We start from the raw sequence: 57,671 nt of genomic DNA, 5'->3' as shown, positions 1-57,671 counted from the left end.
GATTCTCGACATCAACGCCGACCACGTGGATTTCGTGCGACGCTACGGCAACAAGGTCTACTTTGGCGACGCCACCCGTCTCGACCTGCTGGAGGCCGCAGGGGCTCGCCAGGCCCAGGTACTGGTAGTGGCGGTGGGTGATCCCGAGATTTCCATGCGTATCATCCAGCGTGCCAGCAAGCGCTTTCCCCACCTCAAGATCTACGCTCGCGCGCGGGATCGTCAGCATGCCCAGCGGCTGATGCGAGCCAAGGTGGATTACGTGCTGCGCGAGCTGCTGCCAGCCAGTCTCGAGATGACCCGAGAAGTGCTGATCGGGCTGGGCATTCCGCGGGACAAGGCCCAACAGACCATCGATACCTTCCGCCCCCATGATGAAGATACCCTGCGGCGACAGCTCGAAGTCTTCGGCAATGAGAAGAAGCAGATGCAGACCATCCGACAGGCGGCCAAGGAACTCGAGACGTTGTACGAAGCGGACGAAGACATCCTGCGCAGGGTCGATGAAATTCCTTCGAGGGCCAGCACCGAGCCCCCCGCCTCCCATCCCCCTGAACGCTAAGGGTCGGGCGAACTCACCTGACGCGGCTGCCACCAGGACGGCAGCCTTTCGCGCACCTCCGGCCAGGCGAAGCGATCATCCAGCAACACCAGCGTGCCGCTGTCCTCTGGCCCGCGGATCACACGTCCGGCGGCCTGAATCACCTTGATCAGCCCAGGAATTCGATAGGCGTAGTTGTCCCCCTGGCCAAAGCGCGCCTCGAGGCGTGACTTCAAGGCCTCCTGGCGAGCGTCGCTGGGAGGCAAGCCCAGGGTCGCCACAAAGGCACCGATCAGCCGATCTCCCGGCAGGTCCACGCCCTCCGAGAAGACACTGCCCAACACCGCAAACGCAATACCAAAGCCTCCCGGTGCGAAATCGGCCAGAAACGCTTCCCGCTCGGCTTCGTCCATGCCGCGACGCTGCACCCGCCGGGGAATCTCCGGGTAGGCATCGGCCATGGCGGCGACCACTCTATCCAGATAGGCAAAGCTCGAGAAAAACGCCAGGTAGTGGCCGGGACGCCGCTGATACTGGGCTGCCATCATCTCGATGATACCCGGCAGCGACTGTTCCCGGTGGCGGTAGCGGGTCGACAGATGGGTGCAGATCCTGACGTCGAGCTGCTCGGCAGTGAAGGGAGATTCGACCTCGGCCCACACGCTGTGGGCCGGTAGTCCCAGCAAGTCTTGCTGGTAGCGTGGCGGAGCCAGCGTCGCCGAGAACAACACGCTGGCATGGGCGGCTGCAAAGCGCGGAGCGAGAAAGTCGCCAGGCACCTGATTGACGATGGCAAGTCGGGCGCGACCTCGCCCCCGGCGGGTCAACTCGCACATGGAGTGGTCGCCGAATCGCTCGGCCAGGCGAGAGAATGCCAACGCCTCGAACAACGCATCGGTCAGGGCGGGCCGGGTATCTTCAGGATGCTCTCCCAGATGATCACCGATGGCACCGCTCAACCCTTGCAGGGCCTGCAGAAACTCTGCCGGAATCGTCCCCAGGGTCATCCAGCGCGGTGCATCCCGAGAGCCCGGCTGGTCGCCGCCATGTTCCCGCACCACCGCCTGCCACTGCCGCACAACCCGCGCCAGAGGCTGTTTCAGCGCGGCAGGCGCCTCCTTGCTCAGGCGTGCCAGACTGCGCTGATCGATACTGGCCGAATACATGCCCCGCGCTCTATCGATCAGATTGTGCGCCTCGTCCACCAGCAGCGCCAGGCGCCATTGGCGCGCCTGAGCCAGGCCATGCAGCAGAGCGCTAGAGTCGAAGTAGTGATTGACGTCCCCCACCACCAGGTCGCACCAGCGTGCCATTTCCTGGCCCAGATAGTAGGGGCACAGACGATGCGCCAGCGCCACCTCTCGCAGCCCGGCGCGATCCAGCCTGGCGTGGGCTACGGCGGCCTGGCGCGCTTGGGGCAGTCGATCATAGAAGCCCTGCGCCAACGGACAGCTATCACCGTGACAGGCCAGATCAGGGTGTTCGCAGGCCTTGTCTCGCGCGACCAGCTCCAGCACACGAAGCCGCCGCTCGGGGCCTGGATCCAGCTGATTGACGGCTGACAGCGCCAGCTGCCGCCCGGTGGTCTTCATGGTCAGGAAAGCCACGCGATCGAGGCCATGCCGTGGCATGGCCTTCAACGCCGGAAACAGGCTGCCCAGGGTCTTGCCGATCCCGGTCGGCGCCTCGACCAGCAAGGCCTTGCCGGTGGCCACCGCCTTGTAGGTGGCTTCCGCCATCTGGCGTTGCCCGGGACGAAAGTCGAGATACGGAAAGCGCAGGCCCTGCAGGGCACTGTCGCGGCGGCGTCGATGGCGCGCCTCGCTCTTGGCCCAGTGCAGATAGTCGTGACAGGCCGCAGCGAGCTCCTGCCACAGCTCCGAGGCGGATGCCTCACAGCTGAGAAGAGTTTCACGACCTGTCACCAGATCGAGGTAGACCAAGGCCAGGGTGATGCGCTCACGCCGCTGCTGGCGACACCACAGCGCGCCGTAGGCGCGCACCTGCGCCCAGTGCAGCGCCCGCTGGTTGTCGGCCATGCGATCCAGGCGCCCGCGGTGGGTCTTGATTTCCTCGAGCCGTGAACCGTCGTCGGCCACACCATCGATGCGCCCTCTCAGGTGTAGCCCTGCCAGCGTTCCTTCGACGGCCACTTCACTGCGGTAGCCCTCACCGCGGCGGGCCACCACCTGGGCATGACCGTCGATGCCCTCGCGGGAGCTGGGGGCTGGCGTAAAGCGATGATCAAGGTCTCCCCGACGTGCCGTGAAGTCGCACAGCTCACGCACCGCCACCGACATCACCAGGCTATCGTCAGCGACACTGCCGGATAGCCCTTCTCGTTCTGCCTCAGGCAAAGCGTCTGGATCGTCCGGGCAGCGCAAGTCGTCACTCATCATGCCACCGCACATGACACACCGACACCGCAATCCCGTGGCGATGAAAATGCTCAAGCCAGCGTTTCTGGTTGTCCTGCAGACGGTCTCCTGGCGCCTTGATCTCGATCAGGCGATAGCGGGGCTCGCCCTCAGCTGCCGCTGGAAAGAACTGGATCAGGTCTGGCCAGCCGGCCCGATTGGCCTTTACATCCTCCAGCATGCGGGTGAAAAAGACCCGAAGATCTGCGCCATCGATGCACTCGAGCGCCACATCCAGCAGCGTGGCATCCAGCACCTCCCAGTGTACAAACGGATTGGCGATGCCCCGCTTCTGTTCCCAGCGCCGACGTATCTGGGAGACGTGGGCCTGGTCGTCCAGCGCAGACAGGCAGGCATCGAACCGCTCTCGGCGACGGCTCACGAAGTCCGCGCGATAAAGGTCTGCAGGCCCACGATGAAACGGATGAAAGAAGGCCCCCGGCAAGGGGGTGAAAATGACATCCCAGCACAACAGGCCAAACAGTCCGGCGATCAAGTGATTCTCGACGTAGAACACCGGCGCGCCATCCTCGCTGAGATGATCTCGCACAGCGCGCTCGACGCAACCGCTGTCATTCAGCGCACGGGACGGCAGCGATAGCTGCCACAGCGTGATATCCGCGAGCGCTGCGCGCTCCTGCCGGGGCAGCCCGAGCCGGCGTCTCAGCCGCGGCACCAGGCGCTCCAACGCCTGGTGCTCAGCCTCATCCTGCGGCGACTCGAGCGCCTGTTCCGCCAGTTCCATGGCCTGCTGGTCATGACCAAGACGCTCCAGCAGGCGCAGCCGCTTGACCCTGGCCTCACCGGGACCCGCCAAGGCATACGCCTCCAAGGCCAGGGCGTCGTGGCCAGCACGCTGGGCCTGCTGACCCAGTCTCAGCAGCAGGCGTGCCCGTCGCGATCTCAGCCATGCATTGTCATCAGGCAGCTCAGGCACATCGGCCCATACCGACGCCACGTCCTCGCCTTGCTCGAGGCGCTCGCGCAGGTGGTGCAGCTGAAGATAGGTGTCGACCTCCTGTCGCTGTTGAAAGCCGCGAGAAGCGGGATCGAGTGCCACCTGTTCGTAGCGCATGTGCCCGAGCTCCGCCATGACGAAGTCCGACCAGCTTTGCCGCAGGTTGCCGAAGAACATCAAGCGCAGGCGATCACAGACCTCCATCACGGTCAGTCTCCACAGGCCATCGTCGCTGTTCGGCCACCACTGACTCCAGCGCTGGGGACCCAGCAAGGACGGCGTCTCATCCGCCGACCTATCCGAGGCATCCGCCGATTTATCCTGGGCATCCGCCAGCGCCTGAGCCAAGCGGGTCTTCGATACCGAGGCCGGGAGCTGATGATCCGGCAAACGTGGCACCAGGACCCGTCGCGCCTCAGCAAGACGCAATTGCGTCATCAGCTCGTCATGGCTCACTACCGGGTCCGCCGCGATCAGTTCGGCGGCGGCCAGTTCTTCCAGGGCGAGGCCAAGATCCCCCACTTCCACGTAATCGAGCCGGGTCGTACGAAACAGCTCTCCCTTGCGCGACACCATGCGCACCAACAGGGCTTGAGCAGGTTCGGGGAGACCACCGAACTGCGCGATGAAATCACGTTCAGGGGCGGCCAGCAGATCGCCGTGTCGGCTACTCACCCACGCCAGCACATACTGGAAATGGCGCAGGTAATAGAAGGGGTCGTCGCGCAGGTCTGGAGGTAGCTGCGGCAGGTCAGGAGTCATGGCGGCATCTTATCAAGGATGCCCTATCACGCCCAAGCGCCCACTGACGGACACTTCACTCGCCGTCTTGCTGATCGCCAGCAACGGAAGAGGAATATGTCCGCTACCGCCATGGACATTTCCTTTTGCTGCTAAGCATTGATGAGCAACTGCTACAGAAAGCCATTTCAGCAAAAGCCGAGTCTGTAATGCCAGTCTATGCTGGTGACACTGAAAACGGCGGAACATGCGGCAGGTAGCGCAAGCGACTTAGATAGCGGCAGGTAGCGCAAGCGCCTTAGATAGATAGTAGATAGATACCAAGGCGCCGATACCCCGTACTGATGACAACATATCGACAACCACGTACTGATCGAGAGACAGAGGAAGCGACTCATGCCCCAACAGAAGACCGCCATCATCACCGGATCGACCAGCGGTATCGGACTTGGCATCGCCGAGGGGTTCGCCAAGGCAGGCATCAACCTGGTCATCAACGGTATCGAAGCGGCGTCAGACGTGGAGACCACCCGGTTGGAGCTTGAGAAACACGGCGTCAAGGTGGTCTACGACAACGCCAACATGATGGAGCCGAGCGAGATCAGCGCCATGCACAAGCGCGCCGAAGCCACGTTCGGCGCCGTCGACATCATCGTCAACAACGCTGGCATACAGCATGTGGCACCGGTGGACGAATTTCCTGAAGACAAGTGGAACGCCATTATCGCCATCAATATGAATTCGGCCTTTCACCTCACCAAGGCCGCTCTGCCGGGCATGAAGGCCCGCGGTTGGGGGCGAGTGATCAACATTGCCTCGGCTCATGCCCTCGTTGCCTCTCCCTACAAGTCGGCCTACGTGGCCGCCAAGCATGGGGTATTGGGTCTGACCAAGACGGTAGCGCTGGAAGTTGCCGAACAGGGCATTACCGTCAACGCCATCTGTCCTGGCTATGTGCTGACGCCGCTGGTCGAGAAGCAGATCCCCGATACCGCCAAGGCACGCGGCATCTCCGAGGATTCGGTCATTCGCGACGTGCTGCTGGCCAACCAGCCCACCCGTGAATTCGTCACCACAGAGCAATTGGCGGCCACCGCCCTGTTCCTGTGTTCTGACGGCGCCGCCTCCATGACCGGGATCGCCTTGCCGGTGGATGGCGGTTGGACAGCACATTGACCCTCCTTGTGCTGGGCTGATGATGCGTAGACAGCACATCGACCGTCACGGCTGCGTTAAGCGGTCAGCTGAAAGGGCCTTACAAAAGGCCTTATAGGAAGGTCTTACAAGAAGGTCTGATAAGAAGGTCTTAAGGACGGTCTTGTGCAAGACCGCTGCACCACAGGAGAAGGTGATGGCCAAGCCACCCAAGAAGATCAATCTGGCATTACAAGGCGGAGGCGCCCATGGCGCCTTCACCTGGGGGGTTCTGGACGCCCTGCTCGACGACCCCTGCATCGAGATCGAAGCCATTTCAGGCACCTCCGCTGGTGCCATGAACGCCGTTGTTCTGGCCGATGGCCTGGTTCAGGGCGGGCGCGAAGCCGCCAGGGAAAAGCTGGAAACCTTCTGGAGAGCGGTCTCCAAGGCAGCACGATTCAGCATTCTGCAGCGCACCCCCTGGGACCGGCTCAGTGGCAACTGGAGTCTCGACTACTCACCGGGCCACGTCTACTTCGACCTGATGACGCGCTTTTTCTCGCCGAGTCAGTTCAACCCGATGAAGTACAACCCCCTTCGGGACATCATCATCGAGCAGGTGGACTTCGATAACGTCTGCGGCTGTGACCAGATGAAGGTCTTCGTCGCCGCCACCAATGCCGAAACAGGACGGGTCAAGATCTTCAACCGCCAGGAACTGACACCGGACATGGTGATGGCGTCTGCCTGTTTGCCGTTTCTGTTCGAGGCTGTGGAAGTCGATGGCGTGCCTTACTGGGATGGCGGATATTCAGGTAACCCTCCGCTGTTCCCGTTCTACCAGACAACAGAGTCTCGCGACATTCTGATCGTGCAGATCAATCCGGTAGAGCGCGAAGGATCACCCATCAGCGCGCAGGAGATCCTCAATCGGACCAACGAGATCACCTTCAATGCCAGCCTGCTCAAAGAGCTGCGAGCCCTGGCCTTCGTCAAGCGCTTGATCCATGAAGGCCATCTTGATCCGGACACCTATCGCGACATGCTGGTCCACATCATCGACAGCCAGGACCTGCTGAAGCCGCTGGGCGCTTCATCCAAGCTCAATGCGGAGTGGGAGTTCCTGTGTCTGCTTCGTGACAGAGGTCGCCAACGTGCCCAGGCCTGGATCGAGCAACACTACGACGATATCGGCAAGCGAGATAGCGTCGACCTGAGAGAGATGTTTGACGGTATCCACTGATCCAAGGGAACGGGAACGACACGCCTGTTGGCGCGGGGCGAGTGAGCAGAGCGCGCCCTCTCTCGGAAAAGCGAAAGAGCATAGCAGCGCCAGTAAGGCATGGCCTCTGGCGCTGACAAAGCCGGGCCATTGTGGAGCGCTGCCTCAACCAGCCAATGGCCATCGAGAGTCCTGATATCACGCTTGCCGAGGTGCACCCAAGACAAGAAGAGTGCGGCGCAAAACAGCAAAGAAAGACACGAAGATCAGTTGAAGTGTGCCGGATGAAAGATAGGCCATCACGGGCACGACAGATGCAACGATATGAAACGGTCGTATGTTTTAAACAGACCTCAACTACCGGTAGATGTGGATGCGCGTCATCCCATGCACACATGCACAACGAGGACGCAGGAATCATGAGCTCACACCCAACATCACCCAATATGGAAAAAGGCCTCGCCTTCTTCAGGCAACACAATCCTGCCGCCGCCCAGGCGCTGGAAGAAAAGCTCGGTGACTTTGCGCCGGACCTGATGCGCCTGGTGGCCGAATTTCCGTTTGGCGAAATGTACGGTCGTGACGGGCTGGAGCCCAAGGTGCGCCAAGCCGCCACGCTGTCGGCCCTGGCCTGCGGCGGCCATGACACCCAGTTGCGCATTCATATCGGTATTGCGCGTTCCCTAGGATTCAGCCGTGACGAATTGGTCGAGCTTTTTATGCAGCTTGCGCCTTACGCCGGTTTCCCCGTGACGATCAATGCCGTACTCGCCGTCAAAGACATCTATCCCGAGTCATGACATCACCCCGGTGATACACGACCCACCCCAACGTAGCGTAAAAAGGAGTCACGCCATGTTTGACCATCAGCAAAATCCGCCCATGGAACCGGTTGACGAAACCGATACTACCCTGGCATTCATCGACCTGGCCGACGTCAAGCTGCCCGCTGGCGCCGCACCGCTGGAGCAGCGTCATCTGCGCTTCCGTCGTGTCGACGTTGGACCCGGCGGCATCGTGCCCTACCACTCCCACGAAAACCGCCCGGCCATTCTGTTCGTGTTCCAGGGTGAAATCGTCGAGTACAACTCCAAGCACGAGGAGCCGCGTGTGCACCGGGCTCCGTCCATCATCGCCGAGTTCAACGAGATCTGGCACTGGTGGAAGAACGAGTCCGATGGCGACGTCATCATCTATGCCGCCGACCTGGCCGAAACCGAGAAGTGCGCCGAAGGCGAGTGCTAAGACTCGCGGGTGGGGCTAGCTGACAAAGCCCCCATCCACAAAGCCGCAGCGATGTGCTGCGGCTTTGTCGTATTTTCACTATCGGTCTTCGGCGCTCGTCTGTTGGGATTCACCTATTCCCCCTCGCCACGGCGACAGACGTCCAGGCGTCACTGACATGGCCGAGTCGGAAAGCCCAGCTCAGTCTGCCAGGCCTCCGGCCAACCACTCTAGCTGTTCCGCGACGGGAATCTCACGGCAGTGCTGGCGATTTTCTCCTGCCCAGAGCGGTGAGAAATCACCGCTGCAGCGGGATTCGTGGGCCGCGCGCAGTTCACAGAGTGCGCTGGCCGCCAGGGGGAAGTCCGGTACCTCACGGGAAATGGGGCCCAGCTCTCGCATGGCCCGGTTGACGATTCCCCGGGCCGGTCGGCCAGAAAAGACGTTGGTGATCTCGGTCGTTGAAGCAGGATCCAGCAGCGCCTTGCGATGAACGGCACGCACAGCGGCCTCCGGACAGCACAGTAGCGCTGTGCCAATCTGTACGGCGGCAGCCCCCTGATCAAGCGCCCATCGAACCCCCTGAGGGTCGGCGATTCCCCCTGCCGCCACCACCGGCACCGCTACCGCTTCCACGATACTCGGCAACAGCTTGGCCAAGGGTTGGTGCAGGCTGAGATCATCGCTCAGGAAATGCCCTCGATGGCCGCCGGCCTCGGTGCCCTGCGCAATAATGACGTCGGCGCCATTGGCCTCGAGCCAGCGGGCCTCGTCCAGGGTGGTGGCACTGGACATGACCAGGGCACCACAGCGCTTGACCCGCTCGACGAGCTCGGCGCTCGGCAAGCCGAAGTGAAAGCTGACCACTGCGGGCTTGTGCTTTTCGACAATGGCACAGGAGGCCTCATCGAAAGGACGTCGGGTCGGGCTGTCGCTAGGAGGGGGAGGAGCAATACCGAGCTCCTGATGATAGGGCTCCAGACGTTCTCGCCAACGCTCCAGGCGCTCTGGTTGCGCCTCAGGAGTGGTGTGGCAGAAGAAGTTGACGTTGACGGGGCCATGCCCCTCGATCGCCGCCAGCGCGTGCTCCAGCGCCTCCGGTGACAGCATGCCTGCGGGCAGTCCGCCCAGGCCACCTGCAGCCGTCACCGCGATCGCCAGCGTCTCGTCCTGAGCCCCTGCCATGGGCGCCTGAAAAATGGGGCGCTTCAAGCGAAGTCGCGCAAGGCTGGTCATGGTTGAATCTCCTTATGTGGAGCGGCGGCCTCGTTGTTCAACGACGCCTCACGGGGTCGCAGCTCCAGAATATCGCCACGAATGGCCAAATCGAAACGGCCAAGAAAGCTCATGCCCAGCAATACCGTCTCACCCTCCATGCCAGGACTGATGGAACCATCGACGCGAGACGCGGACAAGCCCCCCAAGGTCACAGATTCCAGCGTGGTCAGGGTGCCGCGGGCACGCCCGTTGGCGGTGTGAAACCAAGCGCTGCCATGATCCGGCAACGACAGTTGTCGAGCAAGACTCCCGGGAAGAGCGACCCGCGTCGCACCAGTATCCACCAGGAACGTCACAGGTATGCCATTGATGCTGCCCGGCGCTACAAAGTGTCCACCAGGGCCTCTTTTGAGCTGCAGCGGCTGTCCTTCTGCCACCGCTTCAAGCTGGGCATTGGGGTGCATTTTCTGCGTCAGCCAGACAGACATCCACCAGCCACCCAGTGCCATGAACACCACCCAGAATAACAGCATCATGGCGAGACCTGGGCCACGGGTCCCATGTCGACGGGTCATGCCATTCTCCTTGCTGACGAACACACCACGTCGCCAGAAGCGACGAAGGCAGCATGGCGCAGCCGAGCGGCGACCGCTGTACTGATGCCAGTCGCTACGCGACAAGCGGCAGATCACGGCACAAGTGCCAGGCGTAGCCTCTTATACGGCAGGCGCATCCCATCGGAATGACACCAAGGAGGGTTTATGATGACAGCTTCTACTGACGTACTCCACGACCGCCCCTCTCAACACTTTCATCACTTTCATCACTCTCATCCTTTCCGGCAGGTTCTGGGCACGACCCTGGCCGTGCTGCTCACGGCGATGTTCAGCCCAGGTAGCAGCGCAGACGCTAGCCTTCCGCCCACGACCTCCATGGATGCGGTCGACAAGCATGTCTTCGAGATGTCCCACTACACCACGCAGGGAGGCGACACTATCGCGCCGGTCAGAGTGGGTTGGGAAGCCTATGGCGAGCTCAATGACGCCGCTGACAATGCCATCTTGATCACGCACTTCTTCTCGGGCACTAGCCATGCCGCAGGTCGCTATTCCGGAGAAGACGTTGCCGGCTATTGGGACGCCATCATTGGTCCGGGGAAGCCACTCGATACCAACCGTTACTTCGTGGTGTCCTCGGACACCCTGGTCAACCTCAATGCTGGCGACCCCAGGGTCACCACCACCGGCCCCGCCAGCCTCAACCCCGCCACCGGCGAGCCCTGGGGTACGACATTCCCCCTGGTCGGTATTGGTGACTTCGTGAACGTACAGAAGGCGCTGATGGATGAGTTGGGCATCCAACGCCTGCACGCCGTGATGGGGGCCTCGATGGGGGCTTTGCAAGCGTATGAGTGGGCCAGCGCGTACCCTGATCGGGTCGACCGTCTCATCGCAGTGATTGGCGCTGGCGTTGCCGATCCCTGGCTGATCGCCAGCCTCGACGCCTGGGCCGCTCCGATTCGCCTCGATCCCAACTGGCGCGACGGTGACTACTACGATGATGACCGCCCGCCCATCGACGGCCTGAGAGAATCGCTCAAGCTGATCACCCTGCAGGCCAACCACTGGCGTTGGGCTGATGCCACCTTCGATCGCGACTGGGCGGACCCACTGGCGTCACCTGAAGACGATCTCGCTGCCGACTTTGAGGTGGTGGCCACACTCGATGAGATTGCCGCCGCCCGCGCCAGCAAGGCAGACGCCAACCACCTGCTGTATCTGGTTCGGGCCAACCAGAATTTCGTGACCGGAACCGAGGGTGACGCCGAGTCTGGCCTGGCCGCCATAAAGGCCCCCACCCTGCTGCTCTACAGCGCAGATGACCTGGTGTTTCCAGCAGAGAACGTGCTCGACACGGCCCGCATGATTCAGGCTGACGGCACCCCGGTTACCTTGCACACGCTGAAGGGAGATCGCGGGCACCTTGATGGCGTGGTCAGTATCGAGCAAGCCGCCGATCAACTGCGCGGTTTTCTCGAAGCGCCAGTGCGCTGATGGTCGCGCCGACGGCTGCAGCGCCATCGACGCCCACCACCCGTCAGCGTCAGCTCAGGCACCCTCGCGCATGGCCATGGCATCAGCGGGCAAGGTGCCCATGACTGGACCTTAGCAGGCAGCCATGCTGGGATGGTCGGGGGTCTGAGGTTACTGATCCTGGGAGCACCGTTTCAGGGTACTCCCAGGCATATCGACAAGGAGTTCACCGTGAGTCATGACGCTACTCTCCAGGTTGCCGACCTGGATGCAGGTCTGATCTATCGTCTGTTTTCCGGCGCTATCGCACCGCGCCCGATTGCGTGGGTATCAACGTTGAGTAGCGAAGGGCATGCCAACCTGGCGCCTTTCTCGTTTTTCAATGTGGCCAGTGTTGCCCCTCCCATACTGGCGTTCTCGCCGCTGCTCAATGGTGAGGGCGGCACCAAGGACACCGTTGCCAATTTGCGAGAGGTGGGCGAATGCATCGTGCACATCGGCGGGGAAGCCCTGGCGGAGGCGCTCAACACCACCAGCGCCAGCCTGCCGCGAGACGGCGATGAGTTCGAACACGCGGGGCTCACCAAGGCGCCCCTTGGCGATCTTCGGGTTCCCCGGATCAGCGAAGCGCCGATCGCCTTCGGCTGTCGTCTCCACGACATCCTTACCTTTGGCGATCAGCCGCTTTCAGGCAACCTGGTGCTGGCCGAAGTGACCGTGATTCACGCCGATCCCAAGGTGTGGGACGGACGCCACGTAGGCCGCGAGGCGCTTGCCCCCATCGGCCGCATGGCCGGCAGTGACTATATTCGCTGCACGGATCTGTTCGCGCTGGAACGTCCCAAGTAACCAGCATTCGGCGCCGGCTCGATTGTCCAGGGGGAACCCGGCAGTGCATCAGCCCCCAAGCAGGGAGCGAATCACCAGGTATCCGCCCATGGCCAGCAATCCCATCAGGAAAACCTGACGAAAACGTGCCTCGGAGAGTCGTCGCCGGAGCTCGGCACCCAGCCACATCCCAAGCCCTGCCGGCAGCAAGGCCAGGCAGGAGGCCTGCAACTGATCAATGGACAAGAGCTCTCGCTCCCCCAGCGCTAGCGCCAGACTGAGCGTGGACAGGCTGAACAGCATGCCCATGGCCTGCACCAGGGCGTCTCTAGGCAGGCCGATGGACTGCAGGAAAGGGACGCCAGGAAAGACACTGGAGCCGGTCAGCCCGGTCAACAGACCGTTGCACGCACCCAGCCACCCCGCCTGGGTATGACTGCCGCGAAAGCGCAGCTGCCGGCCGCTCAAGTTCAGCGCGGCGTAAAGGATCAGCAGACCGCCCAGCAGCAGCGATAGCCAGCGCGCATCGACACGGGAAAGGACCCATACCCCGGGCCAGACGACAACGCAGGCCATCAGCAGGAACCCCCACAGGCGACGACACAGCGACCGCAGCTGCCCTCCCACCAATGCCTGCCACACATTGGTGATCACTGTCGGCACCAGCATCAGCGCCATGGCGTCGGGCAGCCCCAGCGTTACCGTCAACAGCGCCAGCAACACCGTCGGCATGCCCATGCCGAGCACTCCCTTCACCAGCCCTGCCAGCACGAAGATCAGCGCCAGCAGGGCCAGCGACATGACGCCACTGCTCAGCATGAGGGTGTCATGCTTCAGCTTCCCGCTTGGCTTCCCAGTCACCGGCCACTTGCTGCCCACGGCGCTGGTTGACCCCGGCACACAGTATGATCGCGATGATAAAGAAGGCAGCACACAGCAGGATCGAGGCCTTGAGACCGACTGCAGCTTGCAGCAAGCCCAGGCCAACGATACCGACGATGCCCGCCAACTTGTTGGCCAGGCCCCAGAAACCGAAGAACTCCGCCGCCTTCTGGCGTGGCGAGAACAATCCCACCATCACGCGACTGGCCGACTGGCTTGAGCCCAGGCTGAGCCCGGCCAGGCAGCCGACGAACAGAAACAGCTGCTCCGCCTGCCAGTCGAGCCCCCAGGTGGCGTTCAGCCAGGCGGTCACCTCCGGGGTCGCCCAGATGGCCAGAATGGCCAGGACCCACAGCACCAGCGTCAGCAGGTACGTCACCAAGGTGCCGATACGGTCTTGGATGAAGCCAAACCCCAGCGCTCCGGCGGCAGCCGTGATCTGCACAATGATGAACATCAGATTACGCGTGCTTTCCTGCCAACCGATCACCTGGGCGCCATAGATGAAGGCAAAGGCAATGATGATGTAGACCCCGGCCATGGAAAACAGTACCGATATCAGGAACAGTCCCAGATCACGAAAACTCTTGAGCTCATGGAAGGTCAGTGAGATGCGCTGCCAGGCAATCTGGCTGAACCGCTGACGCAGCGGTTGCGGCTCGGCCCGCTCCTTTAGCCACAGGAAAGTGGGAATGGCTGCCACCAGGAAGAACCCGGCGGCAAACGGGCCCACCCAGCGAATCCGCTCGAAGTTGTCCGCCGTCGCCTCGCCCAGTACCGCCAGGGTAAAGCCGGCGGCTACCAGTCCGCCGACATAGCCCAGTGCCCAGCCAAACCCTGAAATCGCCCCTAGCTTGTCCGGCGGTCCAAGCCCGGGCAAGAACGCGGCGATAAAGGACTCCCCCATGGAATAGGCATAGTTGGACAGGATGATCAGCACGAAGCCCATCACCACATAGCCCGGTTCGACAAAGTAGAGCATCGCCGTCGTCGCTATGGTGGCCACGTAGCTGGCAAACAGAAAACGCTTCTTCTCGGCCCGGTAGTCCATCACCGCGCCACATAACGGCCCGGTCACGACGACCAGCACAAAGCTGAGCGCCAGCGCCAGGCTCCACAGCAGGTTGGCCAGTCGATAGCCATCCCCCCGATCACCAACGATCACCGTGGTAAAAAGCTCGCCGAAGACCACCGTGATGATCAGCAGGGTGTAGGCCTGGTTGGCGAAATCGAACATCGCCCAGCCGAAGATCTCTCGCCGACGCACTCGGTCAGTGGCGGCAGGAATAATGCTGCTCACGCTCATCGCGCCTTCCTGTTGGCAAAGGGGTTCAAGATAGCAGTCGGACACTGCCCGGGGCCACGGCGTTCATGCGCCTTGGGCAGCATGGCCTTCCACGGGAGCACGCACCTGGCGCGACGCCGGTCAGCCCTCGGCCTGTCAACGATCACTGAGCAGAGGGTTGACAACGACCGAGGGTGACAGAGCCTGAGAATGGTAGAGTATGGCGCACGACGTTGACACTCATGTGAGCTGAATGACTTCCATCGATCATCTGGCCAGTGCCGCCGCCCAGGGCTGGCATCAGCGGCTGGCTGGCCTGATTCAAGGCGCCGATCGCAGCGACCTGCCCCAGCAGCTGGATGCCACTCTGACCGAACTGGTGGCCATGGACGCACTCATTCTGCATGCCTACCAGGGACGTGGCAGGCCACAGGTGATTCACGACAACTACCCACCAGAGCGGCGCGAGCGGGACATCGAGCCCTACTTGAGCCGCATCTATCTGCTAGACCCGATGTTTCAGGCGATCGAGGCTGGCGTGGAAAGTGGCGCTCATCGACTACGCGACCTGGCACCGGATCGTTTCGAAAGCAGCGAGTACTACCATCACTACTATCGCGGCCTGGGGCTGAGGGATGAAGTTGGCCTGTTTGCCCGGGTCAGTGACGACACCGTCATGGTGCTGTCGCTCGGTTTTCGCCTTCAGGCCCCAACGCTGACACGCCGCATGCTCCAGGCACTGCGCCACCTCACCCCGGTCATTGAAGCGTTGCTGCGCCACTACTGGACCTGGCAGCGCTCCGCCGTCGAATCGACCGCACCGGACGACGAGCCGGTCGACCTGGCGTTCTCGAGCTTTGGTCAGGGCGTACTCACCCGGCGCGAGCAGGATATCGTGCGACTGCTGCTGGCGGGACACTCGGCCAAGTCTGCTGCGCGTCAACTCGGCATCAGTGACGGTACCGTCAAGGTCCACCGCAAGCACATCTATCAGCGACTGTCGGTGACCAGCCAGGCAGAGCTGTTCCGCGCCTTTCTCGATCACGTTGCCCTGATCTCCCGGCGCCAGCGGGAATAAGCCGGAGGTCAGAAACGGTAGGACAGGTACAGCTTGCCTTCCCAGATATCCAGGTCATCGTGACCCAGGCTTAAATACCCTGCACTGGCTTCCAGCAGCAGCGTATCGTCCAAGAACCAGCGTGCGCCCGTCCGCAGCGTCCCCATCAGGTCTGAAGGGTCCTCCCACTCGAGGTCGTCGTTCAGATAACGTCCATCGTTGGGCTGCTCGAAGGCCCAGTTGATCCCAAGCTCTGCGTAAGGCATGACCAGGCCATGATCAGCAGCACTGTAGATACGACTGATTTCGCCACTGGCGGTGGCCAATCCGGTGCTGTATGAGTCCCCCGGAACGTCGACATCCACGGGTACTCCGAGGATATTCCCTTGCAGGTCGTAGTCGTCACTACGCTCGTGGGAGTAGAAAAGCGACAGCGTAGGACGCAGCAGAGCTTGTCCCCAGCGGTACTGGCCGTGTGCGTTGACTGCTCCGCCAAAGCTGCGAGTATCGTAGCTCCCCTCAAGGGTCGCCAGCTCGCTGTCGTTATCGCCCCACCGCCAGATGAGTGAAGCGTCCAGCGCCCACCGGTCAGACAGACGATAGGCGACATAGGAGGAGACGCTGAAGCCGTCGCTGTCGTTCTCCCAGGCACCACCAAAGTTATCCGCATGGCTCGAGTCGACGCTGAAGCTGACCCCTGCCACGGCCTGATCCGACACCCACCGGTCAACGCCAACCGCTACGACCTGAGAGTCTCCGTCGAGATCCTGCCCATCGCGGTCATCCGAGATGTCGGTGTAGCGTGCATCGACCCAGGTATTCCAGGGGGATCCCGGTTCACCTTGACGCCCCTCGGTAATCGGCACCTGCTCAGCCAGAGTGGCTTCAAGCGCATTGCGTGTTCGTGCTTGAGCATGCTCGCGCAGCACATTCTCGGGGCAGGTCAGCACGGGCAGGCTGCCGTCTGGCAGTGGCTGTCCACCGAGTCTTGGATCATGACGGGGGTCGATGCACCAGTCTCGCGGCAGGGGAATATGACCTGCCATCCATTGTGCGGCGTCCACCCTGCCGACGACCGTGCCTGGCAGCGGCTCAGGAGTGGGACGCCCTCCCGGTAACACACCGATGGGGGGCGATACTCCCTCCGGGAGATCGGGCGTGGGCCTGGTCGGCAGCGAAGGTGTGATGCCTTCGGGCCCCAGCTCGCCAATAGGCGGAACGACACCTCCAGGACGCCCCCTATCGGGAGGCAGCTGCCATTGCCCGAGAGCAGGAAGCTCTGGCGTCACGCCGACGGGCGGGCGATCTGGAGTGGGCAGCGTGCCGATGGGAGGCGTCACACCATGGGGCGGCAGCGACGGCATGATTCCCGACGGTGGCAGCGTAGCGATAGGCGGCGTCACACCATGGGGCGGCAGCGACGGTGTGATTCCCGACGGCGGCAGCGTAGCGATAGGCGGTGTCACGCCACGGGGAGGCAAGATGCCAATAGGCGGCGTCACGCCATGGGACGGCAGCGACGGCGTGATTCCCGACGGCGGCAGCGTGCCGATAGGCGGTGTCACGCCATGGGGCGGCAGCGTCGGTGTGACACCCGATGGTGGCAGCGTAGCGATAGGCGGCGTCACGCCACGGGGAGGCAAGGAGCCAATAGGCGGCGTCACACCATGGGGCGGCAGCGATGGCGTGATTCCCGACGGCGGCAGCGTGCCGATAGGCGGTGTCACTCCATGGGGCGGCAACGCCGGTGTGATTCCCGACGGCGGCAGCGTGCCAATAGGCGGTGTGACGCCATGGGGCGGCAGCGTCGGTGTGACACCCGATGGTGGCAGCGTAGCGATAGGCGGCGTCACACCATGGGGCGGCAGCGACGGCGTGATTCCCGACGGCGGCAGCGTGCCGATAGGCGGCGTAACGCCACGGGGAGGCAAGGAGCCAATAGGCGGCGTCACACCATGGGGCGGCAGCGACGGCGTGATTCCCGACGGCGGTAGCGTGCCGATAGGCGGTGTCACTCCCTCAGGCCGAGCAAAGTCAGGAAAGATCTTGCCGATCGGAGGTGTGATACCGGGCCGCTCTGGCAAAGGAATCTGTCCGGCAGGAGGCAGCGTGAAACCGCCCTTCTGATTCTGCGTGGCCAACTGGCAGTCCTTGTTGCCTCCCAGATCCAGCAGCTTGTGCACGCCACCATTGCCATTGGACACCACGGGCGACAATGTCAGGTGCAGTCCGCCTGGATTCTTGCTCCATTCGTCCACCCGTTGTTTACCTTGGGCGGCTTCCAGCCCGAAGTCCCCTGCAGAGGTTCCAGAAAGCCAGACGGACCGCGAGTTGTCGTGGGTCACTCCGATGAACGCCAGGCCACCTGAGGCACCGCAGTTAGCGGCGAAGGCCGAGAGAGGGGCCCCCGATACAATGGCCACCGCAATGACCAAAAGACGATGTGCAGAGGGAACAGGTACGGGCATGGCGACATATCCAACAGCAAATCAACACCCGCAGCGGAGCCAGACTGTCGTCATCCTGCCGCTGCCATGTCAGTTCAGCGTAGCCTGTAGTGACATGACCACAAGACTACGCAGCAAAGGAGCTTTATATCATTGCGCACCTGTGCGGCTGATGTTTCTTTGCTGCGTATTGCGCTAGATCAAAGAAGCTTGCCGCCAGCTTTATACCCTCATGGGGATATGTCACCGACAGGGCGAGACTGGAGAGACTGATGGCCTGAACAAGGAGGCCACCAATGACAACAGCCCACTCCCCCCTTTCCACGCCAGCCACTGCCCCTCTGGATGCAGCAACCCTATGGCAACAGGACAAGGATCACTTCATCCATCCGTTCACCGACTTCAGCGTCTTCCACGAGAAGGGCTGTGAGCTGATCACTGACGCCGAGGGTATCTACGTCCAGGATGTCCATGGCAATCGTTTCATCGACGGCATCGCCGGACTGTGGTGCGTCAACGTTGGCCATGGACGTGCCGAGATCGGCCAGGCGATGGCGGACCAGGCCACCCGCATGGCCTATTTCTCGACCTTCAACAACCTGTCCAACGCGCCGGCTGCGCAACTGGCGGCGAAGCTGGCCGACCTGGCCCCCGACCATCTCAACCATGTGTTCTATACCTGCGGTGGGTCTACCGCCAATGACGCGACCATTCGCTTGGTTCACTACTATTTCAACCGTCTGGGCAAACCCTCTAAAAAGCGCATTCTTTCGCGGCGCAATGCCTACCACGGCACCACCTACCTGGCCGCAAGCCTGACAGGCATCGAGAGCAACAACTGGGAGTTCGACACCCTCGACCAGCTTGTCACCCACCTCAGCGAAGCCAACATGTATCGCCGCCCCGAAGGGATGAGTGAAGAAGCCTACTGCGATCATCTGGTGAACGAGCTGACCGCCACCATCGATGAGATCGGTGCCGACCAGATAGCCGCCTTCATCGCCGAGCCGATCATGGGGGCAGGCGGCGTGCTGGTCGCTCCTCGCGGCTACCACGCGCGAATGCAGCAGGTCTGTCGCGACCACGACATCCTCTATATCGCCGATGAGGTAGTGACGGGGTTTGGACGCCTCGGCCACGTCTTCGCCTCCGGCGAGGTCTTCGCTACCCAGCCCGATATCATCAACCTGGCCAAGGGACTGTCGTCCGGCTACGCGCCACTCGGCGCCACCTTGATCTCCGACCGCCTCTACGAAGTGCTCGGCACTCCTCAGGGCAAGGGCGGCGTCCTGAGCACAGGTTTCACCTATTCCGGTCACCCGGTGAGCTGTGCCGCAGCACTGAAGAACATCGAGATTCTCGAGCGCGAAGATCTCTGCGCCAACGTGCGTGAAGTCGGCCCCTACCTGGAACAGGCCCTGGCCTCGCTGGCCCACCACGATACCGTCGGCGATGTACGCGGCAGTCACTTCATGATGTGCATCGAAAACGTCGCCGACAAAGCCACCAAGGCCCTGTTCCCCGTCGAGGCGCGAGTGGGCGATCGCGTGGCCCACGAGGCCCAGAAGCGTGGCCTGATCATTCGCCCCGTGGGCCACCTGAACGTCATCTCTCCCCCCTTGATCTGGACCCGCGACACCGTCGACACAGCCGTGGAGATACTCGATCAAGCGCTGGCAGCCACCAGCGCATCGCTCAGGCAAGACGGCTACCTGTAGCCGAGGTGTTCCCTGCCAATGACTGGCAGGGAACAGCACATCACCTGAGTAGGCCGCCTCAGCGACACACCCTGTCGAGGACTCCCTTTGGTGGCGGCCACCGCTCCCTTCAATAACAACGCTCGCCTAAAGCGAAACAAGGAGCTTGCATGGACACCTACGGCGCATGGAGCCTGGTTCCGACCCTGGTGGTGCTGGTGACCGCCATCATCACCCGACGTACCATCGAATCCCTGCTGACTGGCTGCCTCGTCGGCCTGTTGATGATCGCCCCCAGCGAAGTCATTACGCGGGGCTCCGATATTCTGCTCGACGTGCTCGGTAACGACACCGTCACCTGGATCATTCTGGTCTGCGGGCTGTTTGGCAGCTTGATCGCCCTGCTGGTCAAGACCGGCGGCGTGCTCAGCTTCGGCGACGCCATGACCCGCCGCCTGCATAGCCGCCGGCAAAGTCTCCTCACCACCTGGGTGCTAGGCCTGGTGATCTTCGTCGACGACTACCTCAATGCACTGACCATCAGCGCCTCGATGAAGAAGATCACCGACCGTTTCGGCGTATCCCGTGAGAAGCTGGCCTACATCGTCGACTCCACCGCGGCGCCGGTGTGCATTCTGGTGCCTTTCTCGACCTGGGCGGTGTTCTTCGCGGGACTGCTGGAGGACAACGACGTCGCCAGCAACGGCATGTCGCTGTACATCTCTTCCATTCCGTACATGGCCTATGCCTGGGTCGCCGCCGCTATCGTGCCGCTGGTAGCGCTTGGCTGGCTGCCCGATATTGGTCCCATGAAGAAGGCCGAAGCGCGTGCCCGGGGCGGACAGCCCGTCCCCGATGGCGGGGAAGAGCATGCTCTGCAGATCGACACCAAGTACGATGGCAAGAGCCCTCACCTGCTTAACTTCCTGCTGCCGATCGCCAGCCTGATCGTCGCCACCTGGTACTTCGATATCGATATCCTGCGCGGCGTCATCGTGGCCCTGGCGGTCACCCTGGTGCTGATCGCCGTGCAGCGACTGCTGAGCTTCAACGACACCTTCGATACGGCGCTGGAGGGTTTCAAGGCGATGATCATGCCGCTGGGCACCCTGGTGGCAGGCTTCGCCCTGAAGGAAGTCAACGATGTGCTCGGCCTGACCGAGGTTGTCATCGCTGCCGTCGAACCGCTGATGACCGCCGGTCTGCTGCCTGCCGTGGTGTTCGTCACCATGGCCTTCCTGGCCTTTGCCACCGGCTCGTTCTGGGGACTGTTTGCAGTCGCGATGCCCATCGTCCTGCCGCTCGCCATGAGCATGGACGCCAACATGCCGCTGGTGGTTGGCGCACTGATCTCGGCCAGCGCCTTCGGCAGCCACGCCTGCTTCTATGGCGATTCCACCGTCCTCTCGGCCCAGGGTAGCGGCTGCAGCCCGATGGCCCACGCCCTGACCCAAATTCCCTATGTCCTGATCGCGGCGGCACTCGCCACCGGCGTCTTTCTGATCCTTGGTCTGCTGTGAGTCCTGCCATGCACCCTACACACTGCCCTTCCTCTGTCGCACCGTCCGCCGCTACGCCCGCCGCACAGGGCTATGTCATGCCGGCGGAATTCGCCCCCCACGATGCGTGCTGGATGCTCTGGCCCCAGCGTCCCGACACCTGGCGCCTCGGCGCGAAACCCGCCCAGCAAGCCTTCGTCGCTGTCGCCAGTGCCATTGCCGAAAGCGAGACCGTCTACGTCGGGGTCAACGACGATCAGTATGAAAATGCCAGGCACCAGTTGCCGGCCCACGTCCGTGTTGTCGAACTTTCCAGCAACGATGCCTGGATGCGAGACGTCGGCCCGACCTTCCTGGTGCATCCGGACAAGGGCCTAGCTCTGGTCGACTGGGAATTCAACGCCTGGGGCGGCCTCAAGGATGGGCTCTACTTCCCCTGGGACAAGGACCGCAGGATTCGGCCCAAGATCGCGGAGATGCTGGGCATTCCCTGCTTTGATGTGGAGGTGGTGCTGGAAGGCGGCGCCATTCATGTCGACGGCGAAGGCACCCTGATCACCACCGAAGAGTGCCTGCTGAACCCCAATCGCAACCCCGGCATGGATCGCGCCACCATGGAGCGCCGGCTCCAGGATAGCCTGGGTATCCAGAAGGTCATCTGGCTGCCCAGGGGCTGCTATCTCGATGAAACCGATGGCCACGTCGACAACCTGTGCTGCTTTGTTGGCCCGGCCGAAGTTGCCTTGACCTGGTGTGACGACGACACCGATCCCGAGTACGCCATCTGCCGGGAAGCCCGAGCGGTGCTCGAGGCCAGTACCGATGCCAAGGGCAGAGCCATCACTGTGCACCCCTTGCCACAGCCTGGCCCGCTGACCATCGCAGAGGATGAGGCCAGCGGCATTGATCGACTGGCCAGCTCCCACCCACGTCGCCCCGGCGACAGGATGGCGGCGTCCTACGTCAACTTCTACATCGGCAACCGTGTCGTGGTCATGCCCCAGCTCGATCCGCGCCATGACGCCACCGTCATGGACATCCTGGCGCGCCTGTTCCCGGACCGCCGTGTGGTTGGCGTGCCCGCTCGCGAGATATTGCTGGGCGGCGGAAACATTCACTGCATCACCCAGCAACAGCCACGGCCCTGAGTGTCTCGCTCACCACGGAAAGCGTCTCCTTTAGGAGACAGCCAGCGCTGAATCAAGGGCTTGTGCTCCAACGCCAAGATCCATAGGCTCGAAAAGGCACATAACAGCAAAGGAGAAACATCATGAGGAAGGGTTCCATCAAGACACTCTCCAGCCTGCTGCTGGCTGCTTTCATGACCCTGGGCCTGGCCGCCTGCGGCACCGGCACTGGCGAGCGTGCCGCTAGCGGTGCCGGTGTTGGCGCTGCCGTGGGCGCTGGCGCTGCCGCCGCCACCGGCGGAGACGTGGCCGAGGGCGCTGTCATTGGCGGCGGCGTTGGCGCTGCTGCGGGTGCTGCCACCGACGAGGACGATATCGACCTCGACAACTGATCCCGATGGATCAGACAGCATCCGAGCCGTTGTCGGACGACAGCACCAAGACGCCGTCGCGCTTAACCGCCGACGGCGTCTGGCATGTCGATCCGTCGTGTCGCCGGGGCATGTCAACCTGACCCGTTCGACACGACGCCTCCGTCTCGCCGATCACTTTGGCGCAATTTGGAGACATTTCGTTCAAATTTGTTCCACTTGCGCACAGTTAACCCACCGGCCTAAGGTATGAGCAACTCCGATACCAATGAGGAACTCGGCATGAAACGACTGACACTGAGCTGTCTGATGGCTGCCACACTGGCGCTGGGTCTAGCGGCGTGCGGAACCGGCACGGGTGAGCGAGCCCTGAGCGGCGCTGGCGTTGGCGCCGCGGTCGGCGCAGGTGCTGCCGCCATCACCGGTGGCGATGTCGGCAAGGGCGCGGTTATCGGGGGCGGCGTTGGCGCTGCCACCGGAGCGGCGACCGACTCGAATGACATCGACCTGAGCCGCTGATCAGACCGCCGCCGCAACACCGGCGGATGCTCTGAAACGCCACTAGCGACACACCCTGCCGCCCACGCCGAGATGAAAATGATCGGCGTGGGCGGCATTGTAATCGGGCCCCAGAACGGTACCGAACACCGTGCAAGCGTGCTCTCCTGCCTCCTCGAGGAATCGCCCCGGTGCCCCCTCACCCCAGTCGTTGAGCAGACTTATCCTGCGACCATCCGTGGTGATGAAGGCCCCGACATCCAACGCCTCTGCGGTAGCGTGCTGGCTACGCCGGCCGGTCGCCCGTCCGTAGATATTGCGGCAGGCGAAGCTGCCCATATGCTCGATGCGGGCGATGCCGGTGCCCAACTGGCGGCTCGCTGCCTCGCTTAGCCCACGTTCATACATCGCCCACGCAACCGCCAGCGGGCAACGGGTCATGACCGGCGGCTGAACGGCGACATCACCGCCTTGCATGCGCACCAGGTTGGTAAGCGAACAGTCGCCGACGGTGGCATCTTCCATCGCAGAGAAGCGCTGAGCGGGGTCACTGGCCAACACGCTGCGACACGCCTCGGGATCATCGCCCAGGCGGGACAGCTTGTAGCGAAACCAGGGGCCAGGAGAAGCGTCCAAGGAAATGGGAGCCCAGGGATTGTAGCGGTCAGGGATGACGATAATGCCCTTGTCCAGCGCAATGCCAAGCACCAGCAGCATCACCAGCAGCCATTGGATCATTCCCCCTCCCTGGCGCTTGAGCTCATTGGCGGCGGTCTGAAGTGCCGCCTACGGCTCCACCAACAACGACATTGCCAACGCCACGAGTCCCACAGCCACTGCCGTCAGCACCGCTACGGTGACGACGCGATCCAGCCAGCGATCAAAACTGGTCCAGGTGAATGACAGGCGTCTGCGACGAGACGATGCCCTGCGGCGGGTGGCGCCGCGGGCAGGTGGAGAATTCATGGCCGAGATCCTTCCGACGATACCTTGAGCTTACGTGCTGGCGGCCTCCCTGACCACCAAAGCATCCAGAATACCGCAATTGCCTAATAAAAGGAGGCGACCGGCGCTAGGCGCCACCGCCATGGCGCCGTCGGATGATGGCCTGTGGACAGCCGGGGGCGCTTCGGAAGCGGCCCCCGCTGCCGGCGGGTCTCGGCTAGTGATTGATGCGCCGGTTGACGACGTTAGGTGCCCGGCGCAAGCGCTCCTCTTCCGCCATGTTGCCGGCTTCGAAGGGATCGGCGCCGACGGGTGTCTCGCCATGCTGGCGATAGAGTTGGGACAGCATGTTGCGACGATCCGTCTGCAATTCCTTGACCAGCACGAACATCATGCCGAATAGAATGAACGAAAACGGCAGCGCCGCCAGTACAGAGGCGGACTGCAGCCCTTTGAGGCCCCCCGCCACAATCAGGGTGAGGCATATGGCAGCGATCAGCAGCCCCCAGCACACTCGCTTGTAGAGCGGAGGGGCGATGGAACCGTTATCGGTCATCTGAGCCACGATGAATGACGCAGAATCTGCAGAGGTGACGAGAAAGATAAAGATCAGCAGCATCGCCACCACCGACAGCAGCGTCGAGAAGGGCATCAGGTCGAACATCTCGAACAGGGCCACGGTGATATTGCTTTGTGTCGCCGCCGCCAGTCCGGCATCTCCCCCCAACTCCATATGCAGGGCGGCGCCACCGAAGACGCCGATCCACAGACAGGCCAGCAACGGCGGAACGACGAGCACGCCAAGCACATACTCGCGAATGGTGCGTCCACGCGAGACACGAGCGACAAAGGTGCCGACAAAGGGCGACCAGGCAATGACCCAGGCCCAGTAGAAGATGGTCCACTGCGACGCCCAGGGATCGTCATTGTAGGGCGACATGGTCAGGCTCATGCCAATGAAGTTCTGAAGATAGTCGCCCAGCCCCAGCGTAATGGTCTCGAGAATCTTCACCGTCGGCCCGGTGAAGAGCACGTACAGCATCATGGCGATGCACAAGGCCATGTTGAGATTGGACAAGCGCTTGATGCCCTTGTCGAGGCCGGACCAGGTCGATGCCATGTACGCCAGGAACATGACCGACAGGATGATCGCCTGCCACCAACCGTTCTCCGGCAGACCGAACACGGCATTGAGACCGCCATTCATCTGCAGCACGCCCAGGCCCAGCGACGTCGCGACCCCCATCACGGTGGCCACGACCGCAAAGATATCCAGCCAGTCGGTGTAGGGGCGGATGGCAGGTCGCTTGGCCGTCATCGAGGACAGCACTGACGACACCAGCCCGGCCTGATCCTTGCGGAACTGGAAGTAGGCGATGATCAACCCCACCAGCGAAAAGGCCGCCCACTGGTGAACTCCCCAGTTGAAGTAGCTCATCTGAATGGCATAGCGCGCGGCCTCCACGCTTTCCGCCTCGACCGCACCATAGGGGGGTACGGCAAAGTGGGTCATGGGCTCGGCCATGCCATAGAACACCAGCCCGACACCAAAGCCTGCCGCCAGCAGCATGCTGATCCACGAGAAGGTGTCATAGGTCGGCGTACTGTCCTGAGGACCCAGGCGTACCTTGCCGTACTTGCTCACCGCCAGGCCGATCAGAAAGATCACAAAGGCGAACACTGCCAGCAGATAAAACCAGCCAAAGTAGTGGGTCACCTTGCCAAGCGCGGCACTGGCGGCGTCGCCAAAGGCCTCGGGGAAGCTGGCGCCAACGGCCACCAGTGCGATGATGATGAGGGCAGACAGACGGAAGACGCGATCCTTGCCAGCGAGCGGTAGACGCTCCTGTATCGTTCGACCGTTCATGGACACTCCTTGCCAAACGGCGGTCATGAGAATCAGGGCGTAGCACCCTAACAAAAGTCGGACTGTCCATCACGGTAGGTGAATATTCGTTTGAGCACAAAAAAGCCGGTGCCCCAAGGCACCGGCATGGCTATCGATAGCGGCATCAATAGCGAACGTCACAGCGGCTACCCGCTCGCTGGCGTAATGGCGTCACGGTTGAGGCTTCGGCGCCACCAGCGTTGCGGTGTCGTTCTCGGCCGTTTCATCATCTTCCTTGAGGGCCTCCTCGGGAGGCGGCATGCCATCACTCTTGGCCTGATCACGTGCCTCGAAGGCATCTGCCCCCACCGGCATCTCACGGTAGTGCTGCCGCAGGCCCTCGAGCATCAGCTTACGATCCTTGCGCAACTCGCGGACCATGACGACCACCATCATGTACAGAATAAAGGTGAAGGGCAGCGCCGCCAGCACCGAGGCTGATTGCAGCCCCTTGAGGCCGCCGGCAGCAATCAGCGTCAGACAGATGGCGGCGATCAGCACCCCCCACAACACCCGCTTGTACAGCGGCGGATCGATGGAGCCGTTGTCCGTCATCTGGGCCACGATATACGAGGCCGAATCTGCCGAGGTGACCAGGAAGATAAAGATCAACAGCATGGCCATGACGGACAGCAGTCCCGAGAACGGCATCAGGTCGAACATTTCGAACAGCGCCACGGTGATGTTCTGCTGTGTCGCCTGGGCCAGCCCCAGCCCTTCCGTCGCCAATTCCATATGGATGGCGGTGCCGCCAAACACGCCCAGCCACAGGCACGCCAGCAGCGGTGGCACAAACAGCACCCCAAAGACATATTCCTTGATGGTACGCCCCCGCGAAATCCGCGCGACGAAGGTGCCGACAAAGGGTGCCCAGGCGATGACCCAGGCCCAGTAGAAGATGGTCCAGTTCTGCGCCCAGGGATCATTGTTGTAAGGCGACATGCGCAGACTCATGACGAAAAAGTTCTGCACGTAGTCGCCAAGGCCCAGGGTGATGGTTTCCAGGATCTTGATGGTCGGCCCGGTGAACAGCACATACAGCATCATGGCGATGCACATGATCATGTTGAGATTCGACAGGCGCTTGATGCCCTTGTCCAGTCCAGACCAGGTCGAGGCCATGTACGCCAGAAACATGCAGAACAGGATAAGGAACTGCCACAGCCCGCTCTCAGGCACCCCGAACACCGCGTGCAATCCACCATTGGTCTGCAGTACTCCCAGTCCCAACGAGGTCGCCACCCCCATCACCGTGGCCACGACCGCAAACACATCCAGCGCGCCATTGAAACGACGCAACCCCGGACGCTTGGCCGTCAGTGGTCGCAGTACCACCGAGACGAGTCCTGCCTGGTCCTTGCGAAACTGGTAGTACGCAATGATCAACCCCACCAGCGCGAAGGACGCCCACTGATGGATGCCCCAGTTGAAGAAGCTGTACTGAATGGCATAGCGGGCTGACGCCGCGGATTCCGGTGCGACGTCACCATAGGGCGGTGCGATGTAATGCGTCATGGGTTCCGCCATGCCGTAGAACACCAACCCGACGCCGAAACCGGCGGCCAGCAGCATGCTGATCCAGGAGAAGAAGCCATACTCCGGCTTGCTGTCCTGGGGGCCTAGCCGAATCTTGCCGTACCGCCCCATGGCCAGCGCCAGCAGAAACACCACGATGCCGGTCACCGACAGCAGATAGAACCAGCCAAAATAGTGGGACACCCCACCGAGGGCACGACTGGCGACTTCTCCAAAGCCCTCGGGGAACAGCGCTCCCAGCGCCACCAGTATCAGTATGATGACGGCGGAGGCATAAAAGACCCGTTGTCCTTCATCACGTTGCATATCGCCTTCCTTTTGTTCGACTGCTTGTTGGAAGGCCTGTGCAGCGCCGCTCCGGCGAGAACTTCGCGCGGACGCTCACGAGAGAACGTTTCTGCCCGGAGACTCACCGAGCAGCCTTTGCAGACCTATGCTTTGATAACAGTTAGTTTGTTATCTATCATCCCCACCTAGCCATCGCCGTCTCGAAGGTGCTGACGTCATGGCAAGGCGTTTGCTCACACCGCGCCGTGGATGCCACGGTGAAGGACGACAAGGCGCGCTTCACGCACCCCAGTGTCATCATAATGAATTGGGTGCGATTGCCAGCATCTTCCCCTAGACATAAGCCGGGACGGCAAAAAATCAGCCGGTATCGACACTCAGGATGTCTCTTTATCCTGACGAAACATGCCGGATCGCGGAGGAACGCTTCATGACTCGCCTCAGCACTACCCCTCTTTCTGTTCTCGACCTGGCCCCCATCCGTGACGGCGGCACCATCGCCGATAGCTTCAGCGATAGCGTGGCGCTGGCCCGCTTGACCGAGTCGCTGGGTTTCACTCGCTACTGGCTGGCGGAGCACCACAGCCTGGAAGGCATTGCCAGTGCCGCAACCTCGGTACTGATGGGCCACATTGCCGGGAAAACGTCGCGCATTCGTATCGGCAGCGGCGGCATCATGCTGCCCAATCACCCTCCTCTGGTGATTGCCGAGCAGTTCGGGACACTGGAGACGCTATATCCTGGGCGAATTGATCTCGGCCTGGGCCGCGCCCCCGGCTCTGATGCTGCCACCATGGCAGCCATGCGTCGCGACCCCCACGCGGGGGTGGACGACTTTCCGCAGCGTCTGGAAGAACTGGAAGGTTACCTGGATGAGGCGCGTCCGGGACAGCGAGTTCAGGCCGTGCCGGGCCAGGGAACCCGGGTGCCGATCTGGCTGCTGGGCTCAAGCCTCTACAGCGCCCAACTTGCCGCTCACAAGGGTCTGCCGTTTGCCTTTGCCGCTCAATTCGCCCCGGCGCAGCTGGATGATGCTCTGGCGGTCTATCGGCGCAACTTCCAGCCCTCAGCCGTACTGGAGGCGCCTTACGCCATGGTCGGACTGCCGGTACTGGCGGCGGACAGCGACGAACATGCGCACTTTCTCTCCACCACCGCACAGCAGAAGTTTCTTGGCCTGATTCGCGGCCAGCGGGGACGCGCCAAGCCACCGGTCCGCTCGCTCGACTGGAACCCCATGGAGCGCGCCCAGGTCGAGAGCTTTCTCGGCGCGGCGGTCATCGGCAGCCCAAGCACGGTGCGCGACGGCCTGGAGCGCATGCTCGAGCGCACCCAGGCCGACGAGTTGATGCTCAACACGGATACCTATGCCCTGGAGGATCGCCTCAACAGCTACCAGCTGGTGAGTGACGTATGGCGGCAGGCATGAGAATCCCTCGCTGAGCCCCTGTCTCAGTCAGCCAGGTGACGCCAGTTGGGCTCACGCGTCAGCCAGTCGGGCCCGGCCTGTTCAAAGGCATGGGCCCAACGCAGCAGCGCCAGATCCTGGCGATGCGGGGCGATCACCTGGATGCCCATGGCACGTCCTCGAGCATCAAAACCTGCAGGCAGGTTGATCACCGGACAACCCGACAGTGACCCAGCGATGACCACTTCCATCCAGCGGTGATAGGTGTCCATGGTGCGCCCTGCGATTTGGGGTGGCCATGGGGTCTCCACATCAAACGCAAAGACCTGAGCGCTTGGCAGGACCAGGGCGTCATACTGCTGGAAGAGTTCGAGCAGACGAGCGTGCCAGGCACTTCGCGCCACATTGGCACGGTGAACATCCAGCGCCGACCGCTGCATACCCTGTTCGATTTCCCACTGCGCCTCTGGCTTCAATGCGTCTCGGCGCGACACGTCCTGCCACACTTCGGAAAGGCTGCCGGCGATGGCCCATTGGCGCAATACCAGCCAGCTTTGCCACAGTCTCGCAGGGTCGAAGCCCGGGTCCAGGGCCTCGACCCGGGCACCCAGATCCTCGAATACCGCCAATGCCCCCTGGCACACCTCCAGCACCCCCTGTTCCATCGCCAGATGTCCCTGCCAGTCGCCCAGCCAGCCGATTCTCAGACCCTTGATCGCATCTTCTTGGGCGAGTGGGCCTGCCAGTGACGCCGGATCATCTTGCAATGACAAGGGCGCACTGGGGTGTGCCCCCGCCTGGGTCGCCAGCAAGCGGGCCACATCCTCGACGCTTCTCCCCATCGGGCCCTCGGTCGCCAACTGGTGGCCGAATATCTCTGGGCCCGGTCCATGGGGCACCCGCCCAAAGGAAGGGCGCAAGCCAAACAGGTTGTGATAGGCCGCAGGGTTGCGCAGTGATCCCATCATGTCGCTGCCGTCCGCCACCGGCAGCATTCGCATGGCCAGCGCCGCCGCGGCACCGCCACTGGATCCCCCCGCACACAAGCGAGGATCATAGGCGTTGCGCGTGGCGCCAAAGACCTGGTTGTAGGTGTGGGAGCCAAGGCCGAATTCCGGCGTATTGGTCTTGCCGATAAAGATGGCCCCGGCTCGACGCATGCGCTCGACCATGATGCCGTCCTGTTCGGGCACCTGACCGGCAAACAAGGGGGATCCCATCGAGGTCGGCATATCCCGGGTGGCCGAGAGGTCCTTGATCGCCTGGGGGATGCCATGCAACCAACCGCGAGAACGCCCTGCCGCCAGCTCACGATCGCACTCGCCGGCTTCGTCCATCAGCAGGTCAGGATCGCGCCGGGACACGATGGCATTGACCACCGGATTGGCGGCATCTATGTGCGCCAGATATGCGGCCATGACGTCTTTACAGCTCAGCTCCTTGGCGTGCAGTTGCCGCGAGAGCTCGCTGGCGGACAGTGACAGCAGTGCATCCTGGTGCATGGACCCTTGATCGCTTGGCATGCCTTCATCCTTGTCTTGTTGGACCTTGTACAGGCCCTTGTATTGGACGTCTGGTGGAAAGCCATGGGACTGTGACATGGCTTTCCGAGCCTACCCGAACCGGCCCTACACCAGCCACAGCAAACACGCCGCGTTGATGATGAAGACCACGAACATCAGCAGGATGGTGTAGCCCATCACCTGACCGGCCTTGAGCCCTGTCACCCCCAGAATGGGCAGCAGCCAGAAGGGCTGTGCAAGATTGGTCAGCTGATCCCCCATCATCACCGACATGACGGCAAGATGGGCCGGTAGGCCAAGTTGCAGCGCCGCCGCTGTAGCGATCGGTCCCTGAACGGCCCACTGCCCGCCACCGGAGGGCACGGCAAAGTTGACCAGTGCAGCGCTGATCATGCTGTACAGCGGAAAGGTGTCTGGCGTCGAGATGCTGACAAACCAGTCTGCAATCATGCTGAACAGGCCACTACCGGCCATCAGCCCCAGGATGCCGGCGTAGAAGGGGAACTGCAGGATGATGCCACCTGCGGCAGACGACGCCCGCATGATGGCTCGGGAGTAGTTGCCCAGCGAGCCGTGCATCAGCAGGCCCAGCATCAGAAAGCCAAAGTTCAGCACATTGAGATCCAGCCCCAGCAGGCCTTCCGCCAGGATGTAGCGCACCACGAAGAACAGACCGGCCAAGGCGATGGCCCAGCACAGTACGCGGCTGCGGTTTACCCGGTTGGCGGGCAGGCGCCGCTCCTCGTCGGAGAGCGGCTCTTCCACGCTGTCTTCATCGTCCTGGCCCGCGTAGACCACGGTCGTGGTGGGCGATGGATGCAGCAGTGCCAGCAGCAGCGGCGTGACCACCACCGTCAGCAGCACAAAGATCAGGTTGTAGGGCTGGAAGATCGTCTCGGAGAGGGGGATCAGGCCGATGCTGGATTCCAGAAAGTGCCCTGGGGTATTGACCAGCAGGGCGCCCGAACTTGTCAGCCCAGTCTGGGAAATGACCCCACCTCCGTAGGCAGCCGCAGCGAGCAGAGGAAAGTGCACCGCCAGACCATTGTCGCGGGCGTAGCGCGCCACCTCTCTGGCAAGAAAGGCACTGACGATCAGACCTACCCCCCAGTGCAGGAAAGACAAAATGCTGCCCGCCAGCGCGGTCACCACAATCGCGCCTGTGCGTGAACGGGGCAGCGAGGCCACCCAGCGTAGTGCCCGCTGCATTGACGGTGCAGTGGCCAGGCCAAAGCCGGTGACCACGATCAAGACCATTTGCATGGCAAAGGTCAGCAGGCGCCAGAAACCGCCGTACCACTGGTCGATCAGCTCCACAGGACCATGCGGAGTGAACGCCAGCGCAGCGCCGAACACCATCAGCGTGAGGATTACCGCCAGGGCGAAGGGATCGGGAATCCAGCGGATACCGAAGGAAGCAGCGCCATCACCCAGGCGCTGCATGAATGATGAGAAGGATCGGCCAGAGCCAGAGGGTTTTGCCACGGACCGCTGTGGAGTCGACATGTTGGTAGCCTCTTGAATGCCACACTTGTTGTTGTGACGGCGACCAGCATGGCCCGGAGCCCGGGCCCGACCTACCAGGCCAGGAAACGTGATGACACAGAGGGCCATGCAGACGCCGAGGAAAGATCCGCCAGCGCCTTCCGACCCGTAAAATACCAGAAGCCCCTGCGTTATATACATCAGTAGGGCAGCGCGTGATTCCAGGTCAACGTGTCATGACCGATAGCGCAGATAACGTAAGCTTTAGATTAGAATTCTTCCATACAACGCCAGACACGGCACAGCCCCTGCGCCTCAGTGTCCTCCGTGCAGGGTGGCTAGCGCCTGTCGCCAACCGGGGTACACGTCACGATAGCGCCTCACACCCTCCGGATCCGGCACGCAGCGCGTGGTCTCATCCAACTGAATCAGCGACTGGCAGAGGCTGTCGAGTTCGCCCTCGCCGTTGCACCAGGCCGCCTGTATGGCACCACCTAGCGCCGCGGCGTCAGTGACGCTTGGACACACCACTTCTGCCTGGGTGACGTCCGCTACCATCTGACGCCAGGCGGGGCTGTGGGCGCCGCCCCCGATCAGGCGAATCTGACTGGCCTGATCGGCCAATGGGCCCAGCAGGTCAAGCCCGTAGCGCAAACAGAAGGTCGCGCCCTCGACCACCGCACGACATAGATGCGCAGGCGAGGTATTGCGGCTGTTCAATCCCAGAAAGGAAGCGCTCGCCTCTGGCAGCGCGGGTACCCGCTCGCCGTTGAAGAACGGCAACACCGTCACTCCATCGGCGCCTATCGGTGCCGACTGGATCGCCTGATTGAAGCCGGCGAGGTCGAGGCCGAACAGCTCTCGCACACGATTGGTCGCCGAGGTGGTATTCATGGTGCACACCAGCGGCAGCCAGCCATCGTGGCTGGCGCAGAAGTTGGCAACCATGGCGGATTCGGCCTTTACCGGCTGCGCAGAATGGGCACATACCGTGCCCGAGGTGCCGAGACTCATGGTGACCATGCCGGGCGCAATGTTGCCGGTACCGATGGCCCCCAGCATGTTGTCCCCGCCACCGCTGGCAACGATGACGCCTTCGCGTAAGCCGAGCTCTCGCGCCAGGGCGGGCCGCACCTGCCCGGCGACCTCGCGGGAGTCGATCAACCGCGGCAGCACCCGCTCAGGGTCGAGCTCCGGTGCGATCAGCGACCATACATCGGGGCGCCAGTGTCGCGCGCGAGTATCGAAGTAGCCGGTGCCCGAGGCGTCCCCTGCCTCGGCCACCCGCTCTCCGGTCAGCCAATAGTTGAGATAGTCGTGGGGCAACAGCACGCTGGCGACCCGAGCATACACCTCGGGATGCTGGCGGCGCAGCCAGGCGACCTTGGAGGCGGTATAACCGGTCTGCAGCACCAGTCCCAGACGCTCGAGACAGCCTTGTTCCCCCCCCAGGGCATGGATCAGCGCGTCATTTTCCCTGTGGGTTTCGGTATCACACCAGAGCTTGGCGGGATACAGCACCTGGCCCCTTTCATCCAGCGCCACCATGCCATGCTGCTGACCGGAAATCCCGATCGCCTGCACCGAGGCAGCCGTCACGCCAGCGCGGTCAAGCGCCTGGTGAAACGCCCCTCGAAACGCTTCCGTCCAATCTTCTGGCCACTGCTCACGCCGCCCATTGGCCCCTTCATCGAGTCGGTGAGGTCGGCTGGCTTCACCAAGGCATGCTCCCCTTTCCAGGTCCACCACCACCACTTTGGTGCTCTGCGTGCCGCAATCCACACCGAGATACATGGGCTGTCTCCTTATCTCGTCGCTTGTCTCGTCGCTTGTCTCATACCTGGCTCCGGGTCTCGTCAGCGGCCAATGCCTCAAGGGTGGCGCGTGCCCCCTGCTGCTGCAAGCGCTTGAGCGCTTCGACATAGGCGTCGACGAAGCGTGGGGCCTCCGCCAGACTGCCAAACAGCTCTCTGTTCTCGATAAAGGCCGTGGGCCGCGCGTGTTGAGAGGCGGCAATCGGTGTCAGCTGGTCCTTGAGACGATCGACAACGGCAATAGGCTGTCCCTGTTCGTCCACACCCTCGGCATAGCGCGCCCAGCTTGCCACCACCGTGGCCGAGCGCTTCAGCGCGCCGCCCTGTTCCAACTGGCGGCGTATCACCGGCACCAGCCACTTGGGAATACGGTCAGAGCTTTCGGCACACAGCCGTGCCAAGGTGTCCTTGATCTCGGGATTGGCAAAGCGCTCGATCAAGGTATGTCGGTACTGGTCCAGGTCGACGCCAGGCACTTCCGGCAGCGTCGGGCTGCCTTCGTCTTCCATGTAGCCCAGCAGGAACTCGACGAACAGCGGGTCCTGGCACACCTCGTGGGCATACCGATAACCCGCCAGGTAGCCCAGATAGCACATGGCCTGATGACTGGCGTTGAGCAGCCGTAGCTTCATCAGCTCATAAGGCTCCACATCCTCGACCACCTGCACCCCCACGTCATCCAGGGCCGGGCGCCCCATCGCGAAATGATCTTCCAGCACCCACTGGGTGAACGGCTCGCAGATGACGGGCCAGGCATCCTCGAGATCAAAGCGCTGATGCAGTTCCTCGATATCCGCCGGCGTGGTCACGGGCGTGATCCGGTCCACCATCGAGTTGGGAAACGGTACCTGCGCTTCAAGGTACTGCCCCAGCTGCGGATCCCGCGCGTGGGCGAAGGCGCCGAACATCCGCCTGGCCACATCGCCATTGCCGGGAATATTGTCACAGGACATCACCGTAAAGGGGGCAAGGCCGCGATCCCGGCGACGCTCGATCGCCGCGACCACCAGGCCAAAGCTGCTGCGAGGCGCCATCGGATGTTCCAGGTCATGGAGCACATCGGCCGTTTCCAGATCAAACTCTCCGGTGATCGGATGAACGTTGTAGCCTCCCTCTGTGACCGTCAGCGACACAATGCGGATAGCAGGGTCTGCCAGCATCTCGATAACGCCTTCCGGGTCATCCGGCGCGTAGCGGTAGTCGATGATCGAGCCAATGACACGCGGTTCGAGCACCCCGTTCGGGTGCTTTACCACCAGGGTGTACAGGTAGTCCTGGCTGGCCAGCGCCTCCTGCATGCGACGGTCACCCGGCATCACGCCAATGCCGACAATGCCCCAGTCGTGGGCCTGCCCTGCTTCCATCAAGCGATCCAGATACATGGCCTGGTGGGCGCGATGAAAGCCCCCTACCCCGATGTGCGCCATCCCGGGAGTCAGCGCCGTGCGCCGGTACGATGGCACCGACACGTGCGGATCGAGATGAGCCAGTGTCGCATTGGAAAGTCGAGTCATATTGGCTCTCCGCCAGTGTTGCAGTAAGAAAACGTTGCGCCACGCCAATCTGATTAGACGTGCAGGCGATGGATGCAGATGTGTCCCGGGAAAGGGCCACGCCGCCGTCGACGACGGGGGTCAGTGCCAGTAAAGATCGGCGCGCCGCGACCGGGTCTTGATCAAACGCGCGTTGAGCATGTCCTTGTCTCGCGCCTTGGCAATGGCGCCGGAGGGATCCTGGCCCATGCCGATCCAGCGTTCGATCAGGCGCCTCTCCAGCTCGCTGTCATCGACTTCAAGAAACAGGCTGAAGTCGAAGAAGTCCTGCAACGCCTGCCATGGACCATGATCCAGCAGCAGATAGTTGCCTTCGACAATCAGTAGACGGTGATGGGGCGTGATGACCCTTGCGCCAGCGCGCGCCAGATCGAGAGGACGATCGAACACGGGTACCGCCACCGGGCGGTCGGCTCGCTTCAGCCGCGTCAGGTCATGACGCAATCCCTCCACGTCAAAGGTCTCTGGTGCTCCCTTCAACGCCAGCAACCCCATGGGCTCGAGCACGGCGTTGTCGTAGTGGTAGCCATCCATAGGCACCACTTCGGCGATGCCCGGCAGACGCTCATTGAGCTGTCGGGCCAGCCAGGCGGATCGAAACGACTTGCCCGCGCCGGGAGGGCCTGCCAACGCCACGATGAAACGGTCCTTGCCGTCACTGCGCGCCAGCAGTTCGTCCGCGATGGACGCTATGGTAGGGGTCATCGTTTACCTCCCGAGAGCCAGCGGCTCAACTCATCCAATTGCCGCCGTCGACATTGAGTGTCTGGGCGACGATGTAGTCACTCTCACGACTGGCGAGGAACACCGCCGCGCCCACGTGATCCTCCGGGCGTCCCATCCTGCCGTAGGGTACCGACTCCCCCACCAGTCGCTTCTTCTCTCCTTGAGGCCGTCCTTCGTAGCGCGCAAACAGCGCATCTACCTCATCCCACATGGGGGTATCCACCACTCCCGGCGCGATGCCATTGACGCGAATCCCGTGACGGATCAGGTCGAGCGCGCAGGACTGGGTCAGACTGATGACGGCTGCCTTGGTCGCGCAATAGGTGCTCACCAGCGGCTCACCGCGACGGCCCGCCTGGGACGCCATATTGATAATGGCACCTCGGCGTTCGTCCTCCACCATCGCTCGCGCCACCGCCTGCAGGGTGAAGAAGAGCCCTTTCACGTTGACGGCAAATTGACGGTCAAAGTCAGCCTCGGTGACCTCCAACACCGGCGCCATGCCAAATACCGCCGCATTATTGACCAGCACATCAATGCCGCCGAAGCGCTGCCGCACATCCTGCACCATGGCGTCGACCGAAGCCTGGTCACGCACATCCAGCACCACCCCCATTCCCCGCTCGGGGGCAACACCTTCCAGCGCCTGGTCGATCGCCCGCTGGTCGATATCGGCAATGACCACTGTGGCGCCTTCCTCAGCGTAGCGCTGTGCGATCGCCAGACCGATGCCACGTGCACCGCCGGTGATGACCGCTACCTTGTCCTTGAGCTGGCCGTTCATCATGCTCGTTGCTCCTGCTGTTGGCGCCAGATGCCCCACAAGCCAGGCAGCTGGTCCATGTGGGTCATCACCTTCCAGACTCCCAGGTGCTCCAGGCGCTCGGCATGGCCTGGCGCGAGGTGGCTGGCGCCGACGAAACCAATGACCGTCATCCCCGCCGCGCGTGCGGCGGTTGCCCCCGCCAGGGAGTCCTCGACCACCAGGCAGGCCTCAGGGGCCACGCCCAGGGTCGCCGCGGCGAGCTGATAAACGGCAGGATCTGGCTTGGGCCGTGCGACCTGTTCCGCACAGAAGATCGGGGCCTGAGCCAACAGCTGATCCAGCCCGGTGTGGGCCAGCGAGGCTTCCACCCGCTGGCGCCGACTGTTGGAGACCACGGCCTTGGCCTGTGGGATGACCGCCAGGGCCTGGGCTACGCCATCCACCGCCTGAAGCTGCTCGGCCAGCCGCGCTTCGATCTCATCATCCAGCCGCTCGAGCGCCCTTGAGGGCAATTGGTGAGTGCTGAGTGACTCCAGGGACGCCAATATCGCCTCGGTGGTCTGCCCCAAGGCCGCGTTCAGGGCGGCCTCGATATCCAGATCCGGCAGCCAGCTGCTCAGCCGCTCGGCCAGGGTCGCCTCGGCGATGACTTCGCTATCCACCAGCACTCCATCACAATCGAATATCAGCATCATGCAGCGGCTCCTCACGCGTCAGCGGTACTGGCAGCGCGGTTATCCTGACGGGTCAGCGAGGCCAGCGGGTGGCGTTCCAGGCCGGCAAGCGCCAGCCCCTGCTCATCGAACAGGTGGGCTCGGGACGGTGCGAAACCGAAGCGAATCTGATCTCCCACGCGGTGACCGACATCGCCGTCCACCATCAGCGTCAGCAGTTCGCCATCCATCTCCACGTACAGCGACGTCTGGCCGCCCAGGCGTTCGATAACGCTGACCCTGGCCGCCAGCGGACCCTGGTCATCCAGCATCAGATGCTCAGGGCGGATGCCCAGCTCGAGTGCCTGCCCCGCGGTGATGGCGTCGCCTTCCACGGGTACCTTGACGCTCTCGCCCCCCGGTACTGTGACCGTCACTCCCTGGGCATCCGAGGAGCGAGCCTCGACCTTGAGGAAATTCATCTTGGGCGAACCGATGAAACCCGCCACAAAGCGATTGCGCGGATGGTGATACAGCTCCATCGGGGATCCCACCTGTTCGACCACGCCGCCTTGCAGGACCACAATCTTGTCGGCCATGGTCATGGCCTCGATCTGATCATGGGTCACGTAGATCATGGTCGCCTTGAGCTCTTCGTGCAGGCGCGCCAGCTCAATGCGCATCTGCACACGCAGCGCCGCATCCAGATTGGACAGCGGCTCGTCGAACAGGAAGATGCTGGGATTGCGGACGATGGCGCGGCCGATGGCGACCCGCTGGCGCTGGCCGCCGGACAGGGCCTTGGGCTTGCGCTCCAGCAGCGGCTCAAGCTGCAGAATCTTTGCCGCCTCAAGCACTTTCTGGCGACGCTCCTGCTGAGAAACGCCAGCCAGCTTGAGGCTGAAGCCCATATTGTCTTCCACCGTCATATGGGGGTAGAGCGCATAACTCTGGAACACCATGGCCAGCCCACGCTCTGCCGGGCCAAGCTCGTTGACCCGCTGGTCATCGATCACGATGTCGCCGCCGCTGGTGCTCTCGAGTCCCGCGATCATGCGCAACAGCGTCGACTTGCCACAGCCCGAAGGGCCGACAAAAACCACAAATTCCTGATCCTTGACCACCAGGTCGACGCCCTTGATGACGTGGGTATCGCCGAAGCTCTTGGTGACCTGATGGAGGTTGAGTGTCGCCATCTTGTTATCCTCGTTGTTCCGTTCGGGGCGTCACGACGCCACCGCAAAAAACTGATATCGCATCGAGTCGTTGCCACCGCGACTACTTGACCGCACCAAAGGTGAGGCCGCGCACCATCTGCTTTTGCGTCAACCACCCAAAGATCAGAATCGGCGCGATGGCCATGGTCGAGGCCGCCGACAGCTTGGCCCAGAACAGGCCCTCGGGACTGGAGAACGACGCGATGTAGGCGGTCAGCGGCGCCGCCTGGGAGGTGGTGAGATTGAGGCTCCAGAACGCTTCGTTCCAGCTCAGGATGACCGACAGCAGGCCGGTGGAAGCGATTCCCGGCAGCGTCAGCGGCAGCAGCAGATACCAGACCTCCTGAAGGGTGCCTGCGCCGTCCATGCGGCCTGCCTCGAGAATGTCCTTGGGCAGATCCTTGAAGAAGGTGTAAAGCATCCACACCACGATCGGCAGATTCATCAAGGTGTAGACGATGGTCAGGCCAAGGCGGGTATCCAGCAGGCCGATATCACGAAACAGCAGGTAGATAGGCACCAGCACACCGACCGACGGCAGCATCTTGGTCGACAGCATCCAGAGCAGCGTGCCCTTGGTTCGCTTGGTCGGCAGAAACGCCATGGCGTAGGCAGAAGGAATCGCGATCAGCAGTGCCAGCAAGGTCGAACCGAACGACACCACCACGCTGTTCCAGGCAAACTTGATGTAGTCGGCACGCTCCTGAACCTCGACGTAGCTGTCCAGGGTCGGCGTGAAGATCAGACTGGGGTCGGCAATTGCCTCGGCCTCGGTCTTGAAGCCGGTAAGGATCATCCAGAAGATCGGAAAGAAGATCGTCAGGGCCACACCCCAGCCCAGCAGGGTAATACCCAGCTTGCGTCAGCGCTGGGCGCGTTGCGCGGCGGCGCCCCGCTCGGCAGCGGCCGGGGCCGAGCGAATGGCCGAGGCGGTGGAGGGAGACGTGGTCATGGCAGGCACCTCATGAACGTAGGGTGGTCGGACAGGCGCAGAAGGCGCTACTGTTCGAGATTCTTGGCGACCATTCGCACCAGAAAGATGGCAACGATATTGGCCAGAATGATGGCGATGACCCCACCGGCTGACGCGGTCCCCACATCGAAGTCGAGCAGCGCCCGAATATAGATGAGATACGCCAGGTTGGTGGTCGCCAGCCCCGGTCCCCCGGACGTGGTCACAAAGATCTCGGCGAAGATGGTCAGCAGGAAGATCATCTCGATCATCACGACCACGCTGATCGCGCGCTTCAGGTGAGGCAGGGTGATGTAGAAGAAGATGGCCAGGGGCCCCGCGCCGTCCATGCGCGCCGCCTCGACCTGATCGTCATCCAGTGATTGCATGGCGGTCAGCAGTATCAGCAGGGCGAAGGGCAGCCACTGCCACGACACAATGATGATGATGGAGGTCAGCGGCAGGCTGGAAAACCAGTCCAGGGCCGGCAGTCCCAGGCTTTCCGCCAACCAGGCCAGCACGCCGTTGGCGGGGTGCATCATCATGTTCTTCCACACCAGCGCGCTGACCGTCGGCATCACGAAGAACGGCGAGATGGCCAGCACCCGGGCAATGCCTCGTCCTAAAAACTCCTGCTGGAACAGCACCGCCAGCAAGGTGCCGCCGACCACGGTGATGACCAGCACCCATCCCACCAGCAGCAGCGTCGTTCCCATCGCCGACCACAGCGCCGGATCTGTCAGCAGGTATTCGTAGTTTTCGACGCCGGCAAAGCCGGTCATGCCGGGCATCAGCAGGTTATATCGCTGAAACGAGAACCAGATGGTCATCGCCAGCGGCACTATCATCCATAGCAACAGTAGAGTGACAGCCGGGGCCTGCAGCGACAGGGTTCTCAAGCCCCCGACGGTACGTCCGGAAGTTCGATTCTTGTTCATAAGGGTCATGCCTGCTCGAGCCCCGGGACGGCGTCCCGGGTGGAAAGGCCTAGGGCCAGCCGAACGGCCGGCCCGCGTGCATGTATCAGTCGGTGTAACCCGCTCGTGCCATGGTGCGCTCCGTTGCACGCTGCGCTGCCGCCAGCGCCTGTTCGACGCTGGTATCGCCGGTCAACGCAGAGGCCACCATCTGGCCGACCTGCGTGCCAATGGCCTGGAACTCAGGGATACCGACAAACTGGACCCCGACATAGGGATTGGGCTCGAGGCTCGAGTCCAGGGGGTCGGCATTGCGGATCGCGTCGACCACGAAGCTGGCGAAAGGTGCGGCCTCGACATAGCTGGGATGGTCGTAGGTAGACTGACGGGTGCCAGGAGGCACGCTGGTCCAGCCTTCACGCTCGCCAACCAGTGCCACGTACTCCTGGGAGGTCGCCCAGGTCACGAAAGTGCGTGCCGCTTCCTTGGCATCGGAGGAGGTAGGAATCGCCAGCGCCCAGGACCACAGCCAGTGGGATCCCTTGGGCGTTTCGGCCACTGGCGCCGGGGCGAAGCCGAGCTCACCGGCCACCTCGGACTCCTCTGGGTTGAACAGCTTGCCCGCGGCCGACGTGGCATCGACCCACATGGCGCAGTTGCCGCGCGAAAACAGGGCCAGATTCTCGTTGAATCCATTCGAGCTGGCTCCAGCAGGGCCGTAGTTGTCGAGCAGATCCACGTAGAACGACACAGCCTCCTGCCAGGCCGGGCTATCGATCTGTGCCTGCCAGTCCATATCGAACCAGCGACCGCCAAAGGTATTGATCATGGTCGAGACGAACGCCATGTTCTCACCCCAGCCAGGCTTGCCACGCAGGCAGATGCCCGCGACATCGTTGTCTGGGTCGTGGAGCTGCTCGGCCCAGTCCCGCACTTGCGTCCAGGTGGGCTGCTCGACCATGTCGATACCTGCCTCGGCAAACAGATCCTTGCGGAAGTACAGCATCGAACTCTCTGCATAGAACGGCACCGCGTACAGCGTGCCGTCATGGCTCAGGCCATCACGCACCGGTCCCAGCAGGTCATCGACCTGGTAGTCGGCGGGCAGGTCGTTCAGTGGCTCGAGCCAGCCACGCTCGGCCCATATCGGGGCTTCATAACTGCCAATGGTCATGACATCGAACTGACCACCCTGGGTCGCAATATCCGTTGTCATGCGCTGGCGTAACACGTTCTCTTCCAGCACCACCCAATCGAGGGTGATATCAGGATGTGCCTTTTCAAATTCTTCGGTCAGGCTCTGCATGATCACCATGTCGTTATTGTTGACGGTGGCAACAGTGATGGTATCGGCCTGGGCGGCACCGACGCTGACGGCGAGGGCGCTGCCCGACAGGCATGCCAGCGCGGACAGATAGCGGATGGGAGAGTGAAGGGGATAACGGATGGGATAGCGGCTAGCGTAGGGCTGAGAATGACACTGCTTCATGACGTACTCCTGTTATTGGCCCCTGCGGGGCTTGTTGTTGTGTGACCAGAGCCACCAGGGGTTAGCGGCGGAAGCGCGGCAGCCATTGGCTCAGTACCGCAGGTAACGCGCATCGGGTTCGCTGCTGCGCTGCACGTGCCCGTTCTGATGAAACACATCCACTTCTGACCAACTCACCTGCTTCCGATCAACCAATAGGCTTGTGATCAACCCTTCAGCGTGTGGTCCATGGAACCCGCGTGGAATCCTTACGCTGATTTCTGATCAATCAAATCAAGCAATGATCAAATGATCGAACAGGACACCAGAAAACGCAAAGCGCAGACCCTTAGACTTTAGCGGTAGGCCTGATCGCTTTGCGCTGTTTGCCGGGCAAACCCCGTGGCAGCGTCCACAGAATAATGCGCCCTACTCAAAGGTTTACGGTGCAACGGCGGGAAGCCCCATCAGGGCGATGACAGCGGGGACATGACTGGGGTGACCAAGAGAGGGTCAGGAGGCTAACCGATCCACGATATAGCGAGCGGCCTGGTCGTCGGTAATCAGACTCGACAACCAGCCTCCTCGCAGAGCCGCCAGGATGGCCGCCCCCTTGTCGCGTCCGCCAGCCACCGCCACCAGTGACTGATGCTGCAATGTCTGCAGGGGCAGGCTGGTGACCCGCCTGCTGGTGGAGCAGTCGATCAGGACACCATTGGCGTCCATCGGCCAGCCAACCAGCTCACCCACCGCATCGAGCGCCAGCAGCTCCTCGAGCTCGATTTCGCTGATGAAGTGGTCCTGAAACAGCGTGGCCTGGCGGTCAATGCGCCCTACCCCGACAAACGCCACACAGGCTTGGCTTGCCACCTCACCGATGGCGCGAAACAGCGGCTGAGCGGCCAGAGCACGCTTTTCTTCGACGCTGCTGGCCACCACCGGGGTCGGTAGTAGAAAACGTTCGCCGCCGGTTTTGTCCGCCGCCACCATCACGCCGTCATAGCGGTTGGAGGAACCATCGCGAGCCACGTTGCCGACCAGCGAGACAAAGCGATGCTGAGGACGCTCGATGCGGCTCAATGCTTCCACCATGGCGCGAATCGAGCGCCCTGAGCCTAGTGACAGCGTCTGCGGCTCGCTTCGCTCGATAATGCGGGAGAGACGCTCGGCGCCGGCTACCGCGAGATAGGGGGCACTGTCAGTCGTACCTGCAGCCACCGGCACGACGTCACAATAGGCGAGCGCAAAGCGCTCGCGGATCGCCTGGGACAGGGCTGTGCAGTGGGCGACCGGATGATCGATGTGGACCTTGACCAGGCCTTCCTGCCGGGCCAACGCCAGCAGACGCTGAACCCCAGGACGAGATACGCCAAGCTGCGCCGCAATTTCATCTTGGGTCTGACCACCGACATACGACAACCAGGCGGCCCTGGCAGCCTGATCCAGCTTGACCTCGAACTTGTCCACACGCCATCTCTCTCACTGATCCACTAGCGCATCATCGCAAGCCAACCGCACTGGCACAATGGACGCGCCTAGCGCTGCGCCGACGAAGCGCCAGCCGGCAGCTTGACCGTCACGCGCAAGCCCCCCAGCGGCGCGGCTTCAAGCGCGAGTTCACCGCCATACAGTTCTACCAGCTCTTCCACGATGGCCAGTCCCAACCCATTGCCAGGCCGCTGCTCGTCCAGGCGCACGCCCCGACGCAGGACCGCGGCGCGCTCATCCTCGCTCATGCCAGGACCGTCATCATCGAGGCACAAGCATAGCGCTCGCGACTCACGCTGAATGCTGAGCGTCACTCGCGATGCTGCCCAGTCGATCGCGTTCTCCAGCAAGTTGCCTACCAGCTCCTGCAGGTCGTTGGGATCGATACGCAGTGCCAGCTCGTCGGCCAGCAAGATACTGACCCGAACGCCCCGCCGATCCGCCAGGCGGGTCAGTCCCTCCAGCACGGGCGCCAGCACCTGACCAACGTGTACCTCGGCGGCGAGCGCGCTGCTGCCCGCAGCACTGGCCCGCGCCAGGTGATGGCGAACCGCGGCATTGATGCGCTCAAGCTCTTGTCGCATCTTGTCCCGCTCTGCCGCAGGCAGCTTCTCGACACGCGTCATCAGCACGCTGACCGGGGTTTTCAAGGCATGCGCCAGATTGCCGGCGGTTGCCCTTCCTCGCTCGATCAAGCGACGATCATGATCGAGCACGTCATTCATGGTGGCCGCAAGTTCGGCAAGTTCCGTTGGCAGTTGGGTGTCCAGGCGCTCACGCTGCCCCGCCTTGACCGCGGCCAGGTCCGCGTACAGCGAGCGAAGTGGCGCCAGCCCCCAACGAATCTGTGCTGCCAGGCCAGCCAGCAGCAGCGTTCCCAGCGCCAGCAAGGACAACCACAGCAGCCACTCGAAGCGAGCGACCTCGGTATCCAGTTCCTGTCGGCTGACCGCCAGGCTGATCACCACCGGATGGGGGTGGTGGGACAGCGTGAGGGTGCGCTCCACCAGTCGCAGCGGCTGGCCTCGCGGGCCTTCGATGTTGCGCCAGTGGGTACCCGCACGGCCGTCCGTCGGCAGGCGCTGATCCCAGAGGGAACGAGAGCCCCGGGACAGACCCTGGCCATCGCTGATCTGCCAGTACCAGCCGGAAAACACCTGACCAAAGCGCGAGTCGCCGAGGCTGTCAGTGACGATCAGTTCACCACTGACCGGATCCCGCTCCAGGGCGGCCAGCAGCACTCGGTGCATGGATGACAGCCGTTCGTCGAAGGACGCCGAGGCCGATTCACGGAAGCTGTAGGAGAGTCCTGCCCCCACCAGCGGCACGATCACCAGCACCAGCACCAACGAGGCGACAATCAGGCGCCGCGCCAGCGAGCCTGTGGTGGCCTTCACGACGTAGACTCGTTATCTGGCGTGACCAGCCGATAACCCTCACCGCGACGGGTCACAATGCGCTCACTTCCCAGCTTTCGCCGCAACCGACTGATCTGCACATCGATAACGTTGGAGTCAGGCTCGTGATCGCGATCGTAGACGTGCTCAGCCAGCTCCGTACGACTGACCACACGGTCCCTGGCGTGCATCAGGTAAGACAGCAGGCGCGATTCGTGGGCCGTCAAGGATACCGGCCGTCCGGCCACGGATACGGCACCGGTGTGGGTATCCAGACTCAAGGCACCGGCATTCAGTACCGGATGAGAGTGACCGTGGCTGCGCCGCACCAAGGCGCGCAATCGGAACAGCACCTCGGCGGTCTCGAAGGGTTTGGTGACGTAATCGTCTGCCCCGGCTGAAAAGCCTGCCGCCTTGTCCGACCAGCGTTCGCGGGCGGTCAACACCAGGACGGGCAAGTCGATGCTATCGTCGCGCCACTGCGCCAGCCAGCGGGTACCGTCTCCGTCCGGCAGTCCCAGGTCCAGGATCACTGCGTCATAGCGCTCGGTTCGCAGCAGGAAGTCCGCATCACTGCCATTGGTCGCCGCTTCCACCAATAGCCCACCCTCGCCGAGAGACTCCGCAAGCGCCTCACTCAACGCCTGGTCGTCCTCGACCAGTAGAATTTTCATGACTACGTCTCCTGACATCCGTTTCGCTAGGGGCTTATTAGAAAGGGGCTCATTAGAGAGGGGCTTGATCGACAGGGTCTCACTAGAAAAGTGCTTACTCGATAAAGGCTGGCGAGGGCTAAGGTGCTGAAGGCTGACGTCTCATCGCATCGATGCCCACCCCTTCAATCGCCTTCAGCTCACCGTTGCGACCGTCGAATTCAAACTCGACCACCTGTCCCTGGGCGCCGACCATCTCGATCTCGTAGATCGCTACGCCATCTTCCCGCTCCAGCTCGACTTCCAGCACCTGTCCGTCGTAGCGCTCATCCAGCCAGTCCAGCAGCGTGGGCAGTGCAACCAGACGTCCTTCATGAACTTCCTGATGCAGGTTACGCCAGTCGTCATCGGCCATGGCGTCGCCCACGCCGAGCGACTGGCGTGCAAGATGCTGGAGGCCGTCGACCTGGGCCAGGTAAGGCAGCTGCAGGGCGCTAGCCACTAGCAGCGCGACGACTAAAGAGTGTTTTACATATTTCATGACAGACAGTCTGAAGTAGCTGAGATGAACGAAACATGAACGACAACGTCAGGCTGGTGACAGGTTGCCCGTGACAGGATGGCCTCACTCACCGGACAGCAGCATGTGGTGAGCATACCTTCAACAGCGCAAGGAGTCCGCACATGAACAGAACGGTTACCCTCAGCCTGGCCGCCCTGACCCTCACCGGCGCTTTCGCCACCTCGGCGCTGGCCGATGACAGAGGCATCAGCCGCGAAGAGCTCGATCGGCTGCTGACCAGTACCGGCGAATACGGCTTCGCCAGCTACGACGAACTCGGCGTCGACGATGGCCATCGCTTTGAGGCAGAAGGCTGGCGTGACGACGGCTGGCGGCTTGATGTCGATATGTCGCTGGACGACGCCAGCATCCTGCGAGAGCAGCAGCGAGAGGGTCAGCTCCCAGAGTGGAGCCTGAGTGGCGACGAGGTCTCCCAGGCCCTGGACGCCGCACAGCAGGCGGGTCTGGAACTGTTCGGCTCATTGGATGTCGACCGTATGGGCGATATCGAGATCGAAGGCTACGACGCCCAACATCAGGAGATCGAGATTCGTCTTGATCGAGATACCTTCGATGTCACTGGAGTTCAGCATGACGACTGATCAATCGCGCTTTACCCACGAATACCAGCAGAACGCCGCCTGGAGGGCGGCGTCCCAATGGCAGCAGCGCGCTCGCCAAGCCCGAACCACGCGGCGCCCCAGCGGCCTGCGACTCGTACTGGTCAGTCTGATCGGCATGGTCACACTGGTCTTCGCGACGCTGATGGCCCTGACCTTGAGTCTCGTCGGTCTGGCGCTGATGCCCTTCGTCCGCCACCGCATGAAAAAACGCATGGAAACCTACCGCGCAGACCATGCAGATGACATCACCCCTGGAATGACCAGCCGTGCCGCGCATCACGACTCTGCGCGAGTCTGGGAGGGGCAATGCGAGGTCAAGTCATCCTGATAGACGGCGCCCCTGGATGGACCGTCAGCGACTGACGTCATCCCGGGGCGTATCGCGCTGGTCGTCTCGTTGTGCCAGCTCTTGGCGCAACGCCACGACTTCCGTCTTCAGTTCGCGTACTTCCCGAGCGAGCTCTCGCAACATGTCCCGCTGCGCCCGGTGCAATCGGCTGGTTTCGTCTTCCTGGTCGCCGATGAACAGCGAACCGACATACGCCGCGAAACTACCGAACAGACTGACCCCCGCGACCATCAACAGGGCAGCCACCACACGGCCCAGGGTCGTGACCGGATAGAAGTCGCCGTACCCTACCGTCGTCACCGTCACGAACGCCCACCACAGTGCTTCTTCAGCGGTATTGATCTGGCTATTGGGATTTGGCCCCTCGACGACCAGGATGACCACCGAGCCGAAGATCAGCAGCAGCACCGTCGCGGATGCCACCGAGGCAAAGATCCCCTTGGCCTTGTTGCGGAACAGCAAATTCCAGATCAGGCTAAGCGACTTGATCGCACGCAGCATCCGGATCACCTGCACCACCCGCACCAATCGCCCTGCCATAAAGAAGCTGGCGGGTATGCTGGCGAGCAGGTCAATCCATCCCCAGCGCATGAAACGCCATTTGCTGTCTGCCTGGCTGAAACGGATCACAAAGTCCGCGAGAAAGAAGCCACAGACAACAAAGTCCAGCTTGGAAATCAGATCATCGACTTCCGGCGGCAGGTCATGCAGCTCCTGCACAGCCATGGCGCCAATAACATAAAAGGACAGGATCAGGATCAGGATCTGAAACGGAGATAGACGCTCTTGATTCATGGTGTCTGGGTCGATGGACGGGTCATCCTTGACCTTACGCGAAGCATGTCGGGCTGCCTAGCAGCAAGGCCGCCGGCAACACCTCGGCGTCAACGACAACTCACTCCAGCGCTTCGTAGGGCAACCCCACATAGTTTTCAGCCAGCGTGGTCAAGCCTGCCCGTGACCCTGTCAGGTAATCGAGTTCGGCCAGCTGCATGCGCTCCTCGAAAGTCTCTTCATCACTAAAGCGGTGCAGCATCGACGTCATCCACCAGGAAAAACGCTCGGCTTTCCAGATACGCCTGAGGCAAACCTCCGAGTAGCGCTCCAGCAGGTCTGTGCGGCCATCCTCGAACACCTTGACCATCAGGCGGTACAGGGTACTGACATCACTCGCCGCCAGATTAAGCCCCTTGGCTCCGGTAGGAGGAACGATGTGCGCCGCATCCCCCACCAGGAAAAGGCGGCCAAATTGCATCGGTTCCACCACAAAGCTGCGAAGCGGTGCAATGCTCTTCTCGATCGAGGGCCCCGTGACCAGCTGTCGAGCGACATCACTCGGCAAGCGTTGCTTCAACTCCTGCCAGAAACGCTCATCGGACCAGTCATCGACCGTGTCATCCAGTGATACCTGGAGATAGTAGCGGCTGCGCTGGACCGAGCGCATGCTGCACAGCGCAAAGCCCCGCTCGTGGCGTGCATAGATCAACTCATGAGTCACCGGCGGAGTATCGGACAGCAGCCCGAGCCAGCCAAAGGGGTAGACCCGCTCGAAGGTCTTCAATCGCTCGTCAGGAATCGAGCGACGTGACACCCCATGGTATCCATCACAGCCAGCCACATACTGGGCGTGCAGGTGGTAGCGCTTACCCTGGTGGATGAAGGTCACGCTAGGAGCGTCGCTCTCCAGGTCGTGCAGCGCCACCTCGTCCGCCTCGTAGAAGGTCGTAGCGCCCAACGCCTGACGCGCCGCCATCAAGTCTCGCGTCACCTCCGTCTGGCCATACACCATGACCCGCTGTCCCCCAGTCATGGCCGCCAGATCCACCCGCGCACGGCGATTGTCGAAGGCCAGCTCAAAGCCCTCATGGGGCAGCCCTTCGGCCTCCATCCGCTCACTGACACCCGCCTCACGCAGCAGGTCGACCATACCCTGCTCCAGCACACCGGCACGGATACGTCCCAATACATAGTCGCCGCTCTTGCGCTCGAGAATGACGGTAGCGATGCCAGCACGCTCCAGCAATTGCCCGAGAAGCAAGCCCGAAGGACCCGCTCCGATGATCGCCACCTGGGTCGTCATCGTCTCGTCGATATCTTCGTGGGCGGATGCAGTCATCGAGTCAAGCATGGCAGTGGCCTCGTCAGCGGGGTTGGAAGACGTTATGGTTGTGATGATATTTTTCGCTCCAAAGCACCGCCAAATAAGGCATGAAAAGCCCTTTTACTTGGACTTATCGAAGATACTCATCTGACTTTTGTCGTACAGGTGCGCACTTCAGACCACTCTGGTCGATGGGCGCTGGCCCCGTCGCGAGGTGATCCATGCAGACGCCGTCAACCACCTCTGAGCTCCCCCTGCCGATTCCGACGTTTAGCCTTTATGGAGAGCATCAAGGCTGGCCAACACCTGACTTGATTCACTGCGAATCCATCGCTGAACGCAGCCGCCTGCATGATTGGCGCATCCATCCCCATCGCCACAGTGACCTGAGCCATCTGCTGCTGCTGACATCAGGGGAGGTGGAGCTTGAACTCGAGGGCAAGCGCCTGTCCTGCCAGGCGCCGCTGATGATTCTGGTACCGGCCCTTAGCGTCCACGGTTTTACGTTCTCGCCAGGGATTCAGGGGCACATCCTGACGCTGGCCGCGCCATTGCTGGTCCATCTGCGCCGCGAACTTCCCGATGCCAGCCGCGTGTGGACCCGGGCAGGGGCAACGCCCCTTGGCACAGGGGGGAAGCGTCTGGTGGGGTTGATGGATCACATCGATGCGGAGTACCGCCGGCCGGCACGGGACCGCAGTGTCCTGCTCGATGCACTGACCAAGGCACTGACGGTGGAGGCGGCACGTGCTGCCACCCCACCTTCTCAGCGCATCTCAGGGGTAAAACCAGACCCGGGTCACGTTCATCTACAGCGCTACCAGGCGCTGGTCGAGCAGCGCTTTCGCCAGCACCCCAGGGTCTCCGAGCTGGCCACGGAAATCACCGTAAGTGCCGCCCATCTCAATGCCTTGTGTCGGCGCCTTACCGGTCGCGGCGCACAGGCGCTGATGCATGAGCGGGTACTACTGGAGGCCAAGCGGGAACTCACCTACACCAACCTGACCATCGCCCAGGTCGCTGATGGGCTGGGATTTTCAGAGCCGGCGTATTTCTCACGTTTTTTCAAACGCTTGACGGGCTGCTCGCCCAAGGATTTTCGTCAGCGACAGCAGCGGGCAGCGCCGCCGCCAGGAGCATGAGCGAGCCTCGTGACGGACAAGGCCCGCCTACAGGCGGCCCTTGTCCGTCACGGGAAGGCAGCGGCTACATCAGAAAGAACGTCGTCAGCACGGGAAACAGCAACAGCAATGCCAGGCGCACCAGGTCAGACACGATAAAGGGCGACACGCCACGGAAGATCTCGCCCAACCCGACATGCGGCGCCATGGCCTTGATCACGAAGACGTTCATGCCCACCGGAGGGGTGATCAAACCAAGCTCTACCGTCAGCACGGTGATGATGCCAAACCATACCGGGTCGATACCCAGCACCTGAATGATCGGGAACACCACAGGCACCGTGATGACCAGCATCGCGATGGAGTCCATGAACATGCCCAGCACGAAGTACATCAACAAGATGCACAGGACCACCCAGATGGGCGACAGCTCCAGGGCAAACAGCGCATCACTGATCGAAAACGAGATACGTGACAGCGAAATGAAGTAACCCAGCGCCTCCGCCCCGACCAGCATGAAGAACACCACGGCGGACAGCGCCAGCGTTTCCTGAACCGCTGCCCACAGCTGGGCGCCACGCAGGCCCTTGACCAGTGCATACAGCAAGGTGGCAAATGCGCCCACGCTCGCGCCTTCTGTCGGCGTAAAGACGCCCAGGTAGATGCCGAGGATCATCACCAGAAAGACACCAAAGAAAGGGACCAGCCCTCCCAACGATGCCAGCTTGTCGGCCCAGCCAGTCGGCTCGCCCGCCACCGCCAGGCCAGGCTTTACGCGCATGACAACACTGACGGTGAGCGCGTAGAGGACCAGGCCTAGTAGCCCTGGAATCAGGCCCGCCATGAACATGTCGCCCACCGACTGTTCCGTCAGAATGGCGTAGATCAGCAGGGCAATGCTGGGAGGGATCATGATGCCCAAGGTGCCCCCAGCCGCTAGCGCGCCGGTGGCCAGTCCTCGGTGGTAGCCGTAGCGCTCCATCTCTGGCAAGGCCACACGGGTCATGGTACTGGCCGTTGCCAGGGATGAGCCGGAGATGGCCGAAAACACTCCGCAGGACCCCACTGCGGCGATGGCCAGGCCACCTTTCCAGCCGCCGCAGATGACCCGCGTCGACTGGAACAACTTACCGGCCATGCCAGAGTGCGCCGCCAATACACCCATCAGGATGAACATGGGGACCGCACTGAAGCTGTAATTGGACAGCACCTCCACCGGCACTGACTTGAGCATGGAGACAGCGGCGCCTGCATCGATGATGAGCGCGAAACCACCGACTCCCACCACCAGCATGGCCAGGGCCACCGGCACCCGCAGGATCATCAGCCCCAGCAGTACCGCCAAGCCCATCGCTCCGATCCATTCAGTCGCCATGGGAAACCTCACCTCCACGGCCAGTGATCATGGCCAGCATTCCCTCCAGCAGGCTGCGCAGGCCCATCACGGCACTCAAGACGGCCGCTGTCAGATAGATCGGCCCCAGCGGTAGGCGCAGGTCCTGAGTGACTTCGCCATACTCTGTCGCACTGTGGGCTGCGCCTACCAGCCCGCTGGCCAATACGGCGCCTAACAGTGCAAAGCCGAGCAGGTAGCCGCCATGCAGTCGCGCGGTAATTGACGTAGGCAGACGATGAGAAAATGCCTCCACCACCACCTGGCTTTTCTCGACGGCCGCCGCCATGGTCGCCAGCAGGGCAAACAGCATCAGGTAGCTGACCATCTCGACACTGCCGAAGACCTGAAGTGACAGGGCTCCGTCCGACAGGCGCTGTGCATAGCGTGTGACCACATCCGCCACGGTGATGGCCAGCATCAGTACCAGACAAATACCGCCAAGCCCACGGCACAGCAGCGCCAGCCAGTGGCTGGTACCAAGCATCAAACGCTGCATGATGTCACTCCACCGAGCCACAGCTGTCTCGTGCGGCAAGCGCCGCCTGATACACGTCCTGGGCCTGTGAGATGCCTCGCTCTTCCAACCCACTCAGATAGTCGTCGATGCCCTGCTCGAGGGGCGGCGCCCAAGCCGCATCCTCAAGAGGCGCGTCGATCACACGGATGGTGTGCCCCGCATCCACTGCCTCCTGATGGCCAACTTCATCAATGGCATGGAAGACCTGACCCGCATTCGTCGCCCACTTCATGCCGGAGTTGTCATCGATGACCGCCTGCTGTTCCGGCGTCAGTCGCTCATAGGCGCGCTGACTCATCGTGGCAACAAAAATCAGTGAATAGAACGGTACCTGGGTGTGGTACTCCACCAGCTCATTGATACGAAACCCCTTCATGCCCTCCCAGGGAAAGCTGAGGCCGTCCAGCACACCGCGCTGCATCGAGCTGTAGATGTCCGGGGCTGGCATCGCTACCGGACTGGCCCCCATATTTTCCAGGATATCCCCAGCCACCGCGGTGGGACGACGAATGCGCAGCCCAGCGAGGTCCTGGGGCGCTTGCACGTCGGTGTCGACAGTGTGGATGTACCCCGGCCCCGTGGTGAACATGAACAGTACGTGAGTGTCGTCGTACTCGCTCGCAATCTGGCCGTCGTCATAGAGCGTCTGCAAGATGCACGACCCTTGTACCGCAGTGTCGGAGACACCGGGAAGCTCCACTACCTGAGACAGAGGAAAGCGCCCAGCCGTGTACCCTTGGGCCGTCGCGCCGATATCGGCGATACCGTTGACCGTCGCCTCATAGATATCATCGGCCTTGGCGAGCGTGCCGGAAGGGAACAGCTGCACCTTCAGGTCTCCGCCAGAATCCTCCTCGACCGCCTTTGCCCACTGTTCGAAAATCTGCGTATTGATACCGGATGCCCCGGGCCAGAAGTGCGCCATGCGCAGTGTCGTCGCAGCCTGGGCCTGAGCACATGCCAAAGCGGTCAGCGACGCTGCCATTAAGCAGGCGAGCGGTGTCTTCATCGGGGTTCCTCCAGTCGTTGTCGTTATTGGCACTGCCTGACGTCAACAGGTGGCTCCCTGCACTGGCGTCAATGACGGCAATGTTCGCATAGAGAACATGCGTTCGTTATTTGTGTTGAAGAAGGTAAACCACCCGCAATGCGAACGAAAAGCGACTTTGGTATAGGACCCAGCGACTCCACGCTTCTCTCGACCTTTTCGACACTCGGTATCGCGGGCAGGAGGTATCCCACGCTGTCTCTCTCGGCAGCGATAGACGTCGATACATACATCAACACCGGCCGCCTACCCGGCGCCCAGGTCTTGAAATAAAAGCCCTGAACACAAGCACTGAAGCAAAAGTCCTGAAGTAGAAGCCCTGGAGCCAACATCCCTGAGAAAAAGCCCCTGAGCAAAAGTCCTTGGGCGAAAGTGGTACTTAGATGATGGCTTCACTAAAATTGTGTGCTGAAACGATACAGCCCTCCCCTCAAGGACGATCATGACTCCCCCTCGCCCGGGTATTGCCCTCCCCCTGATGTTGCTGCTGGCCTCACCCGCCGTGGCTGACACCGCTGTTCAGAGCACTGATCAAACCACGTCACAGAGCACTGCACCGCAGGCTGATCACACTGACGGATCCACGATGACCGTGACGGCCTCGCGTTTGTCACGCGAGCTGCTGACGACCCCCATGGCCATGTCAGTGGTCGATGAAGAGGAGATCCAGCGTGGACAGCAGCGCGTACGGATCGATGAGTCTCTGGTGCGGGTGCCCGGCGTGTTCATCCAGAACCGCGACAACTTTGCACAGGGCGCAAGGGTCTCCATTCGCGGTTTCGGCGCGCGCGCACCTTTTGGCGTGCGTGGCGTCACCATCCTGGTGGATGGCATCCCCTACACCCTGCCCGATGGTCAGGCGCAGCTGGATGCCATTGATCTGGATAGCGCAGAACGCATCGAAGTCATTCGTGGCCCTTCTGCCGTGCAGTACGGCAATGCGTCGGGGGGTGTCATTGCGGTGACTACCCGCGATGGCAAATCCGATGACAGTACCCGCATCCGCGTCGGAGTTGGCAGCGACGGCTACAACAAGCAGTCCGTGTCGACGGGCGGCACGCATGACGAGTGGGCCTATCACATCAATGCGTCGCGTCTTGAGCTGGCAGGCTACCGCGACCATAGCCGCGCTGAAAAGACCCTTCTCAACACCAAGGTTTCGCGGGAGCTGGACGATCAACGAAGGCTGACAGCGATCGTCAACCTGCTGGACAATCCGCGCGCCGAAGATCCCGGAGCCCTGACCGCGGAACAGGTGGATGCCGATCGCCGACAAGCGGGTCGCTTCACCGAGGAATATGACACCGGACAAGACGTGGATCAGCAGGTCCTCGGGCTGCTCTACCAGGACCTGGGGTTCGGTCCCGGTGAGCTGTATGTGAAAGGGTTCAGCACCTGGCGCGACTTCGAGCAACAGCTGCCCTATCCCGGTGCCAGCTTGATTGACTACCGTCGGCAGTACTTCGGCGGTAGCGCGGAGTACCATCAGCGCTTTCATGTTGGCGGCATGGCTCTGGACGGCATGGTCGGCGTTGATGCCGCGCGTCAGGAAGATGATCGACACCGGCAGGAGGTGGCCTTCAGCGGTGAGATTACCGGTGAGGTGGCGGATGAGACGCAGACTGCCGAAAGCCTGGGAATCTTTGCTCAGGGTGATCTTGCGCTCGACGAGCAATGGACCCTGTCGGCCGGTATTCGCCATGACCGCGTCGAGCTGGACATCGAGGACGATTTCACCAGCGATGGCGACCAGAGCGGTCAACGGACCTTTGAGGATACCAATGGCAGCCTCGGCATCAGCTATCGCTATCACCCGAATCACCAGCTGTATGCCAATACTTCGACGGCCTTCGAGACGCCTACCTTCTCTGAGTTTGCCAATCCAGCAGGTGGAGGCTTCAATCCAGACGTGGAGCCACAGCAGAGCTGGAGTCGCGAAGTGGGGGCGCGAGGCACCCTGACCAGTGGCCTGGACTACGACATCACCTTGTTCTCCATCGAGGTGAAAGATGAACTGGTGCCTTACGAGATCGAGGGAAGCGACCGCACCTTCTACAGCAATCTCGGCGATACCCGTCGCGAAGGCCTCGAGCTCGCCCTTGGCTGGGCGCCATCTGCTCACCTCGAGTTGTATACCGCGCTGACCCTCGCCCGCTACGAATTTGATAGCGCGGGAGGGGCAGGTCTGAAGGGCAACCGACTTCCAGGTCTGCCCGAGACCACCTGGGTCAACCAGCTGACCTGGTATGGCTCCAGCGACCGTGACACCAGCCCCTTTGCGACCCTGGAAACCCAGTATGTAGGAGACATGGTGGCGGACAACGCCAATACCGTCGACGTCGACAGCTACTGGCTAGCCAATCTAAGGGCTGGCAAGGGATGGCGTCTGGGCAGTGAGCAGACACTGTCGACGTATCTCGGCATCCGCAATCTGTTTGATGAAGATCACTATGCCAACGTCCGCATCAATGCCAGCAACGACCGCTACTTCGAGCCAGCACCTGACCGTGCTGTCTATGCCGGTGTAGAACTGGCGTTCTAACCCTCCCGCGCATCTTCTAAAATCATGCCGATCCGCTCGTTTCCCCTTGGGAAGCGAGCGAATCCTCATGCTCTATTGAGCCAGATCAAGTACATCAACATAGGCCACTGAGACGATGAGGTGATACGTCGTCACAAGAGGTCCAGCTTGCGCTGGTTCCACCGCCCATGCTGATCCGACGCTCCACAGAAGTGACCATGCGGCTATGGTCTGGCGGCACAACAAGAGAACTGCTCATTGCTCCCGAGGGCAGTGACTACGCACGACGCGACTTTCACATACGCCTGAGCACGGCGACGGTCGAAAGTGAAGAAAGCATGTTCACCCCCTTGATTGGCTACGAGCGCCACCTGATGGTATTGGAGGGGCAAGCACACCTGGTGCACCAAGGGCAGCGTAGCGACCGACTGAGCCGCTTCCAGACAAGCACGTTTGACGGCGCTTGGCAGACCCAGAGCTTCGGCCTCTATCGGGATTTCAATCTGATCCTTCGCTACGGCAATCGCGGGTACATCAGCCATCAACATCTATCACTACGGGAAACGCTTCACCTATCTCGCGAGGAAGCCTTGGTTCGCGCTATCTATCTGGAACGGGGGCGTCTCGAGCTGGTCAACGGTGACATCATCAACTGCCAGGACATGCTGATGGTAGAGCCAGGTGATCGATTATTCTTGCGCGCCCTGGAAAGCTCCGACCTGATCCTTGCGACCTTCACCGCATAGGCCTTGCATAGAACCTTGCATAGAGCCTTGTATAGACCTTCCCTGGATAGACCTTCCCGACATAGTCCTTCCTTCTCCGAGAAAACCTCAACATCGGGATTTCTCCTATCCTCCGAGCCCCGTCATCGACGTGTCATTGATGAAAAGGGCTTAGGCCGGACCACGCCGAGGGGGTTATCGGCGCAGCCCCAAAAATAAAGAGCGGGCCTCCCCATGTATGAGAAAAACCCCGACTATCTCTCGATAATCGGGGTTCTTCTGAATAAATGCCTGACGATGACGCTGTGGCTACAGCAACTCTTGCATGGGGGTGAGCCACCCTGGCGCTCTTTACAACGGCTGCAGCGAAGCTGCAAGGGGTGGCGAACGCCACGAGCCCGCCCTTGAGAAGGACCAGGCCGGTCCACGCCGAGAGGCGTATTCGGCGCGGCCCCACAAATAAAGAGCGGCTGAACGTATCAAGAGCCCATGCATGCGGCTTTTTAAATTAAGAAACCCCGACCATCTCTCGATAATCGGGGTTCTTCTGAATAAATGCCTGACGATGACGCTTAGATATCAATGTCTCTCGCATGGGGGTGAGCCACCCTGGCTTTTGCAGCGAAGCTGCAAGGGGTGGCGAACGCCACGAGCCTGCGAGTGGCCGGACCGCGCCGAGGCGGTTATCGGCGCGGCCCCACAAATAAAGAGCGGCTGAACGTATCAAGAGCCCATGCATGCGGCTTTTTAAATTAAGAAACCCCGACCATCTCTCGATAATCGGGGTTCTTCTGAATAAATGCCTGACGATGACGCTTAGATATCAATGTCTCTCGCATGGGGGTGAGC

General features: G+C 61.9%; 51 protein-coding genes (1 of these 51 running past the window's edge). 20 read left to right on the top strand and 31 right to left on the bottom strand.

Features of this window, described 5'->3' with window-relative positions; all coding sequences use genetic code 11:
• Window positions 1-562, top strand: partial view of a monovalent cation:proton antiporter-2 (CPA2) family protein gene (locus tag KUV86_RS09995; RefSeq protein WP_206941689.1) — the 3' end only. Its footprint begins 1,289 nt before the window's first position; only the last 562 of its 1,851 coding nucleotides appear in the window; its start codon lies off the left edge, out of view; its stop codon occupies window positions 560-562.
• Here the strand turns inward: KUV86_RS09995 and KUV86_RS09990 are convergent.
• Window positions 559-2,841 (bottom strand): ATP-dependent DNA helicase, encoded by a 2,283-nt coding sequence (locus KUV86_RS09990; RefSeq protein ID WP_222485021.1) that lies wholly within the window; start codon window positions 2,839-2,841, stop codon window positions 559-561. The genes KUV86_RS09995 and KUV86_RS09990 overlap by 4 nt on opposite strands.
• Window positions 2,842-2,929: 88 nt before the next feature.
• Window positions 2,930-4,678: a VRR-NUC domain-containing protein gene (locus KUV86_RS09985; protein ID WP_222484677.1), complete on the bottom strand. Its 1,749-nt coding sequence runs from the start codon at window positions 4,676-4,678 to the stop codon at window positions 2,930-2,932.
• A 375-nt stretch (window positions 4,679-5,053) separates the two neighbouring features.
• On the opposite strand from KUV86_RS09985, the gene KUV86_RS09980 reads away from it, so the two are divergent.
• From KUV86_RS09980 to KUV86_RS09965, 4 genes are all read left to right on the top strand, one after another.
• Window positions 5,054-5,833, top strand: a complete 780-nt coding sequence (locus tag KUV86_RS09980) for a 3-hydroxybutyrate dehydrogenase (protein WP_222162558.1) — start codon at window positions 5,054-5,056, stop codon at window positions 5,831-5,833.
• Window positions 5,834-6,008: 175 nt separating this feature from the next.
• Window positions 6,009-7,037: a patatin-like phospholipase family protein gene (locus KUV86_RS09975; protein WP_206941695.1), complete on the top strand. Its 1,029-nt coding sequence runs from the start codon at window positions 6,009-6,011 to the stop codon at window positions 7,035-7,037.
• Between the two features lie 398 nt (window positions 7,038-7,435).
• Complete coding sequence (locus tag KUV86_RS09970; protein WP_222162556.1) at window positions 7,436-7,816, top strand: carboxymuconolactone decarboxylase family protein; 381 nt, start codon at window positions 7,436-7,438, stop codon at window positions 7,814-7,816.
• A 55-nt stretch (window positions 7,817-7,871) separates the two neighbouring features.
• Entirely contained in the window at window positions 7,872-8,261 is a 390-nt protein-coding gene (locus KUV86_RS09965; protein WP_206941700.1) for a cupin domain-containing protein, read from the top strand.
• 180 nt (window positions 8,262-8,441) lie between these two features.
• On the opposite strand, the gene KUV86_RS09960 is transcribed toward KUV86_RS09965, so the two are convergent.
• Together KUV86_RS09960 and KUV86_RS09955 are read right to left on the bottom strand one after the other, a co-directional pair.
• The gene (locus KUV86_RS09960) at window positions 8,442-9,476 is read right to left on the bottom strand and encodes an NAD(P)H-dependent flavin oxidoreductase (protein WP_222484675.1); all 1,035 of its coding nucleotides are present in this window, start codon (window positions 9,474-9,476) and stop codon (window positions 8,442-8,444) included.
• The gene (locus KUV86_RS09955; RefSeq protein WP_224851962.1) at window positions 9,473-10,033 is read right to left on the bottom strand and encodes a TIGR02281 family clan AA aspartic protease; all 561 of its coding nucleotides are present in this window, start codon (window positions 10,031-10,033) and stop codon (window positions 9,473-9,475) included. The genes KUV86_RS09960 and KUV86_RS09955 overlap by 4 nt, the downstream gene beginning before the upstream one ends.
• Window positions 10,034-10,219: 186 nt before the next feature.
• On the opposite strand from KUV86_RS09955, the gene KUV86_RS09950 reads away from it, so the two are divergent.
• A complete protein-coding gene (locus KUV86_RS09950; RefSeq protein ID WP_261397606.1) occupies window positions 10,220-11,512 on the top strand; it encodes a homoserine O-acetyltransferase in 1,293 nt (430 codons plus the stop codon).
• Between the two features lie 210 nt (window positions 11,513-11,722).
• Window positions 11,723-12,340 (top strand): flavin reductase family protein, encoded by a 618-nt coding sequence (locus tag KUV86_RS09945; protein WP_224908560.1) that lies wholly within the window; start codon window positions 11,723-11,725, stop codon window positions 12,338-12,340.
• A gap of 48 nt (window positions 12,341-12,388) precedes the next feature.
• On the opposite strand, the gene KUV86_RS09940 is transcribed toward KUV86_RS09945, so the two are convergent.
• The gene (locus KUV86_RS09940) at window positions 12,389-13,138 is read right to left on the bottom strand and encodes a sulfite exporter TauE/SafE family protein (protein WP_222484671.1); all 750 of its coding nucleotides are present in this window, start codon (window positions 13,136-13,138) and stop codon (window positions 12,389-12,391) included.
• A gap of 7 nt (window positions 13,139-13,145) precedes the next feature.
• Window positions 13,146-14,507, bottom strand: coding sequence for an MFS transporter (locus tag KUV86_RS09935; protein ID WP_261395899.1), 1,362 nt, complete (start codon window positions 14,505-14,507; stop codon window positions 13,146-13,148).
• A 232-nt stretch (window positions 14,508-14,739) separates the two neighbouring features.
• Here KUV86_RS09935 and KUV86_RS09930 point away from each other — a divergent pair, with 232 nt between their 5' ends.
• Window positions 14,740-15,564, top strand: coding sequence for a helix-turn-helix transcriptional regulator (locus KUV86_RS09930; protein WP_206941708.1), 825 nt, complete (start codon window positions 14,740-14,742; stop codon window positions 15,562-15,564).
• An 8-nt stretch (window positions 15,565-15,572) separates the two neighbouring features.
• On the opposite strand, the gene KUV86_RS09925 is transcribed toward KUV86_RS09930, so the two are convergent.
• Entirely contained in the window at window positions 15,573-16,907 is a 1,335-nt protein-coding gene (locus KUV86_RS09925) for an autotransporter outer membrane beta-barrel domain-containing protein (protein ID WP_222484669.1), read from the bottom strand.
• Here KUV86_RS09925 and KUV86_RS09920 point away from each other — a divergent pair.
• The 6 genes from KUV86_RS09920 to KUV86_RS09895 all read left to right on the top strand — a co-directional run bounded on the left by KUV86_RS09920 (window position 16,864) and on the right by KUV86_RS09895 (window position 23,203).
• Window positions 16,864-17,670, top strand: a complete 807-nt coding sequence (locus tag KUV86_RS09920) for a hypothetical protein (protein WP_222484667.1) — start codon at window positions 16,864-16,866, stop codon at window positions 17,668-17,670. The two genes, KUV86_RS09925 and KUV86_RS09920, sit on opposite strands and share 44 nt — an antisense overlap.
• A 616-nt stretch (window positions 17,671-18,286) precedes the next feature.
• Window positions 18,287-19,708, top strand: coding sequence for an aminotransferase (locus tag KUV86_RS09915; RefSeq protein ID WP_222484665.1), 1,422 nt, complete (start codon window positions 18,287-18,289; stop codon window positions 19,706-19,708).
• 149 nt (window positions 19,709-19,857) lie between these two features.
• Window positions 19,858-21,207, top strand: a complete 1,350-nt coding sequence (locus KUV86_RS09910; RefSeq protein WP_206941716.1) for a Na+/H+ antiporter NhaC family protein — start codon at window positions 19,858-19,860, stop codon at window positions 21,205-21,207.
• Window positions 21,208-21,215: 8 nt separating this feature from the next.
• Window positions 21,216-22,334 (top strand): agmatine deiminase, encoded by a 1,119-nt coding sequence (gene aguA / locus KUV86_RS09905; RefSeq protein WP_206941719.1) that lies wholly within the window; start codon window positions 21,216-21,218, stop codon window positions 22,332-22,334.
• 122 nt (window positions 22,335-22,456) lie between these two features.
• Window positions 22,457-22,705 (top strand): hypothetical protein, encoded by a 249-nt coding sequence (locus KUV86_RS09900; protein ID WP_206941721.1) that lies wholly within the window; start codon window positions 22,457-22,459, stop codon window positions 22,703-22,705.
• A 261-nt stretch (window positions 22,706-22,966) separates the two neighbouring features.
• Window positions 22,967-23,203 (top strand): hypothetical protein, encoded by a 237-nt coding sequence (locus tag KUV86_RS09895; protein WP_206941722.1) that lies wholly within the window; start codon window positions 22,967-22,969, stop codon window positions 23,201-23,203.
• 42 nt (window positions 23,204-23,245) lie between these two features.
• On the opposite strand, the gene KUV86_RS09890 is transcribed toward KUV86_RS09895, so the two are convergent.
• The 4 genes from KUV86_RS09890 to KUV86_RS09875 form a co-directional block, all read right to left on the bottom strand.
• Window positions 23,246-23,920 (bottom strand): extensin family protein, encoded by a 675-nt coding sequence (locus KUV86_RS09890; protein ID WP_222484501.1) that lies wholly within the window; start codon window positions 23,918-23,920, stop codon window positions 23,246-23,248.
• A 48-nt stretch (window positions 23,921-23,968) separates the two neighbouring features.
• The gene (locus tag KUV86_RS09885) at window positions 23,969-24,148 is read right to left on the bottom strand and encodes a hypothetical protein (protein WP_206941839.1); all 180 of its coding nucleotides are present in this window, start codon (window positions 24,146-24,148) and stop codon (window positions 23,969-23,971) included.
• Between the two features lie 196 nt (window positions 24,149-24,344).
• Window positions 24,345-25,994 carry a BCCT family transporter gene (locus tag KUV86_RS09880; protein ID WP_222162550.1) on the bottom strand — a complete coding sequence of 550 codons (1,650 nt, stop codon included), beginning with the start codon at window positions 25,992-25,994 and terminating at the stop codon, window positions 24,345-24,347.
• A 192-nt stretch (window positions 25,995-26,186) separates the two neighbouring features.
• Complete coding sequence (locus tag KUV86_RS09875) at window positions 26,187-27,857, bottom strand: BCCT family transporter (protein ID WP_206941728.1); 1,671 nt, start codon at window positions 27,855-27,857, stop codon at window positions 26,187-26,189.
• A gap of 412 nt (window positions 27,858-28,269) precedes the next feature.
• Between KUV86_RS09875 and KUV86_RS09870 the strand changes: the two genes are divergently transcribed.
• Window positions 28,270-29,268 carry an LLM class flavin-dependent oxidoreductase gene (locus KUV86_RS09870; RefSeq protein ID WP_222162548.1) on the top strand — a complete coding sequence of 333 codons (999 nt, stop codon included), beginning with the start codon at window positions 28,270-28,272 and terminating at the stop codon, window positions 29,266-29,268.
• A 23-nt stretch (window positions 29,269-29,291) separates the two neighbouring features.
• Here KUV86_RS09870 and KUV86_RS09865 read toward each other — a convergent pair whose 3' ends face one another.
• The 15 genes from KUV86_RS09865 to KUV86_RS09795 form a co-directional block, all read right to left on the bottom strand.
• Window positions 29,292-30,770 carry an amidase gene (locus tag KUV86_RS09865; protein ID WP_222484664.1) on the bottom strand — a complete coding sequence of 493 codons (1,479 nt, stop codon included), beginning with the start codon at window positions 30,768-30,770 and terminating at the stop codon, window positions 29,292-29,294.
• A 105-nt stretch (window positions 30,771-30,875) separates the two neighbouring features.
• Complete coding sequence (locus tag KUV86_RS09860; RefSeq protein ID WP_222237771.1) at window positions 30,876-32,276, bottom strand: short-chain fatty acid transporter; 1,401 nt, start codon at window positions 32,274-32,276, stop codon at window positions 30,876-30,878.
• Between the two features lie 294 nt (window positions 32,277-32,570).
• The gene (gene xylB / locus KUV86_RS09855) at window positions 32,571-34,049 is read right to left on the bottom strand and encodes a xylulokinase (RefSeq protein WP_222484507.1); all 1,479 of its coding nucleotides are present in this window, start codon (window positions 34,047-34,049) and stop codon (window positions 32,571-32,573) included.
• A 40-nt stretch (window positions 34,050-34,089) separates the two neighbouring features.
• On the bottom strand, window positions 34,090-35,583 hold the full coding sequence (locus KUV86_RS09850; RefSeq protein ID WP_222484508.1) for a mannitol dehydrogenase family protein: 1,494 nt from the start codon (window positions 35,581-35,583) through the stop codon (window positions 34,090-34,092).
• Between the two features lie 120 nt (window positions 35,584-35,703).
• A complete protein-coding gene (locus tag KUV86_RS09845) occupies window positions 35,704-36,327 on the bottom strand; it encodes a nucleoside triphosphate hydrolase (protein WP_222162544.1) in 624 nt (207 codons plus the stop codon).
• A 25-nt stretch (window positions 36,328-36,352) separates the two neighbouring features.
• Window positions 36,353-37,135, bottom strand: a complete 783-nt coding sequence (locus tag KUV86_RS09840) for an L-iditol 2-dehydrogenase (RefSeq protein ID WP_315900541.1) — start codon at window positions 37,133-37,135, stop codon at window positions 36,353-36,355.
• Window positions 37,132-37,809: an HAD family hydrolase gene (locus tag KUV86_RS09835; protein WP_222162543.1), complete on the bottom strand. Its 678-nt coding sequence runs from the start codon at window positions 37,807-37,809 to the stop codon at window positions 37,132-37,134. The genes KUV86_RS09840 and KUV86_RS09835 overlap by 4 nt, the downstream gene beginning before the upstream one ends.
• Window positions 37,810-37,820: 11 nt before the next feature.
• The gene (locus KUV86_RS09830) at window positions 37,821-38,963 is read right to left on the bottom strand and encodes an ABC transporter ATP-binding protein (RefSeq protein ID WP_222484509.1); all 1,143 of its coding nucleotides are present in this window, start codon (window positions 38,961-38,963) and stop codon (window positions 37,821-37,823) included.
• Window positions 38,964-39,045: 82 nt separating this feature from the next.
• A complete protein-coding gene (locus KUV86_RS09825) occupies window positions 39,046-39,840 on the bottom strand; it encodes a carbohydrate ABC transporter permease (RefSeq protein WP_222485019.1) in 795 nt (264 codons plus the stop codon).
• A 143-nt stretch (window positions 39,841-39,983) separates the two neighbouring features.
• Window positions 39,984-40,874, bottom strand: coding sequence for a carbohydrate ABC transporter permease (locus tag KUV86_RS09820; RefSeq protein ID WP_206941746.1), 891 nt, complete (start codon window positions 40,872-40,874; stop codon window positions 39,984-39,986).
• Between the two features lie 85 nt (window positions 40,875-40,959).
• Window positions 40,960-42,300: an ABC transporter substrate-binding protein gene (locus KUV86_RS09815; RefSeq protein WP_409995827.1), complete on the bottom strand. Its 1,341-nt coding sequence runs from the start codon at window positions 42,298-42,300 to the stop codon at window positions 40,960-40,962.
• A 534-nt stretch (window positions 42,301-42,834) separates the two neighbouring features.
• Window positions 42,835-43,788 carry a sugar-binding transcriptional regulator gene (locus KUV86_RS09810; RefSeq protein WP_222237776.1) on the bottom strand — a complete coding sequence of 318 codons (954 nt, stop codon included), beginning with the start codon at window positions 43,786-43,788 and terminating at the stop codon, window positions 42,835-42,837.
• 68 nt (window positions 43,789-43,856) lie between these two features.
• Window positions 43,857-45,206 (bottom strand): sensor histidine kinase, encoded by a 1,350-nt coding sequence (locus tag KUV86_RS09805; protein ID WP_222484659.1) that lies wholly within the window; start codon window positions 45,204-45,206, stop codon window positions 43,857-43,859.
• Complete coding sequence (locus KUV86_RS09800; RefSeq protein ID WP_206941750.1) at window positions 45,203-45,880, bottom strand: response regulator transcription factor; 678 nt, start codon at window positions 45,878-45,880, stop codon at window positions 45,203-45,205. The genes KUV86_RS09805 and KUV86_RS09800 overlap by 4 nt, the downstream gene beginning before the upstream one ends.
• A gap of 118 nt (window positions 45,881-45,998) precedes the next feature.
• A complete protein-coding gene (locus KUV86_RS09795) occupies window positions 45,999-46,400 on the bottom strand; it encodes a PepSY domain-containing protein (RefSeq protein WP_224851958.1) in 402 nt (133 codons plus the stop codon).
• Between the two features lie 143 nt (window positions 46,401-46,543).
• Between KUV86_RS09795 and KUV86_RS09790 the strand changes: the two genes are divergently transcribed.
• Together KUV86_RS09790 and KUV86_RS09785 are read left to right on the top strand one after the other, a co-directional pair.
• Window positions 46,544-47,023, top strand: a complete 480-nt coding sequence (locus KUV86_RS09790) for a hypothetical protein (protein ID WP_222484658.1) — start codon at window positions 46,544-46,546, stop codon at window positions 47,021-47,023.
• Window positions 47,013-47,372, top strand: a complete 360-nt coding sequence (locus KUV86_RS09785; protein WP_222484657.1) for a hypothetical protein — start codon at window positions 47,013-47,015, stop codon at window positions 47,370-47,372. The genes KUV86_RS09790 and KUV86_RS09785 overlap by 11 nt, the downstream gene beginning before the upstream one ends.
• 24 nt (window positions 47,373-47,396) lie before the next feature.
• On the opposite strand, the gene KUV86_RS09780 is transcribed toward KUV86_RS09785, so the two are convergent.
• Together KUV86_RS09780 and pobA are read right to left on the bottom strand one after the other, a co-directional pair.
• Window positions 47,397-48,188: an ion transporter gene (locus KUV86_RS09780; protein ID WP_222484513.1), complete on the bottom strand. Its 792-nt coding sequence runs from the start codon at window positions 48,186-48,188 to the stop codon at window positions 47,397-47,399.
• 100 nt (window positions 48,189-48,288) lie between these two features.
• Entirely contained in the window at window positions 48,289-49,473 is a 1,185-nt protein-coding gene (pobA, locus tag KUV86_RS09775; RefSeq protein WP_222485017.1) for a 4-hydroxybenzoate 3-monooxygenase, read from the bottom strand.
• Between the two features lie 242 nt (window positions 49,474-49,715).
• Between pobA and KUV86_RS09770 the strand changes: the two genes are divergently transcribed.
• A complete protein-coding gene (locus KUV86_RS09770; protein WP_222484656.1) occupies window positions 49,716-50,636 on the top strand; it encodes a helix-turn-helix domain-containing protein in 921 nt (306 codons plus the stop codon).
• A gap of 64 nt (window positions 50,637-50,700) precedes the next feature.
• Here the strand turns inward: KUV86_RS09770 and KUV86_RS09765 are convergent, their stop codons facing one another.
• From KUV86_RS09765 to KUV86_RS09755, 3 genes are read right to left on the bottom strand one after another with little or no spacing between them, the layout of a single operon-like run.
• Window positions 50,701-51,990: a TRAP transporter large permease gene (locus KUV86_RS09765; RefSeq protein WP_222484517.1), complete on the bottom strand. Its 1,290-nt coding sequence runs from the start codon at window positions 51,988-51,990 to the stop codon at window positions 50,701-50,703.
• On the bottom strand, window positions 51,980-52,507 hold the full coding sequence (locus KUV86_RS09760; protein ID WP_222484655.1) for a TRAP transporter small permease: 528 nt from the start codon (window positions 52,505-52,507) through the stop codon (window positions 51,980-51,982). The genes KUV86_RS09765 and KUV86_RS09760 overlap by 11 nt, the downstream gene beginning before the upstream one ends.
• A 4-nt stretch (window positions 52,508-52,511) precedes the next feature.
• Window positions 52,512-53,537, bottom strand: a complete 1,026-nt coding sequence (locus KUV86_RS09755) for a TRAP transporter substrate-binding protein (protein WP_206941763.1) — start codon at window positions 53,535-53,537, stop codon at window positions 52,512-52,514.
• Window positions 53,538-54,018: 481 nt separating this feature from the next.
• Between KUV86_RS09755 and KUV86_RS09750 the strand changes: the two genes are divergently transcribed.
• Complete coding sequence (locus KUV86_RS09750) at window positions 54,019-56,118, top strand: TonB-dependent receptor family protein (RefSeq protein ID WP_409996345.1); 2,100 nt, start codon at window positions 54,019-54,021, stop codon at window positions 56,116-56,118.
• A gap of 167 nt (window positions 56,119-56,285) precedes the next feature.
• Complete coding sequence (locus tag KUV86_RS09745) at window positions 56,286-56,843, top strand: HutD family protein (RefSeq protein ID WP_222237782.1); 558 nt, start codon at window positions 56,286-56,288, stop codon at window positions 56,841-56,843.
• Window positions 56,844-57,671 lie beyond the last annotated feature (828 nt).

It is taken from the genome of Halomonas sp. DP8Y7-3, assembly GCF_019801675.1.
Lineage (GTDB): Bacteria > Pseudomonadota > Gammaproteobacteria > Pseudomonadales > Halomonadaceae > Halomonas > Halomonas litopenaei_A.
The sequence above is the reverse complement of the archived record's forward strand: the minus strand, read 5'-3'. Positions and strand labels throughout refer to the sequence as shown.

Excerpts from the sequence above, each read along its gene's own strand:
- KUV86_RS09990 (WP_222485021.1), bottom strand. The coding sequence starts at position 2,841 with ATGTCGGTGGCGGTGCGTGAGCTGTGCGACTTCACGGCACGTCGGGGA.
- KUV86_RS09985 (WP_222484677.1), bottom strand. The coding sequence starts at position 4,678 with ATGACTCCTGACCTGCCGCAGCTACCTCCAGACCTGCGCGACGACCCC.
- KUV86_RS09980 (WP_222162558.1), top strand. The coding sequence starts at position 5,054 with ATGCCCCAACAGAAGACCGCCATCATCACCGGATCGACCAGCGGTATC.
- KUV86_RS09975 (WP_206941695.1), top strand. The coding sequence starts at position 6,009 with ATGGCCAAGCCACCCAAGAAGATCAATCTGGCATTACAAGGCGGAGGC.
- KUV86_RS09970 (WP_222162556.1), top strand. The coding sequence starts at position 7,436 with ATGAGCTCACACCCAACATCACCCAATATGGAAAAAGGCCTCGCCTTC.
- KUV86_RS09965 (WP_206941700.1), top strand. The coding sequence starts at position 7,872 with ATGTTTGACCATCAGCAAAATCCGCCCATGGAACCGGTTGACGAAACC.
- KUV86_RS09960 (WP_222484675.1), bottom strand. The coding sequence starts at position 9,476 with ATGACCAGCCTTGCGCGACTTCGCTTGAAGCGCCCCATTTTTCAGGCG.
- KUV86_RS09955 (WP_224851962.1), bottom strand. The coding sequence starts at position 10,033 with ATGACCCGTCGACATGGGACCCGTGGCCCAGGTCTCGCCATGATGCTG.
- KUV86_RS09950 (WP_261397606.1), top strand. The coding sequence starts at position 10,220 with ATGATGACAGCTTCTACTGACGTACTCCACGACCGCCCCTCTCAACAC.
- KUV86_RS09940 (WP_222484671.1), bottom strand. The coding sequence starts at position 13,138 with ATGCTGAGCAGTGGCGTCATGTCGCTGGCCCTGCTGGCGCTGATCTTC.
- KUV86_RS09935 (WP_261395899.1), bottom strand. The coding sequence starts at position 14,507 with ATGAGCGTGAGCAGCATTATTCCTGCCGCCACTGACCGAGTGCGTCGG.
- KUV86_RS09930 (WP_206941708.1), top strand. The coding sequence starts at position 14,740 with ATGACTTCCATCGATCATCTGGCCAGTGCCGCCGCCCAGGGCTGGCAT.
- KUV86_RS09925 (WP_222484669.1), bottom strand. The coding sequence starts at position 16,907 with ATGCCGTCGCTGCCGCCCCATGGTGTGACGCCTCCCATCGGCACGCTG.
- KUV86_RS09915 (WP_222484665.1), top strand. The coding sequence starts at position 18,287 with ATGACAACAGCCCACTCCCCCCTTTCCACGCCAGCCACTGCCCCTCTG.
- KUV86_RS09910 (WP_206941716.1), top strand. The coding sequence starts at position 19,858 with ATGGACACCTACGGCGCATGGAGCCTGGTTCCGACCCTGGTGGTGCTG.
- aguA (WP_206941719.1), top strand. The coding sequence starts at position 21,216 with ATGCACCCTACACACTGCCCTTCCTCTGTCGCACCGTCCGCCGCTACG.
- KUV86_RS09900 (WP_206941721.1), top strand. The coding sequence starts at position 22,457 with ATGAGGAAGGGTTCCATCAAGACACTCTCCAGCCTGCTGCTGGCTGCT.
- KUV86_RS09895 (WP_206941722.1), top strand. The coding sequence starts at position 22,967 with ATGAAACGACTGACACTGAGCTGTCTGATGGCTGCCACACTGGCGCTG.
- KUV86_RS09890 (WP_222484501.1), bottom strand. The coding sequence starts at position 23,920 with ATGATCCAATGGCTGCTGGTGATGCTGCTGGTGCTTGGCATTGCGCTG.
- KUV86_RS09885 (WP_206941839.1), bottom strand. The coding sequence starts at position 24,148 with ATGAATTCTCCACCTGCCCGCGGCGCCACCCGCCGCAGGGCATCGTCT.
- KUV86_RS09880 (WP_222162550.1), bottom strand. The coding sequence starts at position 25,994 with ATGAACGGTCGAACGATACAGGAGCGTCTACCGCTCGCTGGCAAGGAT.
- KUV86_RS09875 (WP_206941728.1), bottom strand. The coding sequence starts at position 27,857 with ATGCAACGTGATGAAGGACAACGGGTCTTTTATGCCTCCGCCGTCATC.
- KUV86_RS09870 (WP_222162548.1), top strand. The coding sequence starts at position 28,270 with ATGACTCGCCTCAGCACTACCCCTCTTTCTGTTCTCGACCTGGCCCCC.
- KUV86_RS09865 (WP_222484664.1), bottom strand. The coding sequence starts at position 30,770 with ATGCCAAGCGATCAAGGGTCCATGCACCAGGATGCACTGCTGTCACTG.
- KUV86_RS09860 (WP_222237771.1), bottom strand. The coding sequence starts at position 32,276 with ATGTCGACTCCACAGCGGTCCGTGGCAAAACCCTCTGGCTCTGGCCGA.
- xylB (WP_222484507.1), bottom strand. The coding sequence starts at position 34,049 with ATGTATCTCGGTGTGGATTGCGGCACGCAGAGCACCAAAGTGGTGGTG.
- KUV86_RS09850 (WP_222484508.1), bottom strand. The coding sequence starts at position 35,583 with ATGACTCGACTTTCCAATGCGACACTGGCTCATCTCGATCCGCACGTG.
- KUV86_RS09845 (WP_222162544.1), bottom strand. The coding sequence starts at position 36,327 with ATGACCCCTACCATAGCGTCCATCGCGGACGAACTGCTGGCGCGCAGT.
- KUV86_RS09840 (WP_315900541.1), bottom strand. The coding sequence starts at position 37,135 with ATGATGAACGGCCAGCTCAAGGACAAGGTAGCGGTCATCACCGGCGGT.
- KUV86_RS09835 (WP_222162543.1), bottom strand. The coding sequence starts at position 37,809 with ATGATGCTGATATTCGATTGTGATGGAGTGCTGGTGGATAGCGAAGTC.
- KUV86_RS09830 (WP_222484509.1), bottom strand. The coding sequence starts at position 38,963 with ATGGCGACACTCAACCTCCATCAGGTCACCAAGAGCTTCGGCGATACC.
- KUV86_RS09820 (WP_206941746.1), bottom strand. The coding sequence starts at position 40,874 with ATGAACAAGAATCGAACTTCCGGACGTACCGTCGGGGGCTTGAGAACC.
- KUV86_RS09800 (WP_206941750.1), bottom strand. The coding sequence starts at position 45,880 with ATGAAAATTCTACTGGTCGAGGACGACCAGGCGTTGAGTGAGGCGCTT.
- KUV86_RS09795 (WP_224851958.1), bottom strand. The coding sequence starts at position 46,400 with ATGAAATATGTAAAACACTCTTTAGTCGTCGCGCTGCTAGTGGCTAGC.
- KUV86_RS09790 (WP_222484658.1), top strand. The coding sequence starts at position 46,544 with ATGAACAGAACGGTTACCCTCAGCCTGGCCGCCCTGACCCTCACCGGC.
- KUV86_RS09785 (WP_222484657.1), top strand. The coding sequence starts at position 47,013 with ATGACGACTGATCAATCGCGCTTTACCCACGAATACCAGCAGAACGCC.
- KUV86_RS09780 (WP_222484513.1), bottom strand. The coding sequence starts at position 48,188 with ATGAATCAAGAGCGTCTATCTCCGTTTCAGATCCTGATCCTGATCCTG.
- pobA (WP_222485017.1), bottom strand. The coding sequence starts at position 49,473 with ATGACGACCCAGGTGGCGATCATCGGAGCGGGTCCTTCGGGCTTGCTT.
- KUV86_RS09770 (WP_222484656.1), top strand. The coding sequence starts at position 49,716 with ATGCAGACGCCGTCAACCACCTCTGAGCTCCCCCTGCCGATTCCGACG.
- KUV86_RS09765 (WP_222484517.1), bottom strand. The coding sequence starts at position 51,990 with ATGGCGACTGAATGGATCGGAGCGATGGGCTTGGCGGTACTGCTGGGG.
- KUV86_RS09760 (WP_222484655.1), bottom strand. The coding sequence starts at position 52,507 with ATGCAGCGTTTGATGCTTGGTACCAGCCACTGGCTGGCGCTGCTGTGC.
- KUV86_RS09755 (WP_206941763.1), bottom strand. The coding sequence starts at position 53,537 with ATGAAGACACCGCTCGCCTGCTTAATGGCAGCGTCGCTGACCGCTTTG.
- KUV86_RS09750 (WP_409996345.1), top strand. The coding sequence starts at position 54,019 with ATGACTCCCCCTCGCCCGGGTATTGCCCTCCCCCTGATGTTGCTGCTG.
- KUV86_RS09745 (WP_222237782.1), top strand. The coding sequence starts at position 56,286 with ATGCTGATCCGACGCTCCACAGAAGTGACCATGCGGCTATGGTCTGGC.